This is a genomic window from Photobacterium sp. 270122K (genome assembly GCF_059941365.1).
This window is the reverse complement of record NZ_JBPOEN010000002.1, coordinates 403701-461371: the sequence shown is the minus strand read 5'-3', so window position 1 is coordinate 461371 and position 57671 is coordinate 403701. Positions and strand designations below refer to the sequence as shown.

Genomic DNA, 57671 nt, shown 5'->3' with positions numbered 1-57671 from the left:
TAACCCTTGTCCGAGTAAGACACGGTAACTACCAGGCGTGAGCATATCGAGCGCCCCACTGTTCACGTAATATTTCACGGGTTCAAATTGAGTAGGATCGACCCCCAGCAACATGCCTGCGGCTAACGAGTTGGCACTTTGCAACACGGCTTCACCACGGGTGACAGGCACGACCATGTCCACGTGGGGCATGTCGGTTAAAAAAGCAGGCGGCTGAGGCGTACGGGTAAGATGGCCATCCGGCCCCGACACCACCACTTGTGGCATCACACCAAGAATGCGCGACTTCAGCTGATCCTCAAAGCCATTCATGACCGACAACACGGTTACCAATGACAGCACACCGATGGTAATACCAGCGGTAGACATATAGGAAACAAACCGGCTGAAACGATCGCCAGATCGTCCGCGCAAATAGCGTAACCCTATAAAAAACGATACGGGATGAAACATAGATTCAACAACAAACCATCCAGATAAAGACTGCCGCAAGGATACCCCTTGCCAACGCCTTTTACCATTGACGTAGGCAAAAGTAATGTAAAAACAGGGGCTAAAATTGGACCAGTAACGGTCACTGACTTGCCCCCAAGCGAGAGCTAAGTGATAATCGAAGGATAGTTAATTTATAACGAGAGCAACATGAATCAGGACGAGTATTTTTCAGTCCATGCTGGATTGACCATTAATGTAGAACCGCTCGCACCCTATGAATCGGTGCCCGAGCAAGCGGATTTTATTGCCGAAATCCCGCCCCTGTTTCGTGTTGCCAGTGAGTGCAGCAGCCTCGATGACGACTTAGAGCGCGCCCTTACCCATTTTTCCAAACCCGAGGCCGCCGGCCTGACCCAATACTTAGCGGCCCAGAACAGTAAAATTAACTTGCTGCTGTCCTTTGTGTTGGCCCAACAGGACGATCCGACGCAACGTTACACGACCCACACTTTTGGGGCGAGCCGCCTGACTTACAGCGCATCGCACCCACTGACCACGGGCACCGCGGTTCGACTAAAAATATTCCTCGATAACCCCGCAGCTGCCGTCTATGCCTATGCTGAAGTCACCGATTGTCACACCGAACACGACCGTGTGACGGTTCATTTGCGTTATACGCGACTCACGGAAGAGGATCAGGATCTGTTGATCCGAGCAGCCTTACTCTTCCAACAAAAATTTCTGCGCCAACGCGCGCAACAGCGATCAGAACATCAATAAGCCATGAAAGCACACTCCATACTCTCTCTCCCTTCCCCCCATAAAGCGGGAGACTGCCGATTCATCGGTAATATTTCGGGGGCCGCACTGGCATTGTCGATTGCCGAATTGGCCGACGCGCATCAAGGCCCGATTCTGGCCGTGGTGCCGGATACCCAATCCGCCTTGCGTCTGCAACCGGAAGTCAGCCAATTTACGACCAAAGACGTCACGGTTTTCCCGGACTGGGAAACCCTGCCGTACGATAACTTTTCACCGCATCAGGACATTATTTCAGCACGTCTGTCGTGCTTGTATGGCCTGCCCCAGCAAAAAGACGGTGTCGTCTTAGTCCCAATCAGTACCTTGCTGCAACGTTTGAGCCCACGCGCCTTCATTCAGCAACATGCGTTACTGGTCAGTAATGGCGATCGCCTGTCGCTTGAAAAGCTGCGCCTGCAATTGGAAAACGCCGGCTACCGCCACGTGGATCAGGTGATGGAACACGGCGAATACGCCAGCCGCGGCTCACTGCTTGACCTCTTCCCGATGGGCAGTAACCAGCCGTTCCGCATTGACTTCTTTGATGATGAAGTGGATTCCATTCGTCAGTTTGATCCCGAAAACCAACGCTCAACCGGTGAGATTGAACAGATCCGCTTGTTGCCTGCACACGAATTCCCGACCGACGAAGTGGCCATTGAAAGTTTCCGCATGCGCTGGCGTGAACGCTTTGACGCGCGTCGCGAGCCGGAATCCATTTATCAGCAAGTCAGCAAGCGTACATGGCCAGCCGGTATTGAATATTGGCAGCCACTATTTTTCGATGACACCGAAACCCTGTTTGACTACCTGCCAGACAGCAGCCTACTCGTCACGATCGGTCAGCTTGAACCTGCGGTGGATCAGTTCTTAACCGATGCCGAATACCGGTTCGACCAACGCCGTGTTGACCCGCTGCGTCCGTTGTTGCCACCGAAAGACTTATGGCTGAACAAAGAAGAAATGTTCACCCATTTCAAACAGCTGCCACAAGTGCGGATCCGCAAAGACGCAGAGCCGGAAAAAGCCGGCCGCTTTAACCCGGCACTCAGTGCGGTGCCCGCGCTGACCATTAACCACCAGCTCAAAGAGCCGTTAGCGGAACTGCGCCGTTTCACAGAGCAATTTAACGGGAAAGTCATTTTCTCCGTGGCCTCTGAAGGCCGCCGTGAAGCCCTGCTGGATTTATTAGCGCGGATAAAACTGCGTCCGATCGTGTGCGCCTCACTCGCAGACGCCATTGCCGCCCCCGGCGCCTTCAGTTTGATTATTGGTGCTGCCGAACAGGGCTTTGTGTTGGATAACCCAGCTATCGCCTTGATCTGTGAAAGTGATCTGCTGGGTGAGCGCGTGGTGCAACGTCGCCGCAGTGACGAAAAGAAAAGCGTTAATGCCGATACCATCATTCGTAACTTGGCTGAGCTGCAAGTCGGTCAGCCCGTGGTACACCTTGATCACGGTATTGGGCGCTACCAAGGGCTGCAAACCTTAGAAGCCGGCGGCATCAAAACCGAGTACGTAACCTTGGAATACCAAGGTGGTGCGAAACTCTATGTGCCCGTTGCCTCGTTACACCTGATTAGCCGTTATTCTGGCGGTGCCGATGACAGCGCCCCCATCCATAAATTGGGCGGCGAAACATGGGTGAAAGCGCGCCGTAAAGCCGCAGAGAAAGTGCGCGATGTTGCCGCCGAACTGCTGGATGTGTACGCCAAACGCGAAATGAAACCGGGCTTCAAATTCACACTGGATCGTGAAGCGTATGCCGACTTTGCCACGGGCTTCCCGTTTGATGAAACCCATGATCAGGCGCTGGCGATTAATGCCGTGCTGTCTGACATGTGCCAAGCCAAAGCCATGGATCGCTTGGTATGTGGTGACGTAGGCTTTGGTAAAACCGAAGTCGCCATGCGCGCAGCCTTTGTGGCGGTCGATAACAGCAAGCAGGTCACCATACTGGTACCTACAACCTTGCTGGCCCAGCAGCATTTTGAGAATTTCCGTGACCGTTTTGCTAACACACCGGTACGTGTCGAAGTACTCTCTCGCTTTAAAACCGCCAAAGAGCAAAAGCAAATCTTGGCAGACATGGCTGACGGCAAAATTGATATTCTGATCGGCACCCACAAATTGCTGAATGCCTCAGTGGCGTATCACGACCTTGGCCTGCTCATCGTCGATGAAGAACACCGATTTGGTGTGCGTCAGAAAGAAAAACTCAAAGCATTGCGTGCCGATGTGGACATTCTGACCCTGACCGCAACGCCGATCCCGCGTACGCTAAACATGGCCATGAGTGGCATGCGTGATCTGTCGATCATTGCCACGCCGCCTGCACGTCGTTTGGCGATCAAAACCTTTGTGCGCGAAAATGATGATGCCCTCATCCGTGAAGCCGTCCTGCGTGAAGTCATGCGTGGTGGGCAAGTGTACTTCTTGCACAATGACGTCGATTCGATTGAAAAAATGGCGGAAGACCTGAGCGCATTGATCCCCGAAGCACGGGTCACGTTTGCCCATGGTCAGATGCGCGAACGTGAACTCGAACGCATCATGAGTGATTTTTATCATCAGCGTTTTAATCTGCTCGTTTGTACCACTATTATTGAAACCGGTATTGATGTCCCCACCGCCAATACCATTGTGATCAACCGTGCTGATCACCTTGGCCTTGCGCAGTTACACCAGTTACGTGGCCGTGTGGGACGTTCGCACCACCAAGCGTATGCGTACTTGCTGACACCGCACCCGAAACGCATGACCAAAGATGCCGTAAAACGTTTAGAGGCTATTTCGTCATTAGAAGATTTAGGCGCGGGCTTTACCTTGGCCACACACGATTTGGAAATTCGTGGTGCGGGTGAGTTATTGGGTGATGAACAAAGTGGGCAAATTCAATCGGTTGGCTTTACCTTGTTCATGGAAATGCTGGAACAGGCGGTGGAATCACTGAAAGAAGGCAAAGAGCCGGCACTGGATGACCTACTGCGTCAACAGACAGAAATTGAATTGCGTCTGCCTGCCCTGCTGCCGGATGACTTCATTCCTGACATCAATACCCGCTTGTCACTCTACAAACGCATTGCCAGCGCCAACAGTGAGAACGCATTGATGGAATTGAAGGTCGAGTTGATTGACCGCTTTGGCCTACTGCCAGAGGCGACCACCAACTTACTGACTATTAACAACATTAAGCTTAAAGCCGCCAGTATTGGGGTGCGTAAAATTGAAGCGGGCGAGAAAGGTGGGTTCATCGAGTTTAATCAAAATGCTTCGATCAACCCCGGTTTTCTGGTCGGCTTATTGCAATCAGCACCACAACATTACCGGATGGAAGGCCCAACTAAACTGAAAGTCATGGCACCAATGAGTGACAGAAAGGATAGAATTAAGTATGTTGACGAGCTTTTAACAAAGTTGGCTGAAAACACCCTATAATAGATGGCACTTAAGTGCGGAGTATTCTCTTGAAAAAACTGATTTATTTGCTGCTCTTCGTCATTAGCTGGCCAAGTTTAGCACGACAATTTGATGTCGAAGTTATCCTGTTCAAACGCAATATTGCCCCAGAGCAGGTCAATGAATTATGGCCTAATCAACTGCCTGCGATTGATTACAGCACCGCGATTGATCTGGGTGATACCGCCAGCCTGAAAGCCCGTGGGATCCGACCAATGTCCTCATCCCGTTTTCAGCTAAATGGTGAGTATAACAAGCTTAAGCAACATGCCGGGTTCACCCCGCTGGCCCATTTTGGTTGGCGCCAAGGCGATTTAAGCAAAGCCGCCGCACCTGAAGTCCACTTTGCCTTTGGCAAAGATTTTTCTGGTCAATTCCTGCCAGACGGCACATCGCGTGCATCAGCTCAAGCAGGCAGCGACACCGGTAGCATGACGATCACGTCAGATAACAACGCAACAGATACCGCCGCCACTTCCTTGTCAGGCGCTGCCCTGTATGAGCTGGAAGGCAAAATGAAGGTTTACGTACAGCATTACCTGTTCACCGAAGCCACCTTTGATCTGCGCGAGCCAAGCCGCCGTGAAGTGATTGTGGGGACCGAGCCGCTTGAGAATACCGGCATTGATCCAATGCTGACACCGTCAGCAGATGCTTCGCTCACTAACAGCAATGTGCAAGTAGGCCATTTGCAAGAAGTGAAAAAGCAAGTGGAAGTCGAAGAGTTCCTTAAATCATACCGCTTCGATCAGCAGCGTCAGATGGGCAGTAATGAACTGCACTACATCGACCACCCTCTATTGGGCATGATCATTCAAATTCGTCGTCTGTAACGACACGCGTATGACACATTAAAACGGGCGACCACAAGGTCGCCCGTTTTTTATCCACTCATCTACTCAACCCCAGATTTCGCTTTTATTACATCGCTTTTCTGCCTCAACACAATTGCATTTCCCTCGTGCTACCCTATTCTATTCCTTACTCTTTTCCCCCTCCTTTGAGACTGGTGGTGCCATGAAATTAGACTTTGAACTGGTCACTGAAAGACTGCGGCTTCGTCCATACAAAAATGCCGATTTACTTTCACTGGTAGAGGCCATCCAAGACTCTCACTCGGCGCTTTCACCGTGGCTGACCTGGTGTACCCCGCAATATAATCAAGACGATGCCCATGAATGGATCCTCGCTAGTCAGCAAAACTGGCGCTACGATATCAGCTATGAGCTCGCCATTTTTGAACGTGAGACAGACGACTTTATTGGAAGCACAGCACTCAGTAACCTGTCGGAGATCGGCAACTCCGGAGAATTAGGCTACTGGATACGAGAAAGTGCACAACGCCGCGGCTTTGCCACCGAAGCCTGTGTTGCGGTCAGCCAATTTGCGTTTCAAACCCTCGGGCTGACACGGATCGAAATTGTCACCCATTTAGGCAACTTAGCCAGTCAACGCACGGCCTTAGCCTGCCGAGCGCAGTTTGAATGTACGGCGCGAAATCGCATTGTGATGCAAGATAAAGCCGTCAACGGTTTGCTGTTTTCTCTGATCCCTGCTGATATGATCGGGTAGGCGGGTTTGAGTGATTTTCCATGACTTTTCAGCATCCTATCGCTCTGCTACTATTTACCTATCGCTCTGCTGCTATTGAGTAGATTATCCCTTTATCCTTGTAAGGACACATCGTGCTAAAAATTATTCTAACTATCGTACTCATTGGTCTGGTTATTTTCTTTATTCAGCGTTCAATGAGCAACAAGCAGTCTGCCGCTGAAAATATCCAACTGGGCCAAACATTCCTGCTAGAAAACAAAGCGAACGAAGACGTGCAAACCACCGCATCAGGCCTGCAATACCAAGTGCTGCAAGCTGGCACCGGTACCGTTCACCCGAAAGCGACCGATAAGGTAACCGTGCACTACCACGGTACCTTGATTGACGGTACGGTATTTGACAGTTCTGTTGATCGTGGGGAAACCATTCAATTTGGCCTGAACCAAGTGATCCCAGGCTGGACAGAAGGCCTGCAACTGATGGTTGAAGGGGAAAAAGCGCGTTTCTTCATTCCGGCTGACTTGGCTTACGGCAACCGCTCAATGGGCGTCATCAAACCGGGTTCGACCCTAATCTTTGATGTTGAACTGTTCAAAATCAACTAATGCGCTAACCGTTAGGCTAACGAGCACACTGCTCTACCGCTTTTTCGGACGCACAAAAAAACCGCCTTGTTATGGCGGTTTTTTATTACTTTTTCATGACTCTCGCCATGCCTTGCGGCAAAGGGATCAATGCAGTTTCAGGTTTGGACGCAATACGCGGTTGATACGTCCCACCAGCATCATCAAGCCGGTTTTAAACACACCGTGCAGCGCGACAAGGTGCATGCGGTAAAGCGAGATGTACACCACGCGGGCGATGCGGCCTTCAACCATCATGGAGCCTTTGGTCAGGTTGCCCATCAAGCTACCCACGGTAGAGAAACGGCTGAGAGAAACCAATGAACCGTGATCGCTGTACACATATGGTTTTTGCTCACGATCTGACATTTTCGCCACAATGTTAGAGAAGCAACGGCTTGCCATCTGGTGCGCGGCTTGCGCACGTGGTGGAACAAAGCTGCCATCTTCCTGTACACACGATGCCAAATCACCGATCACGTAGATGTTATCATCGCGGGTGGTTTGTAGGGTTGGCTTCACCACCAGCTGGTTAATGCGGTTCGTTTCAAGGCCTGCGATATCTTTCATGAAATCAGGTGCCTTGATACCGGCTGCCCATACCATGATTTGTGCAGGAATGTGCTCACCGTCTTTGGTTGTCAAACCGGTGTGATCCGCTTTGGTTACCATGGTTGCGGTACGCACGTTCACGCCCAGCTTGGTTAATTCGCTGTGTGCCGCTGATGAAATACGCGGTGGTAGAGCAGGAAGAATACGCTCACCCGCTTCCACAAGGTTCACGTTCAAACGCGAACTGTCGAGATCGCCGAACCCGTAATTACGCAGCTCTTGTACCGCATTGTGCAACTCGGCAGACAACTCTACCCCTGTTGCACCGGCGCCCACGATCGCGATGTCCACGGTTTTTTGATCTTTGTTAGCGTGCAGCTTCAAAAATTGGTTGTTCATTTCCGTACGGAAACGGTGCGCCTGCTCTGGGCTATCAAGGAAGATACAATGTTCGCGCACGCCAGGGGTGTTGAAGTCGTTTGACGTTGAGCCAATCGCCATCACCAAAATGTCATACTCAAGCTCGCGCTCTGGCAGCAATAGCTCGTCGTGCTTGTCGTACAACGCTGCCAGCTTGATCACTTTGCGTTCACGATCAATATCTTGCAAGCTACCCATTTGGAAATCAAACGAATGGTTTTTGGCATGTGCACGGTAGCTCAGGGCATCAACCCCAGCATCCATCGACCCTGTTGCCACTTCGTGCAACAACGGTTTCCATAAATGGCTGCCCTTGCGATCCACCAAGGTGACGCTTGCTCGGCCTTTGCGACCCAAGGTACGACCCAGTTTGGTTGCTAGCTCCAAACCGCCAGCGCCGCCGCCTACTACGATAATTCGCATCACAATATCTTCCTCTTATCTTATATAAATTTTTTCTGCTCAGAGCCTTACATCTACGTTTCATCCCTAAAATGAAGAGGATAATGCGCTGGCTAGCTGACTAATAATACCTATAGCGAAAGGCCCTTTTGCCGCGTCGGCGTGCTCTTCGGGTCACAATACAGGCGGCAAACCGCCGTCGTATGACGCGAAACATGTGCTTGATACGCACACAAAGGCATTGTGCTATAGATATGGGGCAAACGTGTTCCATCGTCTGCTGTAGGTAGGAGGTAGGTGGTGCTACTTTCTTATTATTATTTTTGTTACCGTGTGGTCATTATCGCGTGTGAACTACCGCGTTTTATTCTCATGCTGACTCACCGGAACAAAGCGAGAATGGTTATCATCCCCTTACATTTTGTGTGACGATTATCTAATATTTCCGCAATAGTTGGAAGTATATAAAGCAAAAAATCCGATAAATTTTCAAAAAAGACTGCAAAAATTGCTCTAGCGCATAGAATTGATTGCACTTTTAGTTATGGTCTCATGCTTTTATCATGAGACCATCGGTGTATAAAACACGCTATTCATGCATAACAAAAACGGGGGCACACGGTACACGTTTACACATTAAAGGCTTTCAGCGCCTGTAAATGCTGAGAGATTTTCTTGAACTTGTGGGTTTCTTTCTCATCCCAAATCACGTCGTAATACGCTTCTAGCGCTTTCGCAGATAAGGTGTTGTCCATGGTTTCGTCATGACGGGAAAGGAACAACAAGGCGTTGCCTTTGTTTTTCGCGCGGAAATCAGACACGCACTTGGTCGCGATGTCGGCATATTCTTCCGGACGGTCAATTTTTCCTTCCATGGTCACTTCTGGATGCAGGTTAGGGTTAAACATCGCTTGCTTTATCCCACATAAGAAGCCAATGCGTTCGGCCCAGAAACCGCCGAGTCCAACACCACAAATCAAGGTATTGTCTCTGCCGTTTGCTTCAATCAACCCACTGACTTCTTTGAGCAAGTGTGCCATGTCATGCTTTGGGTGCTGGGTACTGTAGGTGACGATCTTTACATCATCAATGAACTGCAGCTGCAATACTTTCTCGTGATTACCCGCACTGGTTGCATCATAGCCATGTAAATAAATAATCATCGTTAACGTCCTGTTTTCATTCTCGTTCTGGTGTTTTGCCTCAATAAGCCAGTGAAAGCCTGTCTTTCTCGAAGGCGCTTACTGAATGGCATTTACGTAAAGGTAACATTTACTCTTGTTTAATCTAACACTTTTTGTAAGGTTTGTTGACCTCGCCACCGCTTTACGGTGAGTTCTTGTGCCCGCTGCCTCTTTATACCCACTCGCGTAGCGCACTTTGATACGTCGCTACTGCTGGATCAAGACCGCCACATCCTTGCGTAAATCGACCAGATTACGGTTCAAGGTACTGCGCTGCTTGTCAGTCAAAGAATGCTGCAGCCGCAACATGAGTTCAAAGCGACGATTGAGGTACACATCCATCGTATTGCTGTGCTGCGCCGTGTTAAACGCAACAATGTTACGCATCCATTGTGTCAGTTGTGTGGAAAAACCCGCCTGTGCGCGCTGCGCAAGTAACCCTTGCCATGTCTGCCAATAGTGTTGCCGCATCGCCAGAAACACCGGTGACATCTCAAGTTGATACCCCGCGAGTTCTTTGAGTAAGGCGCGCTGCTCCGGCGTACTCCGCCCCACCCAATCTTGCAGCGTATCAATCAAGCGTTCGGTACGTTTATCTAAACGTTGTGCCGGCGTCAGTGCTTTTCGTTCTGCATCCACTTCATTGAAACGACTGCGTATTTCACGATTGAGCGCAATAACTTGCTTATCACTGAGCAGGGATAACATAGACGCCACGGGTTTTGCCACCATTGCAGCGGCATCTTGCCCGAGATCAGTAAACAAATAATGATATTGGCGGATTTGAGAGAGGGTCATTGGCGTCATGACATCCGCTTGCAGGCTATCAAGGGCACGATGAATCGCAGGCAGACCTTGTTTACGATGGCGCTCCAGCGCCGTTTCCAACCCTTGATCGAGCACGCGATCTTGCAGGCGGGTCAAGTCCACATAATCACCAATACGGTAAGCGATGAGGTAATCGAGGTTGTTGTAAGCAAACCGCGTTGTACACCCGACCAGTAACAGCAGTAAGCCACTAATCACCCCAACCCTACGCCAATACTGATGTGCTGATTTCACGGTCCCAGCGTGCGTCATCCATTCTCCCCCTTTGCGACTGCGGTATCTCATGCTCACGACTGTCAGGCAGTACATAACACCATGAACATGATGCCTAGATGTAGTCTAGGCGAACACGCTTAAAGAATAGGAAAAATAACAGAAGGGGAAATCACGGGAGAGGGATCACAACCGACAATGCGGTGCATGTCGACTATCACAGCCGCAGCGCGGCAGGCGGCGGAATTTAGCGAGACAACAGACGTTGCTTCAATGACAGGGCGCAGTCGCGATACGTTTCATCGCCCCACAACCGGGCACCAACAAAAAACCACAACATGGCCAAATAATCGCACCATGGCAGCCATGCATTGACGGCGTCTAACCAAACCTTTGGTGCGGCCAACAAAGGCAAACCTAGCCCTTCTCGTTGTTGGCAATATTGGGATACTGCCGCCGCCACATCCCATTGGTTAGCACTGATCGTCAGCGCCAAGTCCAATGACGGATCACCTGCAGCAGCATATTCCCAATCAATCACGGTGGCATGACCCGACGGCGAAAGAATCACGTTATACGCCCCGAGATCGTGATGACAACATGTCGCAGCAAACCATGGCGTAGGCGACTGAGATTGAAAGTGCTGATGCAACGCACACAAATCGGCGTCTTGGTCTGCTGGTGCAATATGTGTCCAGTACTGCACCGCACGCTCACGGCAATCAAGCTGCCATGCCGGCGGGGCAATGGTATGGATCTGCGCTTGCAATTGCAGCAGTGTCGCCATCGGTAAATCGGCAGGCGCCATCTCACCCGCCACCCACTCCACCAACAGCCCCATTTCACTGTGAGCGAATGGCGCAGGGGCTAACGGCATGGCACGCAAAGAGGCTAACAACCGATACTCGTGTTCACGCGACACACCAAACGCCGAGGTGGCCGCTGAACACGGCCGCCACACGCAAGTGTGTGTCGTTAACTGCACACGGTGTTGCAGCGTCACACGCCAGCAGCGATTACTGAGGCCACCACTTAACGGGGTGGCCACAAGCACTACGAATGCCGGCCACGCCGTCTGTAGCTGTGTCACTAGCGCGGCGGACTCAGGATCCGACAACAAGGATGGCGACATACAATTATCCATGATGGCCTTCATCGCCTAGCACCGCGTATTACCAGCCAAGCAGGCTTTTAGACGCTTGCTTACGGATTTCCGTTTCGTCTGCCCATTCGATCAAACCGGTTTCCAAGTCCATCAAACGCATGGTCATTTTGTAGTACACGTCTTGATCACTGCCCGCCGATTTCACGATGCTCGACAAGTTACCGTACAGCATGTACTGCGCGCCTACCATTTTACCAAACTGAATCGCGGTGCTTTGATTAACCAGTTGGTCGTTATTTTGGAAATCCAGTTGCTTACGTACGTCTTCAACACGGGTCATGTCGACAAAACGGAATTTGCCCGAGTTCAGCAAACGGGTGCTAACAGAATCGGTAATGGACTCGGTATCAATGTGCTCGCTGGTTTTGTTTTTGATCCCATCCACCACAATGATCGGACGCTTGCCGTTCGCTGTGATCACGCCGACGGAACCTGATGACAACATGCTATCGGTCATTTCTTCGGCAATTTTTTGCAGATCCGTCGAGCCGAATTCAATGGTGGTCGTCTCAACCGCCTGCGCATCCCCGTAGCTGATTTTCTGCGCACAACCACCCATTAAGGACGCAATAGCCATGACTGCAATGACACTTTTTTTCATTCTGTTTACCTTATTTTTCGTGTGTGCAGCTGCGTGACTACGCTGCACGATTTCCCAAAATTAGTCGTTCGCTTTACGGATATAGATGCGGTATTGCGTGGCATCGGGTTGTCTCGCGACCGCTTGCAGTGTCATGGTATCTTGGCCGTGAATGATCACATGCCGCCACGGACTGTCGCTGCCGCTCACTTCTAACCCTTGCGCGTCATACCAATAGAAGCGGTATTGCAACGCCAGATCAGAATCGATATTGCTCTTCACCGGTACCGCGGCTTTCAATAAGCCGTTCACATTGGTGACGTTCGCCTCTTCAATACTTAAGCGTTGCGCCAAGTGTGAATTGCCAATCACGACACTCTGGTTACTGCTCTCAATACTGATCCCAGACGTGTTGTCTGCACAGGCTGCCAGTCCCAGCACCATGCCCAAAATAATCAGTCTTCTCATTAGTTATCCCCCAATAATACTGACCAGCCGGTCATCACGGCTCCTTGCCGAGACACCCACACCATGGTGGTCCGCCCCGGTTTTACGTTAACGGCTATCGTTTGTCCCTGCCACGACAAGGCATACTGCCCTGCGGCCACATTTTCCTGACTCAGCGACACGCTTGCTGGCAACGTCTGCCAGCTTCGGGTATCGGGTTGCTCCGTCAATGTATTGAAAATATTGACCAGCACATTGCCCAAATCATCCCCTTCACGGGATGCCGCTCGGCGTACTTCATTTTTCGCTAATACCCGCAACGACTGACGTACCACCATCGCCGGTAAGGCTTCTTTCAAACTCTGTTGCGCCATGCCATTCACATTCACCAGTGCACTTTCATGCAAAGTTTGTCGCCCTAACAACAGCGGGCTATACCGCGGGGTGGCAGTAGCTCGGTAATACGGCAGCGCCAAGTTGTACATCGCGCCCTGCCCACGGCTGTCCGGCAACCATAGCGGCAAACGCCAACTGTCTCGTGCAGCAACCACGCCTTGTTCGTCAAACACGACCACGCGGCCAGTGCCCGCGGCCGGACGATGATACTGACCGTATCGGGCTTCAAGGGATGTCAGATCGCTGCGCATGCCTAAACGGGCGGCAACACGCATCACCGTCTGGCTGACAAACGGGTTATCCGGCGCAACGGCCAGCGCCCGCTTGTAGTCGATATAGGCGTTATTTAAATCCCCATCGGCTTCATATAAGACGCCAGAGAGGTAAAACAAATAGCCATTTTGCACATTGCCCAAGGTGTGCCCCGCGTCCGGATAGCGTGCCAGTACCGCCCCTAAATTCTGGGCGATACCTTTTTCATCGGCGGCATGTTCGGCTTGTTGCAGTTCAGCCTCGCGAATTTTCTTCGCCGCTTCCTGCACTTGGTTAGCCCGACGCACTTCGACCAGCGCCCCGGATAAATCATGTTGTTGGATATAATTCAGCGCGAGGTAAAGATGAAGAAAACCTAATTCATAATCCGCTGGGCGGTAGGTGATCATATTGTCATTGGTGAGCAACGCGCCCGCTTGATTGAAACCCGACGAGAGCTGGATCACCGCTTGCTGCTGTTGTGCTTTCGCCGCTTGGTCCGCGGTTTGCAACGCAGAGAAGCTCAGCGGGTATTGCTTTGCGACAAAGCCGACGCGGCCTTTTTCCATGCCGTCCAATATCTCACCTGCAGGCGCATCAGGTAATACCGCCAATGCCTGCTGATACTGGCCTTGCTGCATTGCCTGATGCGCCTCAGCGGTGGCGGCACTATAATGGCTAAATAAGTTCTGTGCCGATAAATTCGCGCAGGCCGTTAACCCTAACGAAAGCATCACCACAAAAGCGCGTTTTATCATTCTTTTGCTTACCCCAATAAAAAAGCCTGAGTGCTGTACGGTTCAGTCTACAATGCTGCTGTGCCGTACCGCCTACTCAGACTTCAAACTGAACTCAAAGTTCCTGCTCACCGCCCCGTGTATAACGACACTGAAATGGTAAGAGACACACACCGACGGCGCTTAACCGACGATCATTGGCCCCATTGGGCGACCGCCGACCAGGTGCATGTGGATATGGTACACTTCCTGACCACCGTGTGGGTTACAGTTCACGATCAGACGGTAACCGTCTTGCGCGATCCCTTCCTGCTCCGCCAATTTACGCGCAACGGTAAATAGACGACCCATCATCAACTCATCTTCAGCTTCCACATCATTGACCGTTGGCAATAGCTTATTCGGAATGATCAGAATATGGCTTGGCGCGCGCGGGTTAATATCACGAAATGCCGTCACCAAATCATCTTGGTAAACAACGTCTGCTGGAATTTCCTTACGAATAATTTTACTGAAAATGGTTTCTTCAGCCATGTCATGCTCCGTTATCAATGTATAAGCGTGTTGGCAGTATGCGCGGTTCTGTCTGGCAGAGCAATATTGAACGCTGTTTTAAACAAGCATACCCCCTCTTTTGAACAGACTACAACCACTTTTGCGCCCTCGGGTACATCCCCTTATTCCTAAACCGGTCATCTATTCCTTGGTAACGCCTCCAAAGAATGTGCACTTGAATCACACAATTTGTGTCAATACACACCAAAAAACACTCACCTAGCGAGAGCATAATTTTGACACTTCACATTTTTCACGATGATTAAAAACAGAATTATCAGTTTGAATTACAGTGCATTCTATTCGTTATATTGCCACTAACTGGGTCTTTCTAGGGATGATATGAAAAAAGTGAAGCACACCTCAGTTATTCGCCGTATGTACACCGGTTTCGCCATGATGGTGATGGTGTTTACTGCAATGGTCTTCATGATGCTGGATGGTACCAGCCGCATTCACCAACAACTCCAACATGTCACTGATACCGCGTTACCGTTGGTCTCTTACTCCAACCAAACCAGTGTCCGTTTATTGGCGGCCGATAAACTGTTTAAAGACTTCCTGACCAGTCAGGAGCCACAGCGCATGGACACCTACGAAACGCTGTTTACTGAGGCACAAACACAGTTTAGCGAAGCGCTGGTCGCGTTAATCAACGCCAATCGCCACAACACTGACGTCAAAAGCCAACTCGACGCCTTGAGCGACATTGAAACCCGCTACTTTCAAGAAGCCCAAACGGCGATGGCGAATTATCGCACCCAAATACTGGCGCAAGCTGAACGCCAACAATCCGCCCGCCACTTTCAGCGCTTATACGGCAAATTAAACGGTGAGATGGCCGAGCACTTGGCCGACAACACCAGTATCCCCGTCAAAATGATGGCCAAAAACTATTTCATGAAATTAAGACAGACGGAAACCATCACGTCTGATGCGCTGGCCACCGAAGAGATCAGCAAGATTCAAAAAGCCATTAAAGATAATAAGCGTTACGTTAATCACGTCGGCAATGCTTACCGTTCCTTGTCCACCATGAAGCCGGAATTAAAACTGGCATTTGATCAGCCCATCGCACAATACATGCGTGACATTGGCCGCAGTGGCGGCGCGTTAGATGCCCACTATCAATACATCGATGCGCGTACCAAGCTGTACGATAACATCCATATTTTGGCGGGCGAGATCGATAAAGCGACCCAAATTCTGGACAGCTTCCGTCACTACGCCAATCAGCAAATGGACAGTGCCATTGAGCGTGCGGATGTCGCTTATCAACAAGGGTATAACAACGCGATCCTGTTTGGTGGCCTGATGGTGGCCGTGGCGCTGAGCATTGGCTGGTACATTGCACAATCGGTACGAAAGCCCCTCAATGCCACGTTACTAACCCTTGAGGCCTTAGCCAAGGGGGATATGACCAAGCGCAGCGACATCAACCAGTTTGTCGAATTCAGCCAGCTTGGGGTGTACATCAATAGCCTGGCCGATAACTTGCAGGAAATTCTCAGCCGCCTCAGTCAAGCCTCTGGCGAACTGACCAGCGTGGCGGAGAAGAACCAAACCACCACCAATGACGCGAAATACCGATTGAACGAACAGCGTCAACAAACCGCATCTGTTGCGACTGCCATGACCGAAATGGAACATTCGGTGACGGAAGTGTCGCTCAGTGCACAAAACACCATGACACGCATTCATGATGTCGAACAGGCTTCTCAGACCGGGCGTGAAGTCATGAACACCAACATTCAGACAACGCAGCAGTTAGCCGCACGACTGGATGAATCCGTTCAAGCGGTCGCTAACCTGCAGCAAATGAGCAGCAATATCGGCTCTATCCTCGATGTGATCCGCAACATTGCCGATCAAACAAATTTACTGGCGCTCAATGCCGCCATTGAAGCGGCGCGTGCCGGCGATCAAGGCCGTGGGTTTGCAGTCGTGGCCGATGAGGTACGCGTGCTTGCCAAGCGCACCACCGACTCCACCGCGGAAATCGAGAAAATGATCGCCACGCTACAAGGCCGCGCCAGTCAGACCATGTCATTAATGCAAAGCTGCGTCACCGAAATGGATAACAGCATTGAAGAAGCCACCAACGCGCACCATGCGATGGAAGCGATTCAAAGCATCATTATTGAGATCAGCCAGATGAGTGCGCAAATTGCCCAAGCCGCCGAAGAGCAGCGCGATACCACCGTTGCCACGGCACGCAGCTTAGAAGGGATCAGCCATATTGCCGACGCCAACTATAACGCAATGGAAGAAGTCGCCACGGCCAGCCACACCTTGGATGCACTGGCGCACCAACAAAACGACCTCGTACACCGTTTCAAGCTTTAAGCACTTTAAGTTTTAGCTTTTAAGCAAGCCATTTGACACATTTTGCATGCATGTCACTGCCACCGTTTCAGGCTTTCTCTGAACAGTGGCAGTGCCTTTCTCCTCATGTTGAATTGATTTATCACTGCAAATTCACGGCGTTAACCCCCGTATTCCTGTCGTTACAAGCAAACGGTTGCCTCTTTATTCATCAATAAGATAGATTGTTTGAATCGTGACCTTTACATCCCTTTTATAAGCAATTAGAATCGGTCGATTTTTTTTGGAGGGAAGCAACAATGACGACGATTACGATTACACGTCCTGATGACTGGCATATCCACTTGCGTGACGGCGACGTGCTCAATGATACCGTCCGTGATATTAGCCGCTACATGGGCCGCGCCATTATCATGCCAAACTTGGTTCCACCGGTAACCGATACCGAAGCGGCATTGGCATACCGCGATCGCATTCTCGCTGCCGAGCCTTTAGCCCCTTTCTCTCCGCTTATGACGCTTTACCTCACCGATAACACCACCCCCGACGATATTCGCCAAGCCAAAGCCACTGGCCACATTTATGCCGCGAAGCTTTATCCTGCCGGTGCGACCACGAACTCCGATTCGGGTGTAACCGATATCGACAAGCTGATCCCAACCCTTGAAGCGATGCAAGAAGTGGGCATGCTACTGTTGATCCACGGGGAAGTGACCACGCACGATGTCGACATTTTTGACCGCGAGAAAACCTTCCTCGATACCGTCTTGGGCCCTATCGTTGAAAAGATGCCGAACCTAAAGATTGTGGTTGAGCACATCACCACCAAAGAGGCGGTCGAGTTCGTTAAACAAGCCGGTCCAAACGTGGGCGCGACTATCACGGCGCATCACCTGATGTTCAACCGTAACCACATGCTGGTTGGCGGTATTCGTCCGCACTTCTACTGCTTGCCGATCCTAAAGCGCAATATCCACCAGCACGCGTTGATCGAAGCGGCCACCAGCGGTAACCCGAAATTCTTCTTGGGTACCGACTCTGCCCCCCATGCACAAGGCCGCAAAGAAGCCGCCTGTGGGTGTGCTGGTTCATACACAGCGCACGCGTCTATCGAGTTGTATGCTGAAGTGTTTGAGAACGCGGGAGCACTCGATAAGCTGGAAGCCTTTGCAAGTTTCAATGGCCCAGACTTCTACGGCCTACCACGCAACAGCGACTCCATCACCCTGACTAAAGAAAACTGGTCAGTACCTGAAACCATGGCGTTTGGTCAGGATGTGGTTGTACCCATCCGTGCTGGCGAAGAGATGGTCTGGAAAGTCACGGCCTAATCGGCGCAGTGGCGGATAGGTAGAAGCTAGAATCGAGTATCGAAAACTAGAAACTAGAAACTAGAAACTAGAATAAAAACAAAAAAAGGGGACGCAGCATTGCGTCCCCTTTTCTTTTTCGCTTACCAGAGTGTCTCCTCTGGTGCTAGCCCATGGCAGGGTTCGGCTTCAACGCGGCGTGTTGTTCCGGTAAACCAATATGGTGGAACAAACGGTACAACACCGGCACCACAATCAAGGTGAGAACCGTTGCAAAGCCTAAGCCAAACATGATGGTGACCGCCATCGGTTTAAAAAACACGTCCGGAAGGAGCGGGATCATCCCGAGAATCGTTGTGACCGCCGCCATACAGACCGGCCGCACACGGCTGACCGCCGCATCCACCACAGCCTGATATTTCTCTTTCCCGCTGGCAATTTCAAGTTCGATTTGATCCAACAAGACAATCCCGTTTTTCACCAGCATGCCTGACAAGCTCAAGAAACCCAGCAAGGCCATGAAGCCAAACGGCGTATTGAGTAACAACAGACCCGTCGTTACCCCGATCACCGCAAGCGGCACGGTCGCCCACACAATCAAGGCTTCTTTCACTTTGTTGAACAGGAAGATGGTGATCAAGAACATCACCAAGTACCCCATTGGCATGGTTTGGAACAGTGACGCTTTCGCATCCGCCGACGACTCGTATTCACCCCCCCACTCAAGCGAATAGCCCGGCGGGTAGTTAAGCGCCTCAATCTGAGGTTGGATCCGTGCTTGTACCGTCGCCGCTGTTTCATCGCCCAACGGATCCGGATCGGCCATTACGGTCAGCATACGCTTACGGTTTTTCCGTACAATGAGCGGATCTTCCCAGCGAATATTGACCCCGTTGATCACCTGTTGCAGCGGAATATAGCCCTGAATCGCCGGACTCCAGATCTTCATGCCCTCAATGGTACTGACATCCACACGTTCGGCATCCGGTAACCGTGCCACAATCGGCATCAGATTGGTCCCATCACGGTACACCCCGACCGTTAGCCCTGAGAACGACATCTGTAACAAGTCATCCACGTCTTTCTTGGTGACCCCATAGCGACGCGCCTGACTTTCGTTAAACACGGGCTCAATCACTTTGTTACGTTCACGCCAGTCGTGGCGAATGTTAAACGCCCCAGGGTCGGCATTCATGATCTGAACCACGTCCTTCGCCATGCTACGTAATATGGTCGGATCCGGTCCCACTAATCGCGCCTCAATTTTTGATCCCGATGAAGGGCCTAACATGATCTGCTTGAGCTTGTATTCCAACTCAGGGTGATTGGTTTCCAAGACCTCACTCAGCTTACTCATCACGGGGATCACATCTTCAAATGTTTTCACGCGAATGATCAGTTCACCGTATGAGGAATAGCTCTTTTCCGGTGTATAGGTCAGCATGAAACGTTGTGACCCTTTACCCGCACTGGCACTGACATACACCACGCGATCATCTTGCGTCACCACCCCTTCCAGCTCTTTCAGCACACTGTTAGTGGCACGAATGTCTGTCCCTTCCGGTAACCACACATCCACCATAAACATCGGCGTGGTGGACGACGGGAAGAACGACTGTTTCAACAAGGTAAAGCCGTACAAGCTCACCCCTAGCATCAATACCAAGGTGATGACGGTTAACCACGCACGACGTAAACAGAACTCTAAAAAGCCCTTGTACCAGACAAACAGTTTGCCGGCATAAGGGTCCGCGTTGGCATCATCCGTGTTGGTTTTGATCCCACGGAAAAACAAATCAGCAAAGAACGGCGTCAACGAAATCGCGGTAAACCAACTCAGCATCAACGACACCAGCAACACGCTAAACAGCGTACGGCAGTATTCGCCGGTTGAGTCTTGCGATAATCCAATCGGCGCAAAGGCCATCACCGCAATAACAGTCGCCCCCAATAACGGCCATTTGGTTTGCGTGACAATATCGGACGCGGCTTGCATACGGGTTCGCCCTTTTTGCATGCCGATCAATATGCCCTCGACCACCACAATGGCGTTGTCCACCAGCATCCCCAGCGCGATCACCAAGGCCCCGAGTGAAATACGCTGCAAGTCAATCGCCATCCAACTCATGAAGACGAAGGTGCCCAATACCGTCAGCAGCAAAATCAATCCGATTAACACGCCGGAACGCAGCCCCATAAAGAACAGCAATACGATGATGACGATCGCGACCGCTTCACCCAAGCTGACCACAAAGCCGCTCACCGATTTATCCACTTCCGTTGGCTGGCTGTACACCGCCCCGATATTGATCCCTACCGGTTGTTGTTCTTTCAGCTCTTGCAGGCGACGCTCAACACGGTGGCCCGCCGACACAACATTGATGCCTTCAACGAACGAGATCCCCACATTCAGGGCTTGCTGCCCGTCATACGCAATCAAGTTATCCGGAATTTCTTTGAAATCACGCTTAATCGTGGCCACATCGCGCAGATAAATCAGCCCTTCTGCGCCACTTTCCGTGATAATTAAATCCCCCAACTCATCCACGTTGTTGAATTCACCGGTCGGATGAACGCGAATATATTCACTGCCGATCCGCACCGCCCCGGCACTGGTGACTAAGTTTTGGGTTTCGAGAATGCCGTAAATGGTATCTGGCGAAATCCCCAAACTGCTCAACCGCTGCATGGAGATCTCAATAAAGACTTGCTCTTGCTGCCCCCCTGTCACCGACACTTTGCCGACCCCGTCAACCAATTCAATTTCACGGCGCAGGTAGTCCACATAGTCATTCAGCTCTTTGTAACTGTAACCATCACCGGTGATCGACAGCAGTATCCCAAATACATCCCCGAAGTCATCAATGACTTTCGGCTCATACACCCCGGGCGGTAACGATGGCTTCAGATCATTCACTTTCCGCCGCAATTCATCCCAAATCTGCGGTAAATCATCCGGGCCATAATTATTTTTCATGGAGACCGTGATTTGGGAAAGTCCTCGACTGGACACCGAGTTCACTTCATCCACATAAGACAACTGTTGAATGGCTTTTTCTATCGGGTAGGTGACTTCCTCTTCCACTTGCAACGGCGTCGCACCGGGGTAAGAGGTAACGACCATGGCGTCTTTAATGGTAAACGCGGGATCTTCCAATCGCCCTAAACCAAAGAAGGCCATGGTGCCGCCAATCAGGAAGATCAGCGTCAGCATCCAACTGATCACCTTATTGCGGATAAAATAGGCTGCTATATCTTGTTTCATACGCCGTCGCCCTCCTTGTTAACGATCCGCACTTGTTGCCCTTCATGTAATCGGTTCGCCCCTTCCACCACGATGAGCTCATCAGCTTGCAGCCCTTTGAGTAGACGCACACCTTGTGGCACCACTTTATCCGTAACGACTTGACGTTTGCTGACCGTGTTATCCGGCCCGACCACCCAAACAAACTTGCTGGTTAAGGCCAAGTCATCGCCGTCTTCATTGAAAATGGCCTCCAGCGGAATAACCGGCTCCCCTTTACGGTAGATTTTCAACTTCTGCGCATCCGCACGGACTTCCACCGCCATCCCGTCCAAAATAAAACGATCTTTGGGCATTGGCATGGTCAGAGTGACCAAAAACGATCCCAATTCAGGATCCGGCTCGGTGGTGAACTCTTTTAAACGGGCGCGGTATTCTGTGCCATCTTCCAGCACAATACGGGCTCCTGGTGCCGAGTCTTGCACTTCCACCGCCGTACTCTGGGAATAAATCATATCCGGCGCTTGTATAATCACATCGACCGCATTGGTTAAATGCAGGTTCATGACTGGCTGACCGATTTGTACATTTTCAAATTGCTCAACAGGCACACGAGAGATCACGCCGTTAAACGGGGCTTTCAGCTCGGTGAAGGTTAAGTTCAATTTAGCCAAATCAAGACGTGCTTTGGCGATGCGTCGTTGTGCTTTCAATTCATCAAATTGCGACTGAGGTAAATACCCCTGCTTCACCAACTTGGCGGAGCGTCGATACTGACTGTCCGACACATTGAATTTGGCTTGCGCGTCATCCACTTCCAATCGGTAATCCACCGGATCCAAGCGAGCCAATAACTGGCCTTTTTTTACCCTGTCCCCCGGGCGCACGGAAATATGGCTGACTTCCCCTTGCACGCGGAAAGACAAACTGGATTTATTGGCGGCGGCGGCCACAGCCGGAAACGTCAGTTGAGGTGCGGCATCGGCCATTTGTACTTTTGTCACGGCCACAGGGGCAATAATCACCCGCTCTTCTACCGTGGGTTTTTCGCACCCGCTGAGTCCAAGCAGGCTCACCAGCACGCACACCGCGAGCGGTAATTCACGTCGTGTCTGCATGCTATAACCCCCTTTCCTTGACCCATGCCCTGACTTTCTGGCCATCTTCCAATTCATACACGCCAGAGGTCGCGATATTGTCACCGTCAGACAATCCCGAGATCACGCGGCGCTTATCGTCCAGTGTCACCGCCACTTTGGAGACGGCCCCTTGTTCATCGACGCGCCAAACAAATTGCTGATCACCGTCTTTCATGATCGCTCTGACGGGAATCGCGCCTAACTCTCCGCCAGGCAATGCCACTTTCACGTGCCCAGCCATGCCGGGCAGTAAATTGAATCCCTTAGGACGTTCCATAAATAGCGTCACTTTATAGCTGGAGGTTTTTGCATCCGCTTCAGTATCGATTTCTTTAAATTCAGCTGAAAAGTGTTGATTAGGGATGGTGTCAAACGAGACGGTTGGCTTCACATCAAAACTGTCTGTATCTTGAAAACGGACGAAGAGTTGATCCGGCAACTGAAACGTGACGTTGATCAACCCCGCGCTTTGAATATGCATCACCGGCTCTTTTGCCGCGACATATTCATAATTTTCAATTAAGGAGAGGGATAGCGTGCCGTCATAGGGCGCGATAAGGGTGGCATAGTTGAGATTGGCTTTGGCTTTGTCTAATTCGGCTTTCGCCTGATTGAGCTCTGCTTTTGAGCGGTCAAAATCGAGTTCGGATACCACGTTGGTTTTCAGCAGTTTTTTATCCCGCGTAAACTGCACATAAGCCAGTTCATAGTTGGCTTGCGCCTGTTCGACCAATAATTGCAATTCATCGGTGTTTAAATGCGCCAGCGTTTGCCCCCGCGTCACATTTTCTCCGGGATTCACGACCACTTTATCTAACTGGCCTGACACCCGAAACGCCAATACGGCTTTATCTCCGGCTTCGACTACCGCAGGAAACGTCCGAAAGGTTTCATTGTTTCCGACTGCCACCGAATGTAATTTCACTGGCCTCGATTCCGGCTCCGGTACGGGAGCCTCTTTATCACCACATCCCATAACGGCAACGAGCAACGTGGTTGTCGCCAAAAATACGCGTCCCATAACACCCTCAATCCCTGTCTTTCTTATTGTCGTTGTCAATGATGGCAACATAGCAATTCAGCAACATAACACATCACCTTTTGTTACCACTATAGCTCAGACTGAATGACAATAATTGAACAACACGCAAAAACATGACGAAAAACAGATCATTAAACTGCTTTTAGTCACCCTCTATGATTTGTATGAAAGGCAAAAAAAGACAATAAAGAAGGAATAAGCGGGGATCCCATTCATCCACGGACAATGGAGAGAAGGCAAAAAAAATCGGCAACAACCGAAGTTGTCGCCGATACTAATGATGCACCTAGTAACAGGCTAGCGCGTGACAGCGCGGCACATTACATTTCTGCGATTTTTACTTTCCACGTATCCGGACCGGTTTGGTGCGCGTTCACACCTTCTGCATCAACGGCGACCGTTACTGGCATGTCTTCAACATCAAACTCGTAAATCGCTTCCATGCCCAAGTCTTCAAACGCGACAACACGGGCTTGTTTGATCGCTTTCGCCACCAAATAGGCCGCCCCGCCGACAGCCATCAGATACACCGCTTTGTGTTTTTTGATGGATTCAATCGCCGCTGGGCCACGCTCAGCTTTACCGATCATCCCGGTCAAACCGGCTTGCTCAAGCATCATGTCGGTGAATTTATCCATACGGGTCGATGTCGTCGGCCCTGCTGGCCCCACGACTTCATCACCCACGGCATCAACCGGACCGACGTAGTAAATAAAGCGGTTTTTGAAATCAACCGGGAAATCTTCGCCGTTCGCCAACATATCAGCAATGCGCTTGTGTGCAGCATCACGGCCTGTCAGGATTTTACCGGACAACAGGATCGTTTCACCTGAACGCCACTCTTGCACGTCCGCTTTCGTCACTTCATCAAGATTAACGCGACGAACACTTTCACCCACTTCCCATGTTACTTCTGGCCAGTCTTCTAGCTTCGGTGGTGTCAGTTCGGCAGGGCCGGAACCGTCTAGCGTGAAGTGTACGTGACGAGTAGCGGCACAGTTCGGGATCATACATACAGGTTTAGAGGCAGCATGGGTCGGCGCAGTTTTGATCTTCACATCCAACACTGTGGTCAAGCCACCTAGACCCTGTGCACCAATACCGAGCTTGTTCACGCGGTTGTAGATGTCTAGACGCAAGGCTTCTTCTGTCGTCTGTGCACCGCGTGCTTGCAGTTCATGCATGTCGATAGATTCCATCAAGGATTCTTTCGCCAATACAGCGGCTTTTTCTGCCGTACCACCAATACCGATACCTAGCATGCCCGGCGGACACCAGCCTGCGCCCATCAATGGTACGGTCTTTTCAACCCACTCAGCCACATCGTCAGACGGGTTGAGCATCACCATTTTGGTTTTGTTTTCAGAACCGCCGCCCTTGGCCGCGATTTGGATGTCGACTTTATTACCCGGCACCATGTCAATGTGTACCACAGCAGGGGCATTGTCTTTGGTGTTTTTACGGCTACCGGCAGGATCCGCAACGACAGAGGCTCGTAGCGGGTTATCCGGATTGGTGTAGGCTTGACGCACGCCTTCATCAATCATTTCCTGCACAGTCAGGTCGCTTTCCCACTGCACATTCATACCGATTTTAACGAAACAGGTCACAATCCCGGTGTCCTGACAGATAGGACGACGTCCTTCTGCCGACATGCGGGAGTTGATGAGGATCTGTGCCATCGCATCTTTCGCGGCTTGGCTCTGCTCTTTGTTGTAGGCTTTTTCTAATGCCTGAACAAAGTCCAGTGGGTGATAGTAAGAAATATACTGTAATGCGTCAGCGACACTACTAATCACATCTTGTTTACGGATGACGGTCATATATGCCCTCGTTGATTATTATCATTCCATGGCGCCCGATTTGTTGCTTCCATGTAGGGTATGATTCACATGACTCCCACCCTGTAGGGAAGGTATAGGGAGATCATGCAACCACGCGGCCATGTTCCTCATGGCAGTGCTCCAATCCGCTTCGATAAAGAAGACAAAAAAGCGGAAAGGATCGTCCTTGGGCGTCGTATTAAATTCTGTGTTTATGATACTCTTGCGTACAATTTCGCGCTATGCGCCTATCGTACACCTGTCACAAAAAAGAAAATGATTTGTAAATCACATCCAGAACTGATTATTGAACAACTCGACTACGACAAGGATGCATCGCTTACGTGGTTTGAACCGTTAGCAGGCCAGCCGTGGGCCATGATATTACGCTCCGCCGCTTCTGATCATCCAGATAATCGCTTCGATATTTTAGTTGCTGATCCTTTAGCCACTTTAGCGACACATGGTGAAATAACTCATATTAAGTTTTCAAATGGTGATGAAAAAACCAGCACCCTTGACCCCTTCCACTTAGTTGAGAAAATTCAGCATGATCTCCTGCCATCGCTGAAACCCATAAACGATGTGCCATTCATTGGCGGGGCTGTTGGTTTTTTTGCCTATGACTTAGGCCGTCGTGTTGAGCGTATTGCGAACACGGCCAGCCATGATCTGGGCACGGCAGATATGGCGGTGGGGATTTATGATTGGGCGCTGATTGCCGATCACCAATTACAGCAGTTGTATCTGATTTCGCCCAAAGGACAATCGCGTTTGGCGTGGCTAGACGATCTTCGTCACAGCAGCCATCACGCGCACGCACTGACAAAAGCAATATCACAAAACAATCACTTTTCGCTAACATCCGATTGGCAAGCCAACATGGATAAAGCGACCTATTGCAACAAATTTGATCGTGTTCAATCGTATTTGCTTTCCGGTGATTGTTATCAGATCAACTTAGCACAACGCTTCTCTGCCGCGTATTGCGGTGACGAATGGCAAGCCTATCGATTATTGGAGCAAAGTAACGGGGCACCGTTCTCTGCGTTTATTCGTACCGATGACAGTGCCGTCTTGTCGGTTTCCCCTGAGCGTTTCTTGCAACACCGCCAGGGTCGAGTGGAAACCAAACCCATCAAAGGCACGCGCCCACGCAGCGTTCATGCAACTGAAGATGCAGCACTGGCGGAACAGCTACGTACGACCGAGAAAGATCGCGCTGAAAACCTGATGATTGTCGATCTGCTGCGTAACGACATTGGCCGTGTGGCCAAACCGGGCACGGTGTCTGTACCTAAGCTGTTTGATGTGGAAAGTTTCCCAGCGGTACACCACTTGGTGAGCACCGTTGTCGGTGAGCTGGACAGTCAGTACAGCCCAACGGATTTGCTGCGTGCTTGCTTCCCTGGCGGGTCGATCACCGGCGCACCGAAAATCCGCGCCATGCAGATCATTGAAGAATTAGAGCCGCACCGTCGCAGTGTGTACTGTGGCAGCATCGGTTACATCAGCCGCTGCGGCCAAATGGACACCAGCATCACTATTCGTACCGTGGTGGCGCATCAACAACACCTGTATGCATGGGCTGGCGGCGGCGTGGTCGCAGACAGCCAAGCCGACAGTGAATATCAAGAAACACTGGATAAACTCAGTCGTATTTTGCCGACCCTTTCCACACTGTGATCTTGAGCCATCATTCTGAAAATCCAAGCGTTATGCACAGCATGATGCTTGGCTTTTTTTTGACAATTGATTACCCTCATGACCGATCGTTCTTCCTTGTGTGACATGGATTTGCCACCAAGAACGGGAAATTTTCCCGCACATTACTCAGTAAGTGGTTGTTTTTACCACTACAGTTAGAATATGTTTTATCGTTCCACGGAAGGTTTATGAACTCCCAGCAGCATCTTGTTACGCGTTTTCTGCTTGCGCCACAGGCCACGTATGATGCCAGTCATACCGCCCGTATTCAGCAAAGCTTGGACATTCGCCGTCCCTTAAAACAAGCGGCAGTGCTGATCCCCCTCGTTCCCCGCCAACACACATTTCATGTGGTATTGACCCGTCGCGCTCTGCATTTAAAACACCACCCCGGTCAAATTTCTTTTCCAGGGGGCAAACATGAACCCTTCGATCATGATTTGATTGCCACTGCGCTGCGTGAAACGCACGAAGAAACCGGCATTTTGTGCAACCGAGACAGCATTATTGGCCAACTGCCTGCATTACCGACCGTGAGTGGGTACTTGGTCACGCCCTTTGTCTCGGTGATTTCTCCGGAATATACCCCCACCTTAGACGCCAATGAGGTGGATGATCTGTTTGAAGCTCCCCTCGATTATCTCCTCAATCCAGTGAACATGCGAACCCAAGAAGTCACCATTGGGGGCAACATTCATCACATTTATTCGGTGCCCTTCAGCAAATATTCCATTTGGGGTGCGACGGCACAAATGCTCAAAGTGCTGTCAAAACAACTCTGGCATGAGCATAACTAATGTGACACGTTATTTTCCCTAATCCCACCAGCCACAAAAGTGTGATCTAGATCACTTTTAATTGTATTGCAATTTCACCCCGTTACATAACGAGATCTTGATCAAAGTTTTCTTGCAATAAATAACGAAAATGCGCTTCGTTCCTAAATTTCCGTTCCGTAATTCAACTTTGGATAGATAATCATGCAAACATCTACAAGCACCGCAGCCACCACTGCTGCAAAAGCAGGATGGACGTATAAAGACGTAACTTGGGCACTATCGCTTTTCGGTACTGCTGTAGGCGCTGGCGTACTGTTCCTTCCTATTAAAGCGGGTGCAGGCGGCTTCTGGCCTCTAGTGATTCTTGCTCTACTTGCACTACCAATGACTTGGTTTGCTCACAAGAGCCTTGCGCGTTTCGTTCTTTCTGCAAAAGATCCAAATGCTGACATCACCGATACAGTAGAAGAGCACTTCGGTAAGACTGGCGCAAACATCATCACTTTTGCATACTTCTTTGCCATCTACCCAATCGTACTTATCTACGGCGTTGGTATTACCAACACTGTTGACTCTTTCATGGTTAACCAGCTAGGTATGGAATCTATTCCACGCTGGTTGCTATCTGGTGGTTTGATCCTTGCGATGACTGCAGGCGTTCTGTTCGGTAAAGAACTGATGCTTAAAGCAACATCTGCTGTGGTATACCCACTAGTATTCGTACTATTCGCGCTATCTATCTACCTGGTTCCTGAGTGGAACTCATCAATGGTATCAGTAGCACCAGATTGGTCTGCAATGCCTTCTGTTGTATGGCTAGCGATTCCAATCATCGTATTCTCTTTCAACCACAGCCCAATCATCTCTCAGTTTGCTAAAGAACAGCGTCAGCAGTTCGGCGACGATGCTGTGAAGAAAACAGACATGATCACTGGCGGCGCAGCAATGATGCTGATGGCGTTCGTTATGTTCTTCGTATTCTCTGTTGTTCTTTCTATGTCTCCAGAACAACTAGCAGAAGCACAAGCGCAGAACATCTCTGTACTGTCTTACCTAGCAAACGTACACGAGTCTCCACTGATCTCTCTAATGGGTCCATTGGTTGCTTTCGCTGCGATTACTTCTAGCTACTTCGGTCACTTCCTAGGTGCACAAGAAGGTCTAGTAGGTCTTGTTAAGTCTCGCTCTTCAATGCCTGTTAGCAAGATTGAAAAAATCGCACTTGCGTTCATCGTTGTAACAACTTGGATTGTTGCGGTAGTTAACCCAAGCATCCTTGGCATGATTGAAACAATGGGCGCACCGATGATTGCCGGTATCCTGTTCCTAATGCCAATCTTCGCAATGAACAAAGTACCAGCAATGGCTAAGTTCAAAACGTCAGCAGCTGCACAGATTTTCACAGTACTATGTGGTATTGCAGCGATTACTTCTGTAATCTACGGCGCTCTATAAGTTAGCTATCACCAAACGCGTGATAATTAACCGCTACGGATTAGAACTGCAAGGAAATGTGCTACAACGCATAGTCTTGACAGACAAATCACGTACAATATAGCCACAAAAGAGCAGGACGCTTTATGCCCCTGCTCTTTTGTTTTGTTTATCTCGCCAAGGAAGGGGCGGGAAATGATAAGAACGATACGGTCTAAGGTGAAGCGAGATGGCTTCTCTGACTGAAGGTATTAGCAATGATCAGTGTTTTTGATATCTACAAAATCGGTGTGGGTCCTTCCAGTTCACACACTGTCGGCCCAATGAAAGCAGGTAAAGAGTTCATCGATGACCTTCGCGCCATGGGTAAACTTCGTGATGTGACTAAAATTACCGTTGATGTTTACGGTTCACTTTCTCTAACGGGTAAAGGTCACCACACTGATATCGCTATCATTATGGGCCTTGCTGGCAATAGCCCAGAACACGTTGATATTGATAGCATTCCTGGCTTCATCGCTCGCGTTGAAGAAACTGAGCGTATGCCTGTTGGCATGCACTGTCATACTGTTGACTTCCCTCGTGAAGGCGGTATGAACTTCCATACAACAAACCTTCCTCTACACGAAAACGGCATGACTATCCATGCTTGGATCGGTGACGAAGACGCGTACACCAAGACATACTACTCGACAGGCGGTGGTTTCATCGTTGATGAAGAGAACTTCGGTAAGTCGACTGAATCCTCAGTAAAAGTGCCTTACATGTTTACTACAGCTGAAGAGCTGCTTAAGCAATGTAAAGAACACGGTCTTTCTGTAAGTTCATTGGTTATGGCCAATGAGCGTGCACTGACTGCTGAAGAAGAAATCAGCACTTCATTTGCAAACATCTGGCGTACCATGCGTGAGTGTATGGAACGTGGTATGAGCGAGGAAGGTATTCTTCCTGGTCCACTACGTGTACCTCGCCGTGCCGCTGCACTTCGTCAGCAATTGCTTACCACTGAAAAACTTAGCAACGACCCAATGACGGTTGTTGACTGGGTTAACATGTACGCATTCGCGGTTAACGAAGAAAACGCAGCCGGTGGCCGCGTAGTCACTGCACCAACAAACGGCGCATGTGGCATCATTCCTGCGGTACTGGCTTACTACGATAAGTTCATCCAGTCTGTAGGTCCTAAAGAATACACGCGTTACTTCGCAGCATCTGGCGCAGTAGGCGGTCTTTACAAGCGTAACGCTTCTATCTCTGGCGCAGAAGTTGGCTGTCAGGGCGAAGTGGGCGTAGCATGTTCAATGGCCGCAGCGGGCCTTGCTGAGCTTATGGGTGGTAGCCCTGAGCAAGTATGTATGGCGGCTGAAATCGCGATGGAACACAACCTAGGCCTAACATGTGACCCAGTTGCAGGTCAGGTTCAGGTTCCGTGTATCGAGCGTAACGGTATCGCTGCTGTGAAAGCGATCAATGCATGCCGTATGGCACTGCGTCGTTCTTCTGAGCCGCGCGTATCACTGGATAAAGTGATCGAGACTATGCTAGAAACCGGTAAAGACATGAACGCGAAATACCGCGAAACGTCTCAGGGCGGTCTGGCTATCAAAGTAATCTGCTAATTACAGCATTACTTTCGGTTAACGCCGAACACAAAAAAGCGACCCTCGGGTCGCTTTTTTTCGTTTATACCGTCAGTCATTCAAGCAACAGACGACACACCCTAATACGCCCCACCCGCGTGATGCAAGAGTTGCTCAATGTCTTCAGCCAGTGCCTCGCCACACTGTAACGTCGTGACCCAAGAGATAGGAATACCCTGCTGATCACCAAAGCCATAACAGGCGCCCGCTAATGCTCCAACCAACATGGCCCGTCCACAGCTGTCGCCAGATGCCCGTATGTTATTGAGCACCGCCTCGGTATAGCTATTACTGTTTTGCAATATCCACGCCGCCATCGGCAAGCTATCCCCCAAATGACAGGCCTGATTCACTATCGTCAGCACGTGGTTGATATCATTCACCTCCCCTTCCAACGCACGCAGTTGATCGATTTTCTCTTTAATTGCCGGTGGGCTTTTCACCGCCAAAATGTTCAACACCGGCTCCATGCGACGGGAGCGCAACGCTTCATTTAATGCGCAAGCAAAGGCTTTGGCACACGTTATGGCCGTTTCATTTTGATGGGTAATACCGACAAGGCGCTCTATCTCACGATCCAATTCCTCAGACGGTAATTTCAGTGCGACCAAGGCAGGAATGGCACATAAGGCGGGATTTTGATCATCGTCACTGCCAGAATCATCTGGCCATTCTTCAGGGGTCAACGAAAATAAGGTCAACAATAACGCTTTAGTGGGGCTATCTACGTACCCAATAAATTCACCGCCAGGGCCAAAATAGTCCAGCATGGCTTGCTGCAAGCTCACCGTATCGACATCGGGCTGGCTGAGCAAACGGATGTATAACGCCAACCACTCTCCATAAAGGGTCAATTCACCGGCCGTTAGTTTGTCATGGGCATAATACCCGTCTACCCCTGTGTAATGCTGAGGATCCGGTGCAATGAAAGGAAAATGCGGTAAATCTTGCAGGCTGGCGATACGTTCTGGGGAGTAGATCCAGTGCGTGCCCATACTGGCGGCATCGGCCACCAGCGCCCCCATCAATGCTGCATAACGTTGTGCCATAGCCCTTTCTCCTCACCCACGACAAAGACATTGCAGTAAGCTTATACCGAAATGGAGGCTTGCACCGAAAAGCAGGTACCACACAGCAGGGGCTATACACATAGCAGGCTGAAAAACAGGCATAAAAAAACCCGCCATCAGGCGGGTTCTTCAATTCTTTTTACGATGCCGTCAGAAATTACGCAGCCGCTTTAAGCGCTTTGTCTTTCTTCAATTCGCCAACAGGCAGAATAGTGCGGCCGTATTCGTTGTTCAGTACTTGCGCCATAGCGAAGTAGATTGCACTTGCACCACAGATGATGCCTTCGAAACCAGCGATGGTACCGATTAGCGCGCTACCCGTGAAGTCACGTGCAGCCAATAGGAAGAACAATACCGTCAGTGAGCCGAACACGAACTGCTTAGCACGTGGGTAGCAAAGTGAACCGATGAACATGAAGCCAGTGAAGATGCCCCATAGTAGTAGGTACCAACCCATGAAGCCAGCAGGGCTTGCAGGTAGACCCATGTAAGGCATAACAAGGATACCGACTAGTGACAACCAGAATAGGCCGTAAGAGGTAAAGGCTGTTGTACCGAATGTATCACCACGCTTGAAACACATCATGCCAACGATAACTTGGCTTAGACCACCGTAAAAGATACCCATCGCTAGGATCATTGAATCAATCGGGAAAAAGCCCGCATTGTGGATATTTAGAAGGATGGTAGTCATACCAAAACCCATTAGACCAAGTGGTGCTGGGTTCGCTAGTTTCGTCGACATTGAGTTCCCCTACAGGAGTCTTTCAAAAAAAGTGATAATAATTAAAATTTGGGCGCACTCTCTGTGAATGCGCGGCGAATTCTAATGGACGTCGAGAGGCAAATCAAGCCATAAACAGCGTGAAACTTAATCAAACTCAAAAAAATGTCGTTTTTTCTTTATTCCTGTAAAGTTCTTTTTCTTATTAAACACCCAACAAGTGTTACCAAGTGTTTTTAAGCAGCATTAAACTGCTACCCCACAATGCCATACAGCCTTTATATTTCAAGCACTTAAAAAGCACACTACTCAATCAACATTTAACAAGCTGTCACATTTTTCATAACTTAACCATAATTACCATTAATCGCTAATAACCTAGGCTTCAGACATAAAAAAAGCAGCATAAATGCTGCTTTTTGTTGAAAAGAGTAAAAGGTTATTGCGTGACAGGCTCTGCATTTGGCACAACACGCTCAGCCACCGCTTCCGGAACGACAGAAGAGGCCTCTTGTGCCGCCACGTCATCATTCAATGGTGCCACCGTTGCTTCCACCACCACGGCCGACAATTGCGATTGTAAATCGGCAATTTTTTCGTTCTGCTGGCGGATCAACGCTTGTAACCCTTCCAGTTGATTTTGCGTCTGATCTTTTGAACCCAGCTTTTTCGTCAATGCATACTCTTGACGCGCCGCACTCACCTCCTGACGAATCAATGCCCCTTGCTCTGCCAATGGATGATCCCGCAAATCGGAGTCATTCAAGGCTTGTGAAATCGCTAACATCTGCGCTTCGACATCGAGTAAATAGCTTTCGTATTCGTCTCGGCTGCGATCTCGCAGCGCTTTAACCGCCGCCGCCATGTGTTCCGCATGCGCTAATTCAAACTTGATCCGAGTGACAACCTGACTGATCGCATCAAACGCACGCGGTGATTGGTCAATGAGGGATTTACCCGTATTGATCTCCGCTTCAACTTTGGCATAGCTCAGTGGAGCCAAATAACGCACATCCTGACGACGCAGTTCACGCAATGTGCGTTCCTGCGGCGCAATGTAAATGCGCTTAATCACTCGCACTTCTAAGCTGTGTGCGCGCGATAAGAATTCCGTTTGTTCGTCTTTGGCTTTACTGACGTCTCCTTTCGCGATCGCACTAAACAGGCTGGCATAGAAGCGATCTAAACGGGCAAATTCACTGTGGTAATGATCACTCGCATCAATCGACGTGAGGTAATCCATCTGGGTGATGGCCGGTTTCAACACATCATTAGCCACGCGTTGTAAATACTCGAGTTCTTGATAATTGTGATCAACAATCGCAATCTCGGCATTGAAACGATCTAGGTACGTTTCCGAAGAAAACAGCGAATAGCTTTGTTGTGCGGTATCCGGCGTCATTTCCATGTCACGATACAGGCTGTCGGCACGTAGCCAACTTTCCATCATCGCGACGTATTTATCCGGTGCATAAAGACGGAAAACCTCCGCGTTGATCAAGGTATCCCGCCAAAAGCGATGAGTATGTTGCGCCGCTTGTAATACATCTTCCGTATTAAACGTGGTTTCTGCGCTCTGTTGTCCTTCTGGGGTTGTGCTACAGCCCCCGAGCAAAGCCGCTAGCACCAAAAGGCCTGCCGCTTGCTTGCTATAAGTCATATCCGTGTTCCGATTCGCGCCCTCGCCTGATCCAATGTGGATCAACGAAGTATTCTTGTCTAATTATTGGCGTTTATTCATTGTATATGACTGACCTTGACAGAAAAAGTTCATACTGTGATTTTCAACACGACAACAACGTGATTGCGCTTGAGGCAGCATTTCATCGTAAATTACCGCATATTTGCGACAAAAATGGCCGGTATAATAGAAAAGCGAACAGCACACGACATGCTGTTCGCCCTTTATCAACGATCAACGCGTTGTCTACAATTCCGTATCATCCTGCGTTTGCGCTTGCTCGTCGTTTTGGTGGCACGTACAAATTTGATTGAGGATACTCAGTAAGCGTTCTTTATTTAGCGGCAATGGGTTGCCTTTGATCGCATTTGACAACAACGCATCTTCTGCGACCTCATCAAACATCATGTCACACAGGCCATACTCCGACACCCGCGGTAAATTTAATCGCTTAAGCGTGCGCTTCGTCCACTGGATCCCATCACTGATTTCTGCGTTCGCACTGCCCGTCAGAATGCAGGCCAATTGGCGATAGCGGTTAAGTACATCTGCTCGGCCGGCTTCACGGGCAGCAAACACATTTTCTTGCATCACGTAAGGGGCCAATTGCGCGGTGATCAAACCGTGAGGCGCATCTAATCGTCCCCCTAACGAGGAGGCCAATCCGTGCGCTGCCCCAAGCTTGGCATTGGCTGACGCCATGCCCCCTAATAAAGCAGCAAAGGACATATCGGATCGCGCACGGGGATCATCATCCTCACACGCGGCGATAATCGCCCCCGACAAACGGCGTAATCCTTCTTCACACACCATATCCGTCAGCGGGTTCGGATCTCCGCACACGTAGGCTTCCATTAAATGGGCGAAGGCATCCATCCCGCAATAACCTGACGTTGTCGGATCCATGCCATAGGTGAGTGTCGGATCAATAATCGACAGATCCGGCAGCATCTCAGGACAACGTAGGCTGACTTTGACATTTTCTTGCGCCGAACGCAGCACGGCATTCTTACTCACTTCCGAACCGGTGCCAGCGGTAGTCGGCACGGCAATATAAGGCAATGGCTTGGCTTGTAAGGGCACATTGCGCCCTACCACTTCCACGTAATCGTAGACACTGCCCTGATTGGGAATTAACGCTGCCAGCGCTTTACCGGTATCTAATACGCTCCCGCCTCCGATGGCGAGTACCATATCAGGGCGAAACTTACGTCCCATGGCGGCCATCTCTTCAACCATCGCAATCAAGGGTTCACCATGAATGGCGACCAGCTGATAACGCATCCCCTGCTGCTTCAGGTAGCTCACGACCGGCTCAGCGCGTGTGCCGTCCTTACCCGTAACCAGTAATACGCTATACCCAAACTGGTTTAACGACGACAGGGAATTGATTAGCGCACCTTCACCAAAAATAATTCGTGATGAGGTCATGAACTGGAACATAAGCACTCCATTACGCAGGTAGATTAAATTAATTATTAATGAGTGTGCCCCGTTACGAAATCCTGTTTTTGATTCTGAGCAAGCTTTTACCAGTGAAATCCAACGCTTACCCTAGAATCAGTACATTGTCACATTTTGTCGTCATTTGTTGCGTCATAAATGTGAAATGTCAATGAAACGTTACTATCATTTTAGAGTTCTAGTCTTACTAACAGCAAAAAACGGCAATGAAGCCACAAAAAAATACTTGCAGGGGACATAAAATGAAAAAGACAGTTTTGGCATCCACACTCACCACACTTCTTTTCGCTGGTGCAGCGAACGCTGCCATGGTTTATCAGGACGATAAAAGCTCTCTGAACATCGGTGGCCGTGCCGAGCCACGCTTTAATATCTCTGACAACAATCAATTCAATGATGCAGGTGTGCGCACCGACGACAGTACATTCAAAGATTTGAGCCGTGCCCGAGTTAACATTACCGGCAAAAGCGAAATCATGAACGGGATTGGCGCGTTTGGTACCTATGAACTGGAAGTCGGTTCAGGCAGCGATGAAACCCTTGAAACCCGCTATCTGTTCGCCGGTATCGACACCCACTACGGTGCGCTGTCTTACGGTAAGCAAGACTCTGCTCAGGTCGTGCTAACGGACTTCACTGATATTCTGGCCACCTTCGGCGGGGATGCCGCAGACCTTATCAACGGCAACAAAGACAAGCGTGAAAATAACTTTGTCTACTCCGGGACCTTTGAAGGCCTAACGGTCAGCGCCAACTATGTTGCCAATGACGACGAAGATAGAAACAATACCGACAGTTACGGCATCTCTTTCCACTATACGCTGCCAATGGGCCTTGATGTTGGTTTCGGTTACGTTGACGGAAAGCAACACGATAGCGCAACAGGCCTGAGTGAAGATGCTGATCAGATCAACTTAGCGGGTGCCTACACCTACAACGATTTCTACTTTGCGGCGATTTATACCGATGGTTCATTCGGTGATGACGATTTGAAAGCCTATGAAATCGCGGCTGCCTACAAAATTAACCAACTGACCGTGCAAGGGGTGTACAACTTCCAAGAAGAAGGCAGTACGGATACCGTGGATTACTACGCGCTGGAAGGGGTCTATAAGTTCAACAGCAGTTTCCGTGCCTATGCCGGTTACCGCTTTGAACAAATCGACGATTTAGATGATCAAGTGCAAGCGGGCGTGCGTTACGACTTCTAATAACCGGTCAAGCAACATGGGTAACACAAGAAACCGAGCACACACGCTCGGTTTCTTCGTTTCTGTCTATACCTGTGCCTATGCCATGCCCATTAATCGCTTTATTCATCGGGAAAGAGAGAAAAGAATCGGCATCAATCGGTTTTCTCTATCGCACTGAAAGAGAAAACCCGCTTTCTCATCGGGTACAGGCACGTTATAGTAACTGCATCAAATTTAAGGAGAGCTATCATGTTTGTTGTTATTTTTGGTCGCCCAGGCTGCCCATTCTGTGTTCGTGCAAAAGATCTTGCCGACAAACTAAAAGAAGAACGTGAAGACTTTAACTACCGCTATGTCGACATTCATGCAGAAGGGATCAGCAAAGCAGACCTTGAAAAGACCGTCGGTAAACCAGTAGAAACCGTACCGCAAATCTTCATCGATCAAGAACACATCGGTGGCTGCACAGATTTTGAAGCGTACGCCAAAGAAAACCTGGGTCTATTCCAGTAATCGCCGTAAAACATACAGCGCGATAACAATTTTATAAAAAGGCTGAAGCATCAGCCTTTTTTCATTTTTAGCTATTAGTAAAACCCACATCTCATAATAGTTTTTTTCTCTCAAAAGCCCGTATTTCCGTTAGGCACCCTCCGGAAAATCAGCTAAAATTTTCGGCACTTTTGTTGTTATCGCCTCTTCTTCGGAAAAATTTGTTGTGAATATCGATGTTGCCGCCCTTCTTCGCCAGAATGATATTCTGTTGCTCTTTGTGGTCTTGGCTGTGGGTCTCTCTGCAGGAAAAATTCGCATTGCGAATATGCAGTTAGGCAACTCTATCGGCGTTTTAATCACCGCCCTGCTGTTCGGTAATGCCGGCTTTACCTTTAATGCGGAAGCCCTCAATATCGGTTTCATGCTCTTCATTTTCTGTGTCGGTATCGAAGCAGGCCCCAACTTCTTCGGGATCTTTTTCCGTGACGGTAAACATTATCTGATGCTCGCCATGGTCGTGGTTGTCTCCGCGGTCGCCATTACGGCACTGATGAGTAACTATCTCGACTTAGGCCTCGGCATGGCCACCGGTTTAATGGCGGGCTCACTCACCGCGACCCCCGTATTAGTAGGGGCAAAAGATGCGCTGCTCAGCGGATTAACCGATGTTACCGATCCCACCGCCATTCAGCAGATCGTCGATAGCGTGAGTGTCGGCTACGCCATGTCGTACCTGATTGGCCTTGTCAGCGTAATCATGCTGGCGCGTTTAATGCCCATGCTGCAAAAACAAAACTTGGCTGAATCCTCACAACAGATTGCTCGTGAACGGGGCATTGGCGAAAGCGCGCAGCGCAAAGTCTACTTGCCAATCATTCGTGCCTACCGTGTTGGCCCAGAGCTGATCAACTGGATTGACGGCCGTAACCTGCGTGAATTGGGTATCTACCGCCAAACCGGCTGTTATATCGAACGTATTCGTCGTAACGGTATTCTGGCTAACCCCGATGGGGATGCGATTTTACAAGAAGGCGATGAAATTGCCTTGGTGGGTTACCCTGATAGCCACGCCCGTCTTGATCCGAGTTTCCGTAACGGTAAAGAAGTGTTTGACCGCGACTTGCTCGACTTGCGTATCGTCGAAGAAGAAATCGTAGTAAAAAATGCCAACATTGCCGGTAAGCGTTTGTCTGAGCTGAACTTATCAGAATACGGTTGTTTCCTTAACCGTGTAGTACGTGCACAGATCGAAATGCCGATGGATCACAATATTCTACTGAGCAAAGGGGACATCCTACAGGTCAGTGGCGAGAAAAGCCGAGTACTTGGCCTTGCTGAGCGTATCGGGTTTATCTCGGTTCACAGCCAAATTGCCGATTTGATTGCCTTCTGCTGCTTCTTTATTCTTGGTTTGCTGGTCGGCTCCATCACCATGACTTTTGGCCATATCGCCTTTGGGTTGGGTAGCGCAGCCGGATTATTAATTGCAGGGATCACTTTGGGCTTCCTGCGCGCCAACCACCCGACGTTCGGCTACGTGCCTCAAGGGGCACTGAATATGGCCAAAGATCTCGGTTTGATGGTGTTCATGGTCGGTATTGGTCTGAGCGCGGGTTCTAACCTGTTTGCGTCACTGGAAAACGTCGGGATCATGGTGTTTGTGGTGAGCTTAATGGTCAGCGTGATCCCCGTGGTACTGGCTTACCTGTTTGGGGCTTACGTGCTGAACATGAACCGCGCCCTGTTGTTCGGTGCCATCATCGGTGCCCGTACCTGTGCTCCTGCGATGGACATGATCAATGAACACGCCCGCAGTACGATTCCAGCACTGGGTTATGCCGGGACTTACGCCATTGCCAACGTCTTGTTAACGATCGCCGGTACGCTGTTTGTGATCCTGAGCTAAGTCGCATCACGGCAAGAACAACACATTGATCCTATGCCCTCTGATGGAAACATCAGGGGGCATTTTTTTGCATGTTATCCTTTTGAGTCAGCCCAGATTCAGTCCCTCTCGACTAAGCTAGTCACAGATACCGCTTCGTATAAAGCCCCAAAATTACAACGAATTATTCGCCACCTGTTGCGCTATTCAGTATATTGGATAAATTAAAAACACATTGGTAATCAAAATTATGCGTATCCTTATTGTTGAAGATGACCCCATTTTGAGTCACCACTTAAAATCTCAACTCAGTGAATTAGGCCACCAAGTGCAGTGCGCGGGCACTGCAGAAGAAGGCTTGTTCTTTGCTCAGGACTACCCCAATGATGTCGCCATTGTCGATATCGGCTTGCCCGATCGTGATGGCATCAGCCTCATTAAAGACATGCGCGATAAAGGGTTGCGCTTACCAATCCTCATTCTGACGGCTCGCTCCAACTGGCAAGACAAAGTGACCGGTCTTGAAGCTGGCGCCGATGATTACTTAGTCAAACCATTTCAGAAAGAAGAAATGGTGGCACGCTTAAGTGCCCTGGTCCGCCGCAGTGCCGGTTTTGTGAAGCCAGAAATGACCGCCGGTGACATTCGTGTTGATCTATTGGCAAAACAAGTCTTTATTCACGACACCCAGCTTGAACTGACCGCCTTTGAATACGATTTGCTGGAATATTTAATGCGCCACAGCCGCCAAGTGGTGTCGAAACAGCGCTTGCTCGATGTGCTGTATGAAGATCAAGAAGGCGATCCGAACACCATTGAAGTGATGATCAGTCGCCTGCGTAAAAAATTCACCAGTAACGGGCAAGATAACCCTATCTCCACCATCCGTGGTCAAGGGTACATCTTTGAGTTACAAGCCCAGTGATGAAAAACATTATTCAACCCAGGCTCCGCCGCCGAGTACTTGTGACCTCGGTGGCGATCATTGTGTTGATCACCTCTGCCCTCGCGGGCGTGATCAACCAACTCTACAGCCAGAGCTACATGGCCGCGTATTCGTCAGAACTGGTGGCACAAATGCCAATGGTGGTTGCACAACTCAATCGCGCGGGCCTCATCAAAGACGTCGATAAGTGGATCAATTCTGTCGATCCGTCGAACACGGATTACATGTCGGTGGTCTGTGATAAAAACGATCACACCATTTGGCTGTCAGAAGAAGCCCAAACGGCCAATATTGGCGATATTTGTGGCGAACTACCCAATAACATTCCCGTCCCCACGCTGATCGAAACCCTGTCAAACGAACGCTATATTGCCTACAACATGAGCCAAGAGCGTGAAGGCGGCAAAATCTACCAGCTCGTGGTCTTGCGCTCGGGTGATGCTTACATGTCATCCCTGCAGCAGTTGCACAAACGCACCACCTTCTATTTGGGTTTGTTTGTGCTTATTGCAATTGCTTTTTTGATTGCCGCGTTTCACTGGAGCTTTCAGCCGTTGCGTAAACTGGCGACTCAGCTTGATCAAATGACAGAAGCCAAACGCGATACGCTCGATGATAACTACCCGATGGAATTGCAAGATGTCACGCTGGCGTTAAACCGCCTGATTGAAATCAGCAATACCCAAAAAGGCCGCTATCGCCAAGCGATGGATGATCTGGCACACAGCCTGAAAACCCGTTTAGCTGCGACGAATGCCCTGCTCGATGACAATGACATTCCACGAGCGGAGCTCAATCAACGCATTATGGAGCAGATCAGCCAAATGGATGAGCTGGTGCAATATCAACTCAAGCGCGCCATGATGGGTCAGCAAGGTTTACAGAAAGACAAAACCGACCTGAAACCCCTGATCGACAGTTTCAGTCGCTTGCTCAGTAAAGTGTACGCCGACAAAGAGGTGATTTTGAATACCACCTTTGATCCGGCGCTCACGCTACCGGTCAACCGCAGTGATTTGATGGAATTACTCGGTAATCTGCTGGAAAACGCTTACCGCTTTTGTATTTCTGAAGTGCAAATCAATGCCATTGAAACCCCAGATCATTACCTGATCCGGATTGAAGATGATGGCCCAGGGGTGGCCGAGGATATGCGTGATGCGATATTCCAACGTGGTGTCAGGGCCGATCAGCGCAACCCCGGGCAAGGTATCGGGCTGTCTGTTTGCCATGAAATTGTGATGAGCTACCGTGGCAGCATTCATGTGGAAGCGTCATCCCTTGAAGGTGCCGCCTTTGTGATTGAGTTGCCTAAGCGTTAATCAGCGTTAATGGCCGCTATCATCTTTCAGCGATAAGAAACGCTAATAAAAAAACCGCCGATTCGGCGGTTTTTTTTCGAGCTGTGATCACATAAGTCAGACTTCAACCCATGCGATCAAGCGCGATTAGATGTTTTCAACGTCAAACTCAACAGCCGGATTCACGTCTGCGTCGTAATCCACTGTTGCGATGCCGAAGCCGAACAGCTTCAAGAACTCATCTTTGTACTGCTGGTAGTCAGCCACGTCGAACAAGTTTTCGTTCGTCACGGTTGGCCATAGCTCACGGCAGTGCTTCTGAATGTCTTCACGCAATTCCCAGTCATCCAAACGTAGGCGATTCTCGCTGTCTACGTCTGCTGCGCTGCCGTCTGCTTTGTACAAACGTTGGGTAAACATGCGGTGAATCTGTTCCATACAGCCTTCATGAACGCCTTCTTCGCGCATCTTCTTGAAGACCATCGCGATGTAAAGTGGCATCACAGGGATGGCTGAACTGGCTTGTGTCACAACACTCTTCAATACAGCAACATTGGCTGAACCGCCCGTTGCTGCTAGCTTGCCGTTAAGTTCAGCCGCTGCACGGTCAAGATCCATTTTCGCTTTACCTAGCGCACCGTGCCAGTAAATTGGCCACGTGATCTCAGTCCCGATGTAGCTGTAAGCCACGGTCTTACAACCGTCAGCCAATACACCCGCGTCAGACAAGGCATTGATCCACAATTCCCAATCCTGACCGCCCATTACAGTGACCGTATCTTCAACTTCTTGCTCTGTCGCAGGCTCAATGCTTGCTTCGATCAATACGTCTTTGTTGGTGTCTACTGCCGTTGCGGTATAAGTTTCACCCATCGGTTTTAGCGAAGAACGGATCACTTCACCGGTTTCAGGCATTTTACGCACTGGGGATGCCAGTGAGTACACCACCATATCAATCTGACCAAGATCGGCTTTGATCAAATCAATCACTTTCTGTTTTGCTTCGTGAGAGAACGCATCACCATTCAAGCTCTTGGAATACAGACCTTCTGCTTTCGCACACTTATCGAATGCGGCAGTGTTATACCAGCCTGCTGTACCCGGCTTCTTCTCTGTACCTGGTTTTTCAAAGAAAACACCAATGGTCGCCGCACCACCACCGAATGCCGCAGCAATGCGTGATGACAGACCGTAACCGCTTGATGAACCCACCACAAGCACACGCTTAGGTGCATTGGCAATCGGCCCTTGGGCTTTGGTATAAGCAATTTGCTCTTTAACGTTTTCTTCACAACCCACAGGATGCGTCGTTGTACAAATAAATCCACGAATTTTAGGTTTGATGATCATTTTCAACTTCCCTTACACAATTAGCAGTAGGATAAAAGGTAAATGGCAAGTCCGCATTATTTTTATGAGTGAAAACGCTAAATTTGGCAGTGGTTGGAGGTGTTCAACCGTGAACGTGCTGAATTTTGCGCAAAAAAAGTGCCACGCAAAAGCGTGGCACATGGGAGACACCAGGTTATTGTTCTGCGACTTTCGTCTTAGGCAGCCTTTCCCGGTTGCAAACTGCCTTTTTTAAATTTATCTGCAGCAAAATGATCCACTTGAATCGCATGCTGTCTGAGTTGATCTGCATTGTGCATCCTATCAACGTCTCCTTCTGTGACGATCCCCGCACTCAAGGCGATTTGTAATTTTTCTGTTAACGAAACCTTGCGCGGGATCTCACCTGCTCTGATGGCTTTGGCCAATTTTGTCTCAATTTCTTTGACCTCATGCATGGCAATAAACGCCCGTTCGATAATCCCCACCGGATCCGTCACTTTCTCACCGACATAACATAAGTGGGTTAAGCGATCGCGCTGCGCCCCCGGTGTCATTAATGCCTTAGCGACCTGTAAGGTCAGGGCATCATTAGGCGCGGCGTAATGCATACCCAGCGGGAACAACAGGCAACGTAACCCTCGTCCCACCCCTTTACGGGGGAAGTTGGCAAACACGGCATCGAACGCTTGTGCACAGTGGTGTAAGCAATGCTGCACTCCGTAATGCACCAAGGGAAGATCTTCCGCCTTTCGTCCTTCATCTTCATAACGTTTGAGTACCGCGGACGCCAAATACAAATGGCTAAGCACATCCCCCAAACGGGCCGAAATCATTTCATGGCGTTTCAATTCACCGCCCAACGTCAACATCGCCACATCCGCGGCCACAGCCAATGCCCGGCTCATACGGCCGAGCTGGCGGTAATGGGTCGCGGTTTCACCACTAACGGGTGAGCGATTGCCTCGCGAACGGGTAAAGGCATTGAAGAAAGATTTAGCACTGTTACCTACAGCAAAGCGCACATGCTTCACCAACAAGCGATCAAAGTCTTCCGCCCCTTTCTGGCTATCTGGATCACTGGCGGCCGCCATTTCTTGTAAGACATAAGGATGACAACGTGTCGCTCCCTGACCAAAGATCATCAGGTTACGAGTCAGGATATTCGCCCCTTCCACAGTAATGGCCACGGGCATCCCAAAATAATGGTGCCCCAAGTAGTTCATCGGCCCTAACTGAATAGCACGGCCAGCATGCACATCCATCGCGTCATTAAGCAGGCTGCGAGCAATCTCCGTCATGTGGTATTTCGTTATCGCGGTCACAATGCCTGGGGTTTCCCCCATATCGAGCGAAGTGGTGGTTAAGGTACGGGCAGCTTCAAGCAAATAGGTCATGCCCGCTAAGCGTCCAATGGGTTGCGCGACGCCTTCAAACTGGCCAATGGAAAGTCCAAACTGTTTACGTACCGTGGCATACGCACTGGTGGTGCGGGCTGACAAATGCCCGACCGCTGCCCCAAGCGCGGGCAATGAAATGCCTCGCCCTGCCGACAAGCATTCCACCAGCATACGCCAGCCCCGTCCCACATAGTCTTGCCCGCCAATCACCCAATCCATCGGGATAAAGACATCTTGGCCACGGGTCGGTCCATTCATAAAGGCCAAGTTCAGCGGATCATGGCGTTCGCCCAACTCGACCCCTTCGTGATCGGCTGGGATCAACGCACAAGTGATCCCCCGCTCTTCTTCATCACTGAGCAGGCCATCCGGATCAGACAGTTTAAACGCCAAGCCCAGCACGGTCGCCACCGGCGCAAGCGTGATATAGCGCTTATTCCAGCTAACGCGAATGCCTAACACCTCTTTACCTTGGTAGTCGCCGTAACACACGACGCCGCGATCAGGGATCCCGCCCGCATCGGAGCCCGCTTCTGGTCCGGTTAAGGCAAAACACGGGATGTCTTTACCTTGTGCCAAGCGGGGCAACCAATAATCTTTTTGCGCGTCAGTCCCGTAATGGGTTAACAACTCCCCTGGCCCAAGTGAATTAGGCACCATCACCGAAACCGCAGCACTCAAACTTTTTGTCGCTATGCGCGCCACGATGGTGGAATTAGCGTGTGCAGAAAAATTCAGCCCGCCGTATTCTTCACCGATAATCAGGGAGAAAAATTTCTCACGACGCAGAAAATCCCACACCGCTGGCGGCAGATCCTTGTCTTCCTGTACGATTTGGTGGTCGTCCAACATGTCCAGCAAGGTCACTAATTGATTATCAATAAAGGCTTGCTCCGACGCGCTTAGGGTCGGTTGTGGGTAGGTCAGCAACGTATTCCAATTGGGCGAACCGCTAAACAACTCACCATCCCACCACACACTGCCGGCTTCCATGGCTTCGCGTTCTGTCTCTGACAACGGCGGTAATACTTTCTTGAACAGCTTAAAGGCGGGATCACTGAGGTAGCGCTTTCTTAGGTCGATTAGCATACTCATAGTTCAGGTCCTTTCGTCACGACGATCGTTATGGGTGTGATGACTCGCAGGTGCTCGGGATTTTTTGGGGTTCCTTTTTCAGGCGAAAGCTGCGTTATCCCTCCTTTATTAAAGACAGCGGTGGATCGATGGGTGCCGCTACGCCTGCCGCCAAATACGGCACAAGACGGTCAACCAATTCTTCAGGTGTGACTTGCTGAGAAAAATCGTTATTGGCTATCTCACACAATGCGGTGGATGACGCCATGGTGAATACTGACGCGCCGAGGGTAAAATGCAGTCGCCAAAACAGCGTTTCTTGATCAAGAGAAGGGTTCGCTCGCCGAATGGCGGTCGTAAATTGTGCCAACACGCCGTCATAACGTGTGACGATAAACCAACGTAGATGCCCTTGCACATCCGTGTATCCACGCCCAATTAATGACATAAACGTGGTCGCGCCCTGCGGCCGAAAATCATTGAGCGCCAACAGTGGTTTTTTCAGGCAATGGAAGACGTCCTCCATGGTAAATTCATCCCGCGTCAACAACACCTTCAGCTCGGTTTGCAAGGCTGGCATAAAGGTGTCTAAATAGCGGCTCAGCACAGCTCTGACTAAGGTTTTTTTATCGCCATAATGATAATTCACCGAAGCCAAATTCACGCCGGCTTTACTGGTAATGGTTCTCAGCGAGGTATCATTGAATCCTTGTTCCGCAAACAGCCGTTCGGCAGCATCCAAGATCCGGGCTTTGGTTTCTCCCTTTCCAGCCATATTCAATCACCTGTATTAAACGGATGTTTAAACTTTACATTTAATCTACAAATTTAACAAGAAGGTTCTACACAAAGGGGCCTTACCAACCGTGAGGGTCTCCGCTCTTTTCTCAACGGGGTCTCATGACAATGCATTGAGAATGGCAGTCAGAAAAAAAGAATGAGAAAAATGAAAAAAAGTGGGAACAAAGGGAAAAAACGCGGGTCATAATTAATGCCACTGCTTTTTCTTAGAAGACATTCTTCGAAGCCCGTCCCCTTATGGAGATGGGTTTTCTTTATTTTGGCGTCGACTCCGCGGCGGTTATTCGATGTTTCTTTGATGTTTATCGAAGAGAGCGCATCGCGCAATCGACCCAATCCACAGCAAGCCCCTGTGACCTAGCAGAATAGACATTGAAAAAATCAGCTTAAAATCATTAACTTAAAAAAACATCTGCTTTTTTTGAACAATTTTCGGAACCAACGCTGATTTCACGGGTCATAACTAGTGACATTAAGATTAAAGATTTTTGATTTGTTCGCTGGCCGCCAACACGCCTTCTTCTCTTTAGTCCGCTGATGCCACTGCTGCTAAACTCCTAATTGTGTAAATAGAGCTTTGCCCACTGCTTGTCAGTGGGCTTTTTTTTGCCTGCGCTTTTACCCTCGCCACACTATCCCTTTTTAGAATGCACTGTTTCATAAAATGTCACCGGACACGACAGCCAACATCGCCTCTCCTTTTTTCTCGGTCAGGAACGACCAATGAAACGTGATATGACACGGAGATATGCAATCGGACTTATAGGTTAAGCGAGGATTCGCTTCTTTTACCTTTACCCTCCCTGACCGCCTATTTACTATTTACACAGTGATCAACTATCACGCGCATTAATGCTTTATCAGCATGATAAATAAAGTGAATTGTCATCTGCCATCGTTATATTTCCGTTGAGAGAAAGGGATTAAATGGAATATTCAAAAATCTATATGCTTTGTGTCGTTGCCGCCCTAGCCGGATGCTCAACGACGCCAAAAACACACATGACCCTTGCCGAGAAAGGCCAATATGTCGCCAATACTGACAATGCGACGGAAGGCAATAAATTGGGTGTCATTTCAAATATCGCGTTTATCGATGAATCCAATATCATCCCTGCGGTAAAAGGCACACGCTTTGGCATGAGTTATGATGTCACCGGTGAAGACACGCAAGTGGTCCACAAAATCACGTTCCCGCCGATGAAAGATCCTCAAACCGGCAACATGATTGACTCTGTGAGTTATAACCAAGCTATCACCACGGGCAACACGTTCTTTGGTTACTACATTTCAGAAGATTGGGAAGTGGTACCAGGGAAGTGGACATTCTCTATCATCCACGATGACGACGTTGTGTTGACAGAAGAATTTACGCTAGAAAAACCGGTTTATTAATCGGCCATTCCCCTAAGCCTCGCTGTCCCAAGCCTCGCTGATTAAGTGTAAATGAATAGGTTCGCACTACTTGCTTATTAAACGGCTCTATTTAGGGCCGTTTTTCTTTTCTTCACCACCAACAGATTCCCCCTCCCGCTCTTTCCTAACGCGCATTGAAAAAATAATTTTCAAAAAAATGCACATTGGCGTGAACTTTGTCGAAAAGCCTTGGTCATATTAATAACACTTCAATTTAAAGATGATTATGACACTGTCACTCTTCTTTAATTATTGATGCCACTGCTGCTAAACTCCTAATTGTATTTATTTTTCATCCCGCCGCGTTTGCTGCGGGATTTTTTTTGTTTGTACGCTTTCAATGCCTATATTTCCGGCACATAAGCCATCAATTCAGGGTGCGTCAGCGTCAAGCCCAATAACTCACACGTCGCCTGCGCATTGATCACTTTGCCCCCTCTGCGCTGCGCGGCTTCTTCTGTTTCCGGGATAAATTGTGGCAATGGCAAACCAGCCTGTGCAGCCATGTGGCAATAATACGTTTCACGCGAGGGATGATCAGGCGCGGCCAAATGCAACACCTGCCCACTCGGCCACTGCCGAATAATGTGCTCAATGGCCTGTATGCCGTCTTGTTGGTGGATGAGATTGACGCGATCGCCCCCTTGCAGGATGCCTTCTCGTCCAGACAAAAAGCGGACAGGATGACGACCGGGGCCGATCAATCCCGCCAAGCGTAACACCACGGCATTCTCTCCCCACTGTTGCAACACCTGCTGTTCCACCTGAGCATGCGCATGGCCAGATGCCGTCTCAGGCTGCACGGGGGTCGATTCAACCACCGTACCGGTTCGCCCGCCGTACACCGCCGTTGTACTAATAAAGATGACCCGCTGCGTTTCGTATTGACGTGCCGCCGCGAGAAGTTGCCCCATATTGTCCAACCACGCTGGAACAGCCCCAGCTTTACGCCCCGGTGGCACATTGATCACCAACACATCGGTGGTAAAGATATCAGCAAGGCGTGACGACGCCGCCACACCAAGCGGTAACTGCAACGTAACGCCATGCACGCCAATCGCGGCCAATGCCTCGGCGTCTTCCTGCCGTTGTCGACTGCCCCACACTTCGGCCCCTAATGCCGCTAATTGCGCCGCCAACGGCGCTCCCAGCCAGCCACAACCACAAATACTGACTTTCGTATTATTCCATATATCCATCTGTCCTCCCCGTTATAGCCAATCAATAAAATGGCGGTAAATAACCACGGTATTTTTTTCAACCTGTAAATTAATTCCCTACAACTGAAAATAAACAACAAAATAAAGCCAATATCGCGCACATATCGGTCGTTTTGCATAATTTTCATTTCAATTCTGAAAGGAAAAACTCGATCTTTGTCAAACTATAATAAAAAGACAACGTAATACCCGTCGATTTGCTAGGAGCAAATCCCTGAAAAGTAGTATAGTTTCATCAAAATGGTGCGATAAGAACAACGTAGCCAATAATGAAATTCAGTAACGAGCGGTAACCGCCATGAATACCCTAGAGAAAATTCAAAAGAACCTTGATAATTTCAGCAAATCAGAGCGTAAAGTGGCTGAGGTCATTCTTGCATCACCTCAAACCGCGATTCACTCCAGCATTGCAACTCTGGCGAAAATGGCTGACGTCAGTGAGCCTACCGTCAATCGCTTCTGCCGTCGACTCGATACCAAAGGGTTTCCTGACTTTAAACTGCATTTGGCACAAAGCCTGGCCAACGGTACACCCTATGTGAACCGTAATGTGGAAGAAGACGATGGCCCTGATGCCTATACGTCAAAAATCTTCGAATCAACGATGGCGTGTTTAGATGTTGCCAAAAACAGCTTAGATCCGATGCAGGTTAACCGTGCGGTGGATCTGTTGACTCAAGCCAAGAAGATTTCTTTCTTTGGTTTGGGGGCGTCAGCATCTGTCGCGCACGATGCGCAAAACAAATTTTTCCGCTTTAACATTCCGATTGTCTGCTTTGATGACATCGTGATGCAGCGTATGAGTGTGATTAACTGTTCTGACGGTGATGTGGTTGTGATGATCTCGCACACGGGTCGCACGAAGAGCTTAGTCGAAGTCGCGCGTATGGCCCGAGAAAACGGTGCGACGGTGATTGGCATTACCGCCAAAGACTCGCCGCTGGATCGTGAATGTTCACTGTCTATTTGCTTAGATGTGCCGGAAGACACCGACATCTACATGCCAATGGCCAGTCGCGTGGTACAAATGACCGTGATTGACGTACTGGCAACCGGTTTTACCCTGCGTCGAGGCGCCGGCTTTCGCGAAAACCTTAAACGGGTGAAAGAGTCCCTCAAGGATTCGCGCTTCACCAAAGAAGGCATTTTATAAAAGAAGAGGCACGACGCAGGTCGTGCTTTTTTTATGCCGCTACACTTGTCATATCACACCGTACAACCGTCGGTATTACCCCTGTTTTCCGTCTCTGAGAAAAAGGCTTTATGGTGGTGTGAAAAATCATTTATCAATGGCCGTTTGAGGATGTTTTTTCTTACATTTTGTTGATAAAGAACAGCATCTTCTGGCACGTTAGTGTAGTACTATTTCTTGCACATCAATGAAAGTGATGATCATACTGCAATCGTTTTCATTGCACATAATGATACAAATGGAGCTTACAATGTCTGAAAGGCTAAGACGTACTAAAATCGTGACAACTCTGGGTCCTGCAACTGACCGTGATAATAACCTAGAAAAAATTATCGCAGCAGGCGCTAACGTTGTTCGCATGAACTTCTCCCACGGTAGCCCAGAAGATCACATTCAACGTACTAAGACTGTTCGTGAAATTGCAGCCAAACTGGGTAAGCACGTTGCTATCCTAGGCGATCTGCAAGGTCCTAAGATCCGCGTATCAACCTTCAAAGACAACAAAATCCAACTGGCTATCGGTGATGTATTCACCCTTGATAGCGACCTGCCAAAAGGCGAAGGTAATCAGCAAGCCGTTGGCCTAGACTACAAAGAACTGCCAAAAGACGTTGAAGCTGACGATATCCTGCTATTGGATGACGGTCGTGTTCAGTTAAAAGTCACGTCTGTTGAAGGCAACAAAGTTCACACTGTTGTGACTGTGGGTGGCCCACTGTCAAACAACAAAGGCATCAACAAAAAAGGTGGCGGCCTGTCTGCAGAAGCACTGACTGACAAAGACAAAGCTGACATCATTACTGCTGCACAAATGGGCGTAGATTACCTGGCGGTGTCTTTCCCACGTAACGGCGAAGACATGAAGTATGCACGTCGCCTAGCAGTAGAAGCCGGTCTTGAAGCGAAGCTGGTAGCAAAAGTAGAGCGCGCTGAAGCCGTTGCGACTACAGAAGCCATGGACGATATCATCATGGCCTCTGACGCTGTGATGGTTGCCCGTGGTGACTTGGGTGTTGAAATCGGCGATCCAGAGCTGGTTGGCGTACAGAAGAAACTGATCCGCCGCGCACGTAGCCTAAACCGTACTGTGATCACTGCGACCCAGATGATGGAGTCAATGATCACCAGCCCTATGCCAACACGTGCAGAAGTGATGGATGTGGCGAACGCCGTACTGGATGGTACCGATGCGGTAATGCTTTCTGCGGAAACGGCAGCCGGTGACTTCCCTGTTGAAACCGTGACGGCAATGGCAAGCGTATGTATGGGTGCTGAAAAAGAGCCTAGCATCAACGTGTCAAACCACCGTTTGGCGCGTACGTTTGAATCGCCAGAAGAAACCATTGCTATGTCTACCATGTATGCCGCTAACCACATGGAAGGCGTTAAAGCGATGGTAGCAATGACTGAATCTGGCCGTACGCCAATGATGATGTCTCGCATCTCTTCAGGCTTGCCAATCTTCGCGATGTCTCGTAATGAAAATACCCTAAACCGCGCGGCATTGTACCGTGGTGTAACACCGGTATTCTTCAACCGTGACAGCGATGCGGGTCTTGATGCTGCGAAGCATGCACTTAGCGTTCTAAAAGACCACGGTTTGCTAAACACTGGCGATCTTGTGATCATCACCCAAGGTGATGAGATGGACAAGATTGGTTCAACCAACAACATGCGTATTCTGACTGTAGAATAATCTGTTGCTGCGTTGATATACGCAAAACAAAAAAAGCGTGAACGCCCTCGTGGCTTTCACGCTTTTCTTTTATGTAGCGAATGGTTGAACAGATTCTGACGCTCTCGCGGATCCACTCGCGGCCAATACACTTCTCGCGACCAATACACTCAGGGATCCAATACACTTAGGGATAGGTTTTATCAACCCTGACGCCGTCATCAAAATACAAAATACGCACGTCATCACCGCGTGAAAAACGCATCGTGTTATCCACATCTTGGATCACATCAATCAAGCGGCCATCATCCACCTTGATCAGTATTTCAACCAACTGATAATCGACCACATGCTGGGTAGGTTGACGTTCATGAGCAATGCCCGCACCGGCAATCACCCCCACTGCGGTCGCGACTTCCCGACCAGAGCCATCCCCAAATTGATTACCAACTAAACCGCCAATTACCCCACCTAATAAGGTTTCCCACCCATTGCGTTGTGAGGTGACAACGTCTTGATAGCTGATATAGCGCACACTGTCGACCTGGCCAAACACTACGTCATTCACGGCACGTGCCTGATTACGGTTATAGGGCGCGGCCGATATCACCAACGGCCAAATTAGCAATAACAATAACGCTTTTCTCATCATATAATCCCCTTATACCCCGTTGCGTTACCCGTGGCATTGTTCAACAACCTGTATGTAATTATGGCAATCTATCTTCCTGAGCTCGATCCGGTCAACACCGATTTTCCCGCCCCTGAAACCGCACTGGCAGAACCGAATGGCCTGCTCGCCTTTGGTGGCGACTTGCGCCCTGCCCGTTTACTGTCGGCGTATCGCCAAGGTATTTTCCCGTGGTTCACCGAAGGGGAACCTGTGCTGTGGTGGAGTCCGGCCCCTCGGGCGGTGTTTTTGCCGGCACACTACCGGCCGAGCAAAAGCCTGCGTAAGTTTTACCGCAAATCAGGGTATACCATCACAGTGAACCGCGCTTGCAAAAGCGTGATCCAATTATGCGCCGACACGCGGGGGAAAGACGAAACCTGGATCACACCAGATATGATCCTTGCCTACCAGCACATGCATGACCTCGGTTATTGCCATTCCGTTGAAGTGTGGCAGCAGGGTGAGCTCGTTGGGGGCTTATATGGGATCAGCATGGGGGGCGTGTTCTGTGGTGAGTCGATGTTTTCAATTGCGGATAACGCTTCTAAAATTGCATTGTGGTCTTTTTGTCAGCATTTCTCCGCGCACGGTGGGCACCTTATCGATTGCCAGATGATGAACGATCACCTTGCGTCACTGGGTGCCGTGGAAATGGATCGCCCACACTTTACACAGGCGCTTCACCAGCTAAGCGATCTCTCGCTCGACGTGAACTGCTATCAACCTCAGGAGCTAACCCCGGTACTTTCATGAATCCTTTCAACCAGATTTCATTACGGATCGGGCTCACCCCTGAATCTGACTGTAACTACCTGCCAGGGGAAACCGAACAACTGGGCGTGGTGATGGATCATCACTGGTTCACACCCGAAGGCTATAATGTATTAATTGCGTCGGGGTATCGTCGCAGCGGCAGTGCCATTTATCGACCTATGTGTACACAATGCCAAGCCTGCACACCATTGCGGGTTGACTGCCAAACCTTTACGCCGAGCAAAAGTCAGAAGCGTCAGCTCAATCAGATGAAGCAATTGCGTTGGGCGTTCAAACCCACGTTGGATGACGGATGGTTTTCGCTGTATGAACGCTACATCCGCCAACGCCATAGCAACGGTTCAATGTATCCGGCAAACAAAGAGCAATTCTTTGAGTTTTGCACCGCCCCTTGGATGCATACCCAATTTTTACATGTGTATGATGGCGACACACTGATCGCGGTGGCAGTGACCGATGTGTTTGATGATGCACTCAGTGCGATGTACAGCTTCTTTGATCCGGACTCCCCACTGTCGTTGGGGACACTGTGCATGCTTTACCAAATCCAATACTGCCAACAGACCGGCCGTGATTGGTTGTATCCGGGCTACCAAATTGATGCCTGTCCGGCGATGAATTACAAAATACGCTTCAAACCCCACCAAAAGCTACGGGATAACAGCTGGCAAGCGAGCGACTGAAGCCACAGAATAAGAAAACACCACACCCATTTTTTCTTTCTTGGGCGACGCAAAACCCCGTATTTTAAAGTAACTGAGATATAGAGCTGCTATTTTCACCGGTAACTGCTTGCAAATTAGATAAAATGCGTTTTAATGCACTACAGTAGCTGACAAAGTACCACGGCAAGGGTAAAATTGCGGTCTGAACTTTACACTCAAACAGATTCAAGGCATTATCCAGCCCGATCAAGACGAATGGCTGGTAGCCTATAGAGGATTCAATGGCAAAAGAAGACGTAATTGAAATGCAAGGTACTGTACTTGATACACTACCTAACACAATGTTCCGCGTAGAGCTAGAAAACGGTCACGTTGTTACCGCTCACATCTCTGGCAAAATGCGTAAAAACTACATCCGTATTCTTACTGGTGACAAGGTAACTGTGGAACTGACTCCATACGACCTAACCAAAGGCCGCATCGTCTTCCGCGCCCGTTAATCTTACGCAAAGATTACAGAATACAAATAAAACCCGGCGCTTGCCGGGTTTTATTTTTCCGCCCTCCGCCCCCTCCTCGGCTTCGCTTTTATCATGCTCCCTCCACGGTTAACACCCGCATTTTTACTTGTTATTTCTCCCGCCAATCATACTTTTTTCGTTTGTTTTTCAATCGCTTCATGCCTCTCGTTTCTCTCCATACTTCACCTCAAAATTGACAAAGTTGTCATCAAAAAATCTCATTGAATCAAGCAGATTATTTTATTTGCCTCACAGGGGTTTCGGTTGTCTAATCGCACAGCACCCAGCTGACGTGGTAAGACCATGCAACCGAGGTGTAGACGGGTTCAGCCTTGAGCCTCATCTTTCTTCATACCGTGAAATCTGTCTGCAGCACGGCCGTGTAGGAATGACAATGAAACCTCTCGCAATCCATGATGCACTGGTGCAACTTAGCCTAGTGACCGTTTGCGACACCACAGCCAATATCCACCCCAAAGACATTACGCTAACGGCATTGAGTCCCCTTGCCCGTCGCAAGAAAAGGATGTCGCTAAGGCGGACCAAAAGGGCCCGTTAGCCAATCAACCCTTGGCCGAATCGGTTTCACGCAGCGTGCGGAGCGCGTAACGTTCAATCATCACACCCCCTCCGCACGCTTGATGAGTATTATCAACTTGGTGCTCGCAGTCTTCACGGCTGGGCTTTGCTACGGCTGTACTTAACACCGCTGCCAGCACCCAATCACTGATCGAGGAAAATACATGAGTGATTGGTCTATCAATGATGCACGTGACGTTTACAACACCCCTTACTGGGGTCAGGGCTATTTCGACATTAACTCACAAGGTGAAGTCGTTGTTAAACCTGATAATGTCAATCCGAACCATACGATTCCCCTCTCTCAATTGGCCGACGAGCTGATTGCCAAAGGGGCATCATTACCTGTATTAGTTCGTTTCCCTGATATTTTGCATCATCGGGTGGACAGCCTGTGCTCGACCTTTAATCAGGCGATTGAGCACTATGGCTACCAAGGTGAATACCTCGCGGTTTATCCAATTAAAGTCAACCAGCAAGAAGCGGTTGTCAGTGAGATCCTTGCCAGTCAATATGCCAAGCAACAACGCCAGTTGGGCTTAGAAGCCGGCAGTAAGCCTGAGCTGATGGCGGTATTGGCTATGGCACAACAAGCCAGTTCCGTGATCGTCTGTAACGGCTATAAAGACCGTGAATACATCCGTTTAGCCCTGATCGGCGAAAAGCTCGGCCACGAAGTGTACATCGTGCTTGAGAAGCTCTCTGAACTGCAGACCGTCATGGAAGAAGCCAACGCGCTGGGCGTACGCCCTCGTCTGGGTTTACGTGCGCGTTTATCGTCACAAGGTAAAGGCAAGTGGCAAGCCAGTGGCGGTGAAAAATCCAAATTTGGTCTCTCTGCGGCACAGGTACTGACGGTGCTCAATCAACTACGCGATCAGAACATGCTTGATTGCCTGCAGTTGCTGCACTTCCACTTGGGTTCGCAAATCGCCAACATCCGTGACGTGCGTAATGGCGTCGGCGAAGCGAGCCGTGTGTATGCCGAATTGAACAAGCTGGGCGCAAATATCACCACGGTTGATGTGGGTGGCGGTTTGGCGGTGGACTATGAAGGTACCCGTAGCCAGAGCAGTTGCTCGATGAACTACAGCCTGCGTGAATACGCGAACAACGTGGTGTATACCTTGGGGGATGTGTGTAAAGAGTATGACATTCATATGCCACGCATTATCTCTGAATCCGGCCGTAACCTGACCGCACACCACGCCGTGTTGATCACCGATGTGGTCGGGGTAGAAAGCTATCAGGGCGAGTCCGTGTATCCGCCAGAAGAAAGTGCGCCGCAGATCCTGCATAACATGTGGCACTCTTGGCAGGACCTGAAAGCCCTGACCGATCACCGTTCATTGGTTGAAATTTACCATGATAACCAGAGTGATCTGTCTGAAGTGCACACTCAATTTGCCATGGGGATGCTGAACTTCACGGAACGTGCATGGGCTGAGCAAATCAGTCTGCGTCTGTGCTATGAATTGGAAAAACGCCTTTCAACGAAGAACCGTGCTCACCGTCCTTTGCTGGATGAAATGCACGAGCGTTTAGCCGACAAGTTCTTCGTGAACTTCTCGCTGTTCCAATCACTGCCTGATGCATGGGGCATTGAGCAAGTGTTCCCGGTCCTGCCGTTGAGCAACTTGGACAAAGCACCTGAACGCCGCGCGGTGATCCTGGATATCACCTGTGACTCCGATGGCGCCATTGACCAGTATGTTGAAGGCCAAGGTATTGAGAGCACCCTTGCGGTGCCAGCATGGACCGATGAAGCCCCTTACCGTCTTGGTTTCTTCATGGTCGGTGCCTACCAAGAAGTGTTGGGCAATATGCACAACCTGTTTGGGGATACCGATACCGCGACCGTTCGCAGCAAGCCAGATGGCAGCTACCACATTGAACAAGTGGAGCGCGGTGACAGCGTGGGTGATGTGTTGCGTTACATGCATCTTGATTCAGAGTCATTCCTTCGCCAATACGAGATCATGGTGAAACAACACCTGCCAGAAAGCGAACACGCTGACATTCTGGCGGAGCTTGCAGAAGGACTACAAGGCTATACTTACTTGGAAGATATCCAAGGCAGTCGCTAATTCATTAGAAGATTTATCCCCCTCGCTCACGCCTGCGTGGGCGGGGTATGAACACGATTTTTGGGAGCTTTATCATGGCAACACTGGCTAACTACCCGGATTATTCACTGTACGCCAATGCGTTCGGTTTTTTGCGTCAGCCGCTTGAGTTTAACCCACACGCGTCTGACGCGGATGTGATCATCACAGGCGTACCGTTTGATATGGCCACGACGGGCCGCTCTGGCAGCCGCATGGGCCCGGGGGCTATCCGTCAGATTTCCACCAACCTGGCTTGGGAAGGCAAACGCTGGCCGTGGTCGTTCTCACTGGCAGACAAAATCACCATGGCAGACTGTGGCGATTTGGTGTTTGACTGTGGCGATGCGGGTCAAATGTGTGAGCGTCTGGAACAACACGCCACCAGCCTGCTTGCACAGGGCAAAACCTTGCTGACATTTGGCGGTGACCACTTCGTGAC

At 49.8% G+C, this 57671-nt stretch carries 47 protein-coding genes (2 of these 47 cut by a window edge); 25 read left to right on the top strand and 22 right to left on the bottom strand.

Annotated features, from left to right (window positions below):
• On the bottom strand, positions 1–453 hold the beginning of the coding sequence (gene lolC, locus ACSF8W_RS05230) for a lipoprotein-releasing ABC transporter permease subunit LolC (protein ID WP_500845927.1). The gene continues 756 nt to the left of window position 1, outside the view; the window shows 453 of its 1209 coding nt (coding positions 1–453); the start codon lies at positions 451–453; its stop codon lies beyond the left edge, outside the window.
• 189 nt (positions 454–642) lie between these two features.
• Here lolC and ACSF8W_RS05225 point away from each other — a divergent pair, with 189 nt between their 5' ends.
• The 5 genes from ACSF8W_RS05225 (at position 643) to bamJ (ending at position 6854) form a co-directional block, all read left to right on the top strand.
• Positions 643–1215 (top strand): PilZ domain-containing protein, encoded by a 573-nt coding sequence (locus ACSF8W_RS05225; RefSeq protein WP_500845663.1) that lies wholly within the window; start codon positions 643–645, stop codon positions 1213–1215.
• A gap of 3 nt (positions 1216–1218) precedes the next feature.
• Positions 1219–4674: a transcription-repair coupling factor gene (gene mfd, locus ACSF8W_RS05220; RefSeq protein WP_500845661.1), complete on the top strand. Its 3456-nt coding sequence runs from the start codon at positions 1219–1221 to the stop codon at positions 4672–4674.
• A 29-nt stretch (positions 4675–4703) separates the two neighbouring features.
• Positions 4704–5528 carry a peptidoglycan binding protein CsiV gene (locus tag ACSF8W_RS05215; protein WP_500845659.1) on the top strand — a complete coding sequence of 275 codons (825 nt, stop codon included), beginning with the start codon at positions 4704–4706 and terminating at the stop codon, positions 5526–5528.
• A 184-nt stretch (positions 5529–5712) separates the two neighbouring features.
• Positions 5713–6267 carry a GNAT family N-acetyltransferase gene (locus ACSF8W_RS05210; RefSeq protein ID WP_500845657.1) on the top strand — a complete coding sequence of 185 codons (555 nt, stop codon included), beginning with the start codon at positions 5713–5715 and terminating at the stop codon, positions 6265–6267.
• Between the two features lie 113 nt (positions 6268–6380).
• Positions 6381–6854: a BamJ family beta-barrel-assembly machinery protein gene (bamJ, locus tag ACSF8W_RS05205; protein WP_500845655.1), complete on the top strand. Its 474-nt coding sequence runs from the start codon at positions 6381–6383 to the stop codon at positions 6852–6854.
• Positions 6855–6980: 126 nt separating this feature from the next.
• Here bamJ and ACSF8W_RS05200 read toward each other — a convergent pair whose 3' ends face one another.
• The 8 genes from ACSF8W_RS05200 to hinT form a co-directional block, all read right to left on the bottom strand.
• Positions 6981–8270 (bottom strand): NAD(P)/FAD-dependent oxidoreductase, encoded by a 1290-nt coding sequence (locus ACSF8W_RS05200; RefSeq protein ID WP_500845654.1) that lies wholly within the window; start codon positions 8268–8270, stop codon positions 6981–6983.
• A gap of 605 nt (positions 8271–8875) precedes the next feature.
• Positions 8876–9409, bottom strand: coding sequence for an alpha/beta hydrolase YcfP (gene ycfP / locus ACSF8W_RS05195; protein ID WP_500845652.1), 534 nt, complete (start codon positions 9407–9409; stop codon positions 8876–8878).
• A 228-nt stretch (positions 9410–9637) separates the two neighbouring features.
• Positions 9638–10510 (bottom strand): DUF6279 family lipoprotein, encoded by an 873-nt coding sequence (locus tag ACSF8W_RS05190; RefSeq protein ID WP_500845650.1) that lies wholly within the window; start codon positions 10508–10510, stop codon positions 9638–9640.
• Positions 10511–10718: 208 nt separating this feature from the next.
• Positions 10719–11615, bottom strand: coding sequence for a phosphotransferase (locus ACSF8W_RS05185; RefSeq protein ID WP_500845649.1), 897 nt, complete (start codon positions 11613–11615; stop codon positions 10719–10721).
• A gap of 28 nt (positions 11616–11643) precedes the next feature.
• Positions 11644–12237, bottom strand: a complete 594-nt coding sequence (lpoB, locus tag ACSF8W_RS05180; RefSeq protein WP_500845647.1) for a penicillin-binding protein activator LpoB — start codon at positions 12235–12237, stop codon at positions 11644–11646.
• Positions 12238–12297: 60 nt separating this feature from the next.
• On the bottom strand, positions 12298–12684 hold the full coding sequence (locus tag ACSF8W_RS05175) for a YcfL family putative periplasmic lipoprotein (protein WP_500845646.1): 387 nt from the start codon (positions 12682–12684) through the stop codon (positions 12298–12300).
• Complete coding sequence (locus ACSF8W_RS05170; RefSeq protein WP_500845644.1) at positions 12684–14069, bottom strand: COG3014 family protein; 1386 nt, start codon at positions 14067–14069, stop codon at positions 12684–12686. The genes ACSF8W_RS05175 and ACSF8W_RS05170 overlap by 1 nt, the downstream gene beginning before the upstream one ends.
• A gap of 162 nt (positions 14070–14231) precedes the next feature.
• The gene (gene hinT, locus ACSF8W_RS05165; protein WP_500845642.1) at positions 14232–14582 is read right to left on the bottom strand and encodes a purine nucleoside phosphoramidase; all 351 of its coding nucleotides are present in this window, start codon (positions 14580–14582) and stop codon (positions 14232–14234) included.
• 363 nt (positions 14583–14945) lie between these two features.
• Here hinT and ACSF8W_RS05160 point away from each other — a divergent pair, with 363 nt between their 5' ends.
• Positions 14946–16949 (top strand): methyl-accepting chemotaxis protein, encoded by a 2004-nt coding sequence (locus ACSF8W_RS05160; protein WP_500845640.1) that lies wholly within the window; start codon positions 14946–14948, stop codon positions 16947–16949.
• Between the two features lie 278 nt (positions 16950–17227).
• Positions 17228–18259 carry a dihydroorotase gene (pyrC, locus tag ACSF8W_RS05155; protein WP_500845639.1) on the top strand — a complete coding sequence of 344 codons (1032 nt, stop codon included), beginning with the start codon at positions 17228–17230 and terminating at the stop codon, positions 18257–18259.
• A gap of 145 nt (positions 18260–18404) precedes the next feature.
• On the opposite strand, the gene ACSF8W_RS05150 is transcribed toward pyrC, so the two are convergent.
• The 4 genes from ACSF8W_RS05150 to ACSF8W_RS05135 all read right to left on the bottom strand — a co-directional run bounded on the left by ACSF8W_RS05150 (position 18405) and on the right by ACSF8W_RS05135 (position 25486).
• A complete protein-coding gene (locus tag ACSF8W_RS05150; protein WP_500845637.1) occupies positions 18405–21503 on the bottom strand; it encodes an efflux RND transporter permease subunit in 3099 nt (1032 codons plus the stop codon).
• A complete protein-coding gene (locus tag ACSF8W_RS05145) occupies positions 21500–22600 on the bottom strand; it encodes an efflux RND transporter periplasmic adaptor subunit (RefSeq protein ID WP_500845635.1) in 1101 nt (366 codons plus the stop codon). The genes ACSF8W_RS05150 and ACSF8W_RS05145 overlap by 4 nt, the downstream gene beginning before the upstream one ends.
• A gap of 1 nt (position 22601) precedes the next feature.
• On the bottom strand, positions 22602–23642 hold the full coding sequence (locus ACSF8W_RS05140) for an efflux RND transporter periplasmic adaptor subunit (RefSeq protein ID WP_500845633.1): 1041 nt from the start codon (positions 23640–23642) through the stop codon (positions 22602–22604).
• A 341-nt stretch (positions 23643–23983) separates the two neighbouring features.
• Entirely contained in the window at positions 23984–25486 is a 1503-nt protein-coding gene (locus tag ACSF8W_RS05135; protein WP_500845631.1) for a fumarate hydratase, read from the bottom strand.
• Between the two features lie 276 nt (positions 25487–25762).
• Between ACSF8W_RS05135 and pabB the strand changes: the two genes are divergently transcribed.
• The 4 genes from pabB (at position 25763) to ACSF8W_RS05115 (ending at position 31025) form a co-directional block, all read left to right on the top strand.
• The gene (gene pabB / locus ACSF8W_RS05130) at positions 25763–27172 is read left to right on the top strand and encodes an aminodeoxychorismate synthase component I (RefSeq protein ID WP_500845629.1); all 1410 of its coding nucleotides are present in this window, start codon (positions 25763–25765) and stop codon (positions 27170–27172) included.
• 209 nt (positions 27173–27381) lie between these two features.
• Complete coding sequence (locus tag ACSF8W_RS05125) at positions 27382–27990, top strand: CoA pyrophosphatase (protein WP_500845628.1); 609 nt, start codon at positions 27382–27384, stop codon at positions 27988–27990.
• Positions 27991–28173: 183 nt separating this feature from the next.
• On the top strand, positions 28174–29427 hold the full coding sequence (locus ACSF8W_RS05120) for an aromatic amino acid transport family protein (protein ID WP_500845626.1): 1254 nt from the start codon (positions 28174–28176) through the stop codon (positions 29425–29427).
• A 236-nt stretch (positions 29428–29663) separates the two neighbouring features.
• On the top strand, positions 29664–31025 hold the full coding sequence (locus ACSF8W_RS05115; RefSeq protein WP_500845624.1) for an L-serine ammonia-lyase: 1362 nt from the start codon (positions 29664–29666) through the stop codon (positions 31023–31025).
• 101 nt (positions 31026–31126) lie between these two features.
• Here the strand turns inward: ACSF8W_RS05115 and ACSF8W_RS05110 are convergent, their stop codons facing one another.
• The 4 genes from ACSF8W_RS05110 to ACSF8W_RS05095 all read right to left on the bottom strand — a co-directional run bounded on the left by ACSF8W_RS05110 (position 31127) and on the right by ACSF8W_RS05095 (position 35964).
• Complete coding sequence (locus tag ACSF8W_RS05110) at positions 31127–32095, bottom strand: ADP-ribosylglycohydrolase family protein (RefSeq protein WP_500845622.1); 969 nt, start codon at positions 32093–32095, stop codon at positions 31127–31129.
• A 178-nt stretch (positions 32096–32273) separates the two neighbouring features.
• Complete coding sequence (locus ACSF8W_RS05105; RefSeq protein ID WP_500845621.1) at positions 32274–32861, bottom strand: acetate uptake transporter; 588 nt, start codon at positions 32859–32861, stop codon at positions 32274–32276.
• Between the two features lie 418 nt (positions 32862–33279).
• The gene (locus ACSF8W_RS05100) at positions 33280–34500 is read right to left on the bottom strand and encodes a hypothetical protein (protein ID WP_500845619.1); all 1221 of its coding nucleotides are present in this window, start codon (positions 34498–34500) and stop codon (positions 33280–33282) included.
• Positions 34501–34767: 267 nt separating this feature from the next.
• Positions 34768–35964, bottom strand: a complete 1197-nt coding sequence (locus tag ACSF8W_RS05095) for an iron-containing alcohol dehydrogenase (protein ID WP_500845617.1) — start codon at positions 35962–35964, stop codon at positions 34768–34770.
• A 263-nt stretch (positions 35965–36227) separates the two neighbouring features.
• On the opposite strand from ACSF8W_RS05095, the gene ACSF8W_RS05090 reads away from it, so the two are divergent.
• From ACSF8W_RS05090 to ACSF8W_RS05070, 5 genes are all read left to right on the top strand, one after another.
• Positions 36228–37196, top strand: coding sequence for a porin (locus ACSF8W_RS05090; protein WP_500845615.1), 969 nt, complete (start codon positions 36228–36230; stop codon positions 37194–37196).
• A gap of 231 nt (positions 37197–37427) precedes the next feature.
• The gene (locus ACSF8W_RS05085) at positions 37428–37691 is read left to right on the top strand and encodes a GrxA family glutaredoxin (RefSeq protein ID WP_039457468.1); all 264 of its coding nucleotides are present in this window, start codon (positions 37428–37430) and stop codon (positions 37689–37691) included.
• 205 nt (positions 37692–37896) lie between these two features.
• Entirely contained in the window at positions 37897–39579 is a 1683-nt protein-coding gene (locus ACSF8W_RS05080) for an aspartate:alanine antiporter (protein WP_500845613.1), read from the top strand.
• 229 nt (positions 39580–39808) lie between these two features.
• Positions 39809–40483: a response regulator gene (locus ACSF8W_RS05075; protein WP_428476836.1), complete on the top strand. Its 675-nt coding sequence runs from the start codon at positions 39809–39811 to the stop codon at positions 40481–40483.
• On the top strand, positions 40483–41826 hold the full coding sequence (locus tag ACSF8W_RS05070) for an ATP-binding protein (RefSeq protein WP_500845611.1): 1344 nt from the start codon (positions 40483–40485) through the stop codon (positions 41824–41826). Before ACSF8W_RS05075 ends, ACSF8W_RS05070 begins: the two co-directional genes overlap by 1 nt.
• A gap of 126 nt (positions 41827–41952) precedes the next feature.
• Here the strand turns inward: ACSF8W_RS05070 and fabV are convergent, their stop codons facing one another.
• From fabV to psrA, 3 genes are all read right to left on the bottom strand, one after another.
• A complete protein-coding gene (fabV, locus tag ACSF8W_RS05065) occupies positions 41953–43155 on the bottom strand; it encodes an enoyl-ACP reductase FabV (RefSeq protein WP_500845609.1) in 1203 nt (400 codons plus the stop codon).
• Positions 43156–43352: 197 nt separating this feature from the next.
• Positions 43353–45629 (bottom strand): acyl-CoA dehydrogenase, encoded by a 2277-nt coding sequence (locus ACSF8W_RS05060; protein WP_500845608.1) that lies wholly within the window; start codon positions 45627–45629, stop codon positions 43353–43355.
• Between the two features lie 94 nt (positions 45630–45723).
• Positions 45724–46383 (bottom strand): TetR family transcriptional repressor PsrA, encoded by a 660-nt coding sequence (gene psrA, locus ACSF8W_RS05055; protein ID WP_500845606.1) that lies wholly within the window; start codon positions 46381–46383, stop codon positions 45724–45726.
• Positions 46384–47336: 953 nt separating this feature from the next.
• On the opposite strand from psrA, the gene ACSF8W_RS05050 reads away from it, so the two are divergent.
• The gene (locus ACSF8W_RS05050) at positions 47337–47804 is read left to right on the top strand and encodes a DUF3859 domain-containing protein (protein WP_500845604.1); all 468 of its coding nucleotides are present in this window, start codon (positions 47337–47339) and stop codon (positions 47802–47804) included.
• 365 nt (positions 47805–48169) lie between these two features.
• On the opposite strand, the gene ACSF8W_RS05045 is transcribed toward ACSF8W_RS05050, so the two are convergent.
• On the bottom strand, positions 48170–49024 hold the full coding sequence (locus ACSF8W_RS05045; protein ID WP_500845602.1) for an NAD-dependent epimerase/dehydratase family protein: 855 nt from the start codon (positions 49022–49024) through the stop codon (positions 48170–48172).
• A 319-nt stretch (positions 49025–49343) separates the two neighbouring features.
• Here ACSF8W_RS05045 and ACSF8W_RS05040 point away from each other — a divergent pair, with 319 nt between their 5' ends.
• Together ACSF8W_RS05040 and pyk are read left to right on the top strand one after the other, a co-directional pair.
• Entirely contained in the window at positions 49344–50198 is an 855-nt protein-coding gene (locus tag ACSF8W_RS05040; protein ID WP_047874222.1) for a MurR/RpiR family transcriptional regulator, read from the top strand.
• A gap of 289 nt (positions 50199–50487) precedes the next feature.
• The gene (gene pyk, locus ACSF8W_RS05035) at positions 50488–51933 is read left to right on the top strand and encodes a pyruvate kinase (RefSeq protein WP_500845600.1); all 1446 of its coding nucleotides are present in this window, start codon (positions 50488–50490) and stop codon (positions 51931–51933) included.
• 166 nt (positions 51934–52099) lie between these two features.
• Here the strand turns inward: pyk and ACSF8W_RS05030 are convergent, their stop codons facing one another.
• A complete protein-coding gene (locus ACSF8W_RS05030) occupies positions 52100–52561 on the bottom strand; it encodes an outer membrane lipoprotein (RefSeq protein ID WP_500845926.1) in 462 nt (153 codons plus the stop codon).
• Between the two features lie 63 nt (positions 52562–52624).
• Here ACSF8W_RS05030 and aat point away from each other — a divergent pair, with 63 nt between their 5' ends.
• From aat to speB, 6 genes are all read left to right on the top strand, one after another.
• Positions 52625–53338 carry a leucyl/phenylalanyl-tRNA--protein transferase gene (gene aat / locus ACSF8W_RS05025; protein WP_500845599.1) on the top strand — a complete coding sequence of 238 codons (714 nt, stop codon included), beginning with the start codon at positions 52625–52627 and terminating at the stop codon, positions 53336–53338.
• Positions 53335–54042, top strand: a complete 708-nt coding sequence (locus ACSF8W_RS05020) for an arginyltransferase (RefSeq protein WP_500845597.1) — start codon at positions 53335–53337, stop codon at positions 54040–54042. Before aat ends, ACSF8W_RS05020 begins: the two co-directional genes overlap by 4 nt.
• Positions 54043–54305: 263 nt before the next feature.
• Positions 54306–54524 carry a translation initiation factor IF-1 gene (infA, locus tag ACSF8W_RS05015; RefSeq protein ID WP_005298441.1) on the top strand — a complete coding sequence of 73 codons (219 nt, stop codon included), beginning with the start codon at positions 54306–54308 and terminating at the stop codon, positions 54522–54524.
• 415 nt (positions 54525–54939) lie between these two features.
• Positions 54940–55104, top strand: a complete 165-nt coding sequence (locus tag ACSF8W_RS05010; protein WP_500845591.1) for a hypothetical protein — start codon at positions 54940–54942, stop codon at positions 55102–55104.
• Positions 55105–55288: 184 nt separating this feature from the next.
• Positions 55289–57211, top strand: coding sequence for a biosynthetic arginine decarboxylase (gene speA / locus ACSF8W_RS05005; protein ID WP_500845589.1), 1923 nt, complete (start codon positions 55289–55291; stop codon positions 57209–57211).
• A 74-nt stretch (positions 57212–57285) separates the two neighbouring features.
• Positions 57286–57671, top strand: partial view of an agmatinase gene (gene speB, locus ACSF8W_RS05000; protein ID WP_500845588.1) — the 5' portion only. It continues 529 nt past the right edge of the window; only the first 386 of its 915 coding nucleotides appear in the window; its start codon is at positions 57286–57288; the stop codon falls past the right edge of the window.

Excerpts from the sequence above, each read along its gene's own strand:
- ACSF8W_RS05020 (WP_500845597.1), top strand. The coding sequence starts at position 53,335 with ATGAATCCTTTCAACCAGATTTCATTACGGATCGGGCTCACCCCTGAA.
- pyk (WP_500845600.1), top strand. The coding sequence starts at position 50,488 with ATGTCTGAAAGGCTAAGACGTACTAAAATCGTGACAACTCTGGGTCCT.
- aat (WP_500845599.1), top strand. The coding sequence starts at position 52,625 with ATGGCAATCTATCTTCCTGAGCTCGATCCGGTCAACACCGATTTTCCC.
- ACSF8W_RS05085 (WP_039457468.1), top strand. The coding sequence starts at position 37,428 with ATGTTTGTTGTTATTTTTGGTCGCCCAGGCTGCCCATTCTGTGTTCGT.
- ACSF8W_RS05010 (WP_500845591.1), top strand. The coding sequence starts at position 54,940 with ATGAAACCTCTCGCAATCCATGATGCACTGGTGCAACTTAGCCTAGTG.
- ACSF8W_RS05225 (WP_500845663.1), top strand. The coding sequence starts at position 643 with ATGAATCAGGACGAGTATTTTTCAGTCCATGCTGGATTGACCATTAAT.
- ACSF8W_RS05135 (WP_500845631.1), bottom strand. The coding sequence starts at position 25,486 with ATGACCGTCATCCGTAAACAAGATGTGATTAGTAGTGTCGCTGACGCA.
- ACSF8W_RS05095 (WP_500845617.1), bottom strand. The coding sequence starts at position 35,964 with ATGTTCCAGTTCATGACCTCATCACGAATTATTTTTGGTGAAGGTGCG.
- ACSF8W_RS05045 (WP_500845602.1), bottom strand. The coding sequence starts at position 49,024 with ATGGATATATGGAATAATACGAAAGTCAGTATTTGTGGTTGTGGCTGG.
- ACSF8W_RS05105 (WP_500845621.1), bottom strand. The coding sequence starts at position 32,861 with ATGTCGACGAAACTAGCGAACCCAGCACCACTTGGTCTAATGGGTTTT.
- ACSF8W_RS05075 (WP_428476836.1), top strand. The coding sequence starts at position 39,809 with ATGCGTATCCTTATTGTTGAAGATGACCCCATTTTGAGTCACCACTTA.
- fabV (WP_500845609.1), bottom strand. The coding sequence starts at position 43,155 with ATGATCATCAAACCTAAAATTCGTGGATTTATTTGTACAACGACGCAT.
- ACSF8W_RS05040 (WP_047874222.1), top strand. The coding sequence starts at position 49,344 with ATGAATACCCTAGAGAAAATTCAAAAGAACCTTGATAATTTCAGCAAA.
- ycfP (WP_500845652.1), bottom strand. The coding sequence starts at position 9,409 with ATGATTATTTATTTACATGGCTATGATGCAACCAGTGCGGGTAATCAC.
- pyrC (WP_500845639.1), top strand. The coding sequence starts at position 17,228 with ATGACGACGATTACGATTACACGTCCTGATGACTGGCATATCCACTTG.
- ACSF8W_RS05050 (WP_500845604.1), top strand. The coding sequence starts at position 47,337 with ATGGAATATTCAAAAATCTATATGCTTTGTGTCGTTGCCGCCCTAGCC.
- ACSF8W_RS05175 (WP_500845646.1), bottom strand. The coding sequence starts at position 12,684 with ATGAGAAGACTGATTATTTTGGGCATGGTGCTGGGACTGGCAGCCTGT.
- ACSF8W_RS05210 (WP_500845657.1), top strand. The coding sequence starts at position 5,713 with ATGAAATTAGACTTTGAACTGGTCACTGAAAGACTGCGGCTTCGTCCA.
- ACSF8W_RS05115 (WP_500845624.1), top strand. The coding sequence starts at position 29,664 with ATGATCAGTGTTTTTGATATCTACAAAATCGGTGTGGGTCCTTCCAGT.
- psrA (WP_500845606.1), bottom strand. The coding sequence starts at position 46,383 with ATGGCTGGAAAGGGAGAAACCAAAGCCCGGATCTTGGATGCTGCCGAA.
- ACSF8W_RS05070 (WP_500845611.1), top strand. The coding sequence starts at position 40,483 with ATGAAAAACATTATTCAACCCAGGCTCCGCCGCCGAGTACTTGTGACC.
- ACSF8W_RS05030 (WP_500845926.1), bottom strand. The coding sequence starts at position 52,561 with ATGAGAAAAGCGTTATTGTTATTGCTAATTTGGCCGTTGGTGATATCG.
- ACSF8W_RS05110 (WP_500845622.1), bottom strand. The coding sequence starts at position 32,095 with ATGGCACAACGTTATGCAGCATTGATGGGGGCGCTGGTGGCCGATGCC.
- ACSF8W_RS05120 (WP_500845626.1), top strand. The coding sequence starts at position 28,174 with ATGCAAACATCTACAAGCACCGCAGCCACCACTGCTGCAAAAGCAGGA.
- ACSF8W_RS05190 (WP_500845650.1), bottom strand. The coding sequence starts at position 10,510 with ATGACGCACGCTGGGACCGTGAAATCAGCACATCAGTATTGGCGTAGG.
- ACSF8W_RS05150 (WP_500845637.1), bottom strand. The coding sequence starts at position 21,503 with ATGAAACAAGATATAGCAGCCTATTTTATCCGCAATAAGGTGATCAGT.
- mfd (WP_500845661.1), top strand. The coding sequence starts at position 1,219 with ATGAAAGCACACTCCATACTCTCTCTCCCTTCCCCCCATAAAGCGGGA.
- ACSF8W_RS05090 (WP_500845615.1), top strand. The coding sequence starts at position 36,228 with ATGAAAAAGACAGTTTTGGCATCCACACTCACCACACTTCTTTTCGCT.
- speA (WP_500845589.1), top strand. The coding sequence starts at position 55,289 with ATGAGTGATTGGTCTATCAATGATGCACGTGACGTTTACAACACCCCT.
- hinT (WP_500845642.1), bottom strand. The coding sequence starts at position 14,582 with ATGGCTGAAGAAACCATTTTCAGTAAAATTATTCGTAAGGAAATTCCA.
- infA (WP_005298441.1), top strand. The coding sequence starts at position 54,306 with ATGGCAAAAGAAGACGTAATTGAAATGCAAGGTACTGTACTTGATACA.
- ACSF8W_RS05100 (WP_500845619.1), bottom strand. The coding sequence starts at position 34,500 with ATGACTTATAGCAAGCAAGCGGCAGGCCTTTTGGTGCTAGCGGCTTTG.
- ACSF8W_RS05060 (WP_500845608.1), bottom strand. The coding sequence starts at position 45,629 with ATGAGTATGCTAATCGACCTAAGAAAGCGCTACCTCAGTGATCCCGCC.
- lpoB (WP_500845647.1), bottom strand. The coding sequence starts at position 12,237 with ATGAAAAAAAGTGTCATTGCAGTCATGGCTATTGCGTCCTTAATGGGT.
- ACSF8W_RS05160 (WP_500845640.1), top strand. The coding sequence starts at position 14,946 with ATGAAAAAAGTGAAGCACACCTCAGTTATTCGCCGTATGTACACCGGT.
- pabB (WP_500845629.1), top strand. The coding sequence starts at position 25,763 with ATGATTTGTAAATCACATCCAGAACTGATTATTGAACAACTCGACTAC.
- ACSF8W_RS05170 (WP_500845644.1), bottom strand. The coding sequence starts at position 14,069 with ATGATAAAACGCGCTTTTGTGGTGATGCTTTCGTTAGGGTTAACGGCC.
- ACSF8W_RS05185 (WP_500845649.1), bottom strand. The coding sequence starts at position 11,615 with ATGGATAATTGTATGTCGCCATCCTTGTTGTCGGATCCTGAGTCCGCC.
- ACSF8W_RS05140 (WP_500845633.1), bottom strand. The coding sequence starts at position 23,642 with ATGGGACGCGTATTTTTGGCGACAACCACGTTGCTCGTTGCCGTTATG.
- ACSF8W_RS05145 (WP_500845635.1), bottom strand. The coding sequence starts at position 22,600 with ATGCAGACACGACGTGAATTACCGCTCGCGGTGTGCGTGCTGGTGAGC.
- ACSF8W_RS05125 (WP_500845628.1), top strand. The coding sequence starts at position 27,382 with ATGAACTCCCAGCAGCATCTTGTTACGCGTTTTCTGCTTGCGCCACAG.